The sequence below is a fragment of the Aeromonas sp. sif2416 genome, from assembly GCF_019218665.1.
In the GTDB taxonomy this organism is placed as follows: domain Bacteria; phylum Pseudomonadota; class Gammaproteobacteria; order Enterobacterales; family Aeromonadaceae; genus Aeromonas; species Aeromonas encheleia.
On record NZ_JAHUXC010000017.1, the window covers coordinates 1 to 57,132 of the forward strand.

Below are 57,132 nucleotides of genomic sequence, written 5' to 3' on the forward strand. Positions count from 1 at the left end.
CCACACAGATTGCTTGATTCAAATTGTTAAAGAGCGTCACGCTTATCGCGTTGAGGAGGCGCATATTACGCTCCTCACTTCGAAAGTCAAGCGCTTGTTTTCGCTTTTCTTTCGGCGCCCACTTCACGAGGAAGCTGGCTCATCAGTCCGGCGTGTTCTGCCGTGCTGGTAGGGGCGCATTATAGGGAGCTAGGCCGCGATGACAAGGGCTTTTTCACCACAATCGTTCGTTCGCTCAGTTCTACAGCAAACCGGTCTTTTTTCGCCCATAACCGTATCGATTTCGGTATTCCCTGGATTTAAATTGAACATTTGAAAAGCCACTTTATAATTGGCTTTTCAAATGTTCAATTAAGGTTGCTGCCATGCACCAAATCCTCGATAGCCATAAGGAAGAACAGATAGTCCCGCTGTTCCGCCTGGGGTTTCGCCCCTTCTTCCTGCTCGGGGCACTGTTTTCCTGCCTGGCCATGCTGGGCTGGCTGGGACAGCTCAATGGCTGGCTGCGCCTGCCGGGGATAGCCAATCCTATCTGGTGGCACGGCCATGAGATGCTGTTCGGCTTCTGCGCCGCCATAGTGGTGGGCTTTCTACTGACCGCCGTACAAAACTGGACGGCCCATCCCGGCGTGCGGAGCTGGCCATTGGCACTAGTGGTGGGTCTGTGGGCCCTGCCAAGGTGCTTGTTGCCCTGGCTGGGGGAAGGGAGCCACATACTGATGACGCTGGATCTGGTCTGGCTGCCACTCTGCGCCTGGTTCCTCGCCCGACCCATCATGGTCACCCGACAATGGCGCAACCTTTTCTTCGTCCCCTTGCTGCTGGTTCTGACCCTGCTCAATGGTGCCAGCTGGTTATGGCGTGATGACGGGGCCATGCTCGAGCACCTGCTGATCACGACGGTACTGCTGTTCAGCACCCTGATTGCGGTCATGGGCGGGCGGGTCATCCCCTTCTTCACCGCCAGGGGAACGGGCAAGGAGAAAGCGGCCCCCCTGCCATGGCTGGAGCGCGGGGCGCTCGCAGCGCTGTGGCTGATCATGCTGCTCTGGTTGCTGCTGCCCACCCCATGGACCACCAGCCTCTATATGCTGCCTCTATATATAGTGTCGGCACTCCTTCATCTGTGGCGACAACTGCGCTGGCGGCCGCTGACGACGCTCACCCATCCCCTGCTGTGGTCGCTGCATCTTGCCTACCTGTTTATTCCCCTGGGTCTGCTTGCCCTGGCGGCTCAGGCCGCGGGTTGGCCCATTACCCTGTCGCTGGCCAGCCATCTGTTCAGTGCCGGCAGCATGGGCGCCATGATCCTGGGGATGATAGCGCGGGTCTCCCTCGGCCATAGCGGCAGAGCCTTGCAGGCGGGACGCAGGATCACCCTGGCTTTCGTTCTGATCATCCTGGCCGCAGTGATGCGCACGCTGATCCCGCAATTCTGGCCCGCCTTCACCCTCGACGGCTGGAACCTGAGTGGCTGGAGCTGGATAGCGGCTTATGGCCTGTTTGTCTGGGTTTATACCCCCATCCTGACTCGCCCCAGGGCCGACGGACGACCAGGTTAATTCTCAAGGACGGGGCGCGGGATAGTGGATCAGGTTGTGGAAGACCACGGGCGCTACCCCGCCATTGCGATAACCATGGGGCCGATCGGCGGCAAAGCGGACCGCCTCCCCCTGTTTGAGTGAATGCCAGCCCCCGTCTATCAACACCTCCATGGTGCCGCTGATGACGATGACATGCTCGGTCACGCCCGGCTCGTGAGGCTCGGACTCCCGCACATATCCCGGCAACAGGGTGAGCTCGAACAGTTCGAAGCCAAAGCGGCCTTCATAAGGAAACAGCGGCGCCACCTGCATGCCCTCGCCTGCCGGCTGCTGGCGAATGGCATCGGCGACGCGATACAAGGTTTCATTCTGCACGGCCGGGGCCGGCTCGATAAAGCTGGAGAAGGAGGCCCGGAACCCGGTGGCAATCTTCCACAGGGTGGCCACCGTCGGGCTGGACTCTCCCCGCTCGATCTGCCCCAGCATGGCCTTGCTCACCCCCGTCTCTCGGGCGGCCGCATCCAGGCTCCAGCCCCGCTCGGTGCGCAGCCCCTTCAAGTGCTGAGCCAGGTGTTGACCCATCTCTTGCATATCTCCCCCCCCTGAATTTTCCATGACTGACTTGTGCGTCATAACGCACGCGCTTATAGTCAAAAGTACATTGTACGTAATAACGCACAAGCTGCCAGCATCCAACAAGGAAGTCATCATGCCCTTTGCCCTACCCCACCTGGTCGCAGGTCTGATCGCCGTCATGGTCGGCTATACCAGCTCGGTCGTGCTGATCATTCAGGCCGCGACCGCCGCCGGGGCCGACGCGGCCCAAGTCTCCTCCTGGCTATGGACGCTGGGGATTGGCATGGGAGTGAGCTGCATCGGCCTCTCCCTTTATTATCGCATCCCGGTGCTGACCGCCTGGTCGACCCCGGGCGCCGCCCTGCTCATCACCAGCCTGGGCAACTTCAGCCTGTCGGAGGCCATAGGTGCCTTCATGATCTCCTCGTTGCTGATCACCCTGTGCGGTATCAGCGGCTGGTTCGATCGGCTGATGCGCCACATTCCCGCCCCCCTGGCCGCCGCCATGCTGGCCGGGGTGCTGCTCCGCTTCGGGCTGGATCTGTTCAAGGTGGCCCCGCAGGATCCCCTGCTGCTGGGCACCTTGCTGTTGGCCTTCCTGATCGGTCGCCACCTCTGGCCCCGCTATACCATGGTGCTGGTACTGAGCGCGGGGATGCTGCTCTGCACCCTGAGAGGGGAGCTGCAACTGAGCGCCGTCAGCTGGCAACTCTCCAGCCCGGTCTGGACCTGGCCCGAGTTTTCCTCGGACGCCCTGCTGGGCATAGCCCTGCCGCTGTTCCTGGTCACCATGACGTCACAGAACATGCCGGGCATCACCATTCTGCGCGCCCATGGCTATCAGCCGGCGACCTCGTCCCTGATCGGCTGGACCGGCCTGACCGGCCTGTTGCTGGCCCCGTTCGGCGGCTATGCCTTCAACCTGGCCGCCATCACCGCCGCCATCTGCATGGGCAAGGAGGTAGATCCCGACGCCAGTCGCCGCTGGCCAGCCGCGGTCTGGGCCGGTGGCTTCTACCTGCTGACCGGCTGCTTCGGTGCGACCGTGGTCGCCCTGTTCGGCGCCTTCCCCGCCGAGCTGGTGACCTGTGTGGCGGGTCTGGCCCTGCTCGGCACCATAGGCAGCAGCCTGCACGGGGCACTGCAACAGGATGAGGAGCGGGAGGCGGCACTGTTGACCTTCATCATCACCGCCTCCGGGATCAGCCTGCTTGGGGTGGGCTCCGCCTGCTGGGGGCTGCTGGTCGGCATAGGATTGCATCTCGTCAACCGGCGCCGCGCCTGACCTGACCATCTGGGGAGACTCCAGTGAGACGCCGCACATAATTCAGCAAAGAGGGTTCACAGTTGAAACCTATTGCCGTCTAGTGCGCTTGAGGCGCCGATCCTTCCCCGATGCGCGCCTCTGTCAGACTCAATACTGGAGAACAAGAATGAGGAATCAGGCTGTCATTGTATTACTGGCCTTGCTGGGCACCACGGCTCAGGCCGCCGATCAGGATCGGGAGCTGGCACGCCAGCTCGCGTTGCAACAGAAGAACCTGCAGCCCCTGCTCGGCAACCCGCAGTATCAGAGCCCGCTGCCCAAGTTGTTGCAAAAGGCCAGCCCCAGGCTGAAGCGGCAGGCCACCGATGCCGATCAGGCCGCCATCCGCAGGCAGGGGCTGGAGGGCGAGGTCACGCAGCTGATGCAGCTGAGGCTGGCCAACCCCGAGCAGGCTGTCGCACTGAAGCAAGGTGTCGAGCCGCTCATCGCCTATGTTCCCAGCGGCGATGAGCAGAGCTGGAGCGCCATCGAGGCCTTCGACACGGCCGGCAATCCTGTCTACCTCGATGTGAATCAGCCACCGGCACGCCCGGTACTGGTGGTGGAGGCCGACCCCGTCAAGGCCAAGAATGCCGGTCTGAGGGTGATGCGCAAGGCGCTGGCCGAGGCTGAGCTGCAGGCCGCGCCGCGCACCGCCGACAGCACGGCACCTCTCAAGACCAGCATCCTGAAGAAGATCCGGCTGCAGGACGATCAGGAGCCCTGGCTGCTCGGCGCCGCCGAGGTGTATGCCGTGGTGGCCGGGGTCAATCCCAGCCGGGATGAGCCCGTGGTGGACATAGTCGACCTGCCCTATCTCGACTATGACAACACCGACTACAGCCCCAACCAGATACTGGTGTACTGGGATCGCTATCGCTGGGGCGCCGTCGATCTCGTCATGATGGAGCAGGATGACAACGTCAACTACAAGGAGCTCAGCGCCCTGCTGATCGAGGCGCTCAAGCTAGGCTTCACCGCCGGTGGCGTGCCGGAGGCCCTGCCCTTCCTCGATCTCGGCGGTCGCATCATCAAGGCGCTGCCCGACTCCTGGATGACCAACAACGACGACTACCTGGATACCTTCTACACCCTGGAGCAGGATCAGAGCTATCACCAGTACCCCGGTGCGGCCGGCAATGCCGTCATCACGCTGGAACCAAAAGAGATCCAGCCAACCCGGCCCTGACAAGCCAGCCAAAACAAAAAGCCAATGAGGTGACTCATTGGCTTTTTTTGTCCTGTTCCTTCTGCTCGGGATCAGGCCTGGCCCTTCGGTCTGACCCCCAGGGTGTGGCAGATGGCATAGGTCAGCTCGGAGCGATTCAGGGTATAGAAGTGGAAATCCTTCACTCCTTCCTGGCTCAGCACCCGCACCTGATCGATGGCAATGCTGGCGCCTACCATGTTGCGCGTCATCTGATCGTTCTCCAGCCCCTCGAAGCGCTGGTGCATCCAACCCGGGATCTTCACGTTGGTGAAGCCGGCAAACTTGGTGAGCGTCTGGAAATTGGAGACCGGCAGTATCCCCGGCACAATTTCCGTATCGATGCCGATGGCGGCGCAGCGATCCCGGAAACGCAGGTAGGTCTCCACATCGAAGAAGAACTGGGTGATGGCCCGATCAGCCCCCGCATCTATCTTGCGCTTCAGGCTCAGCAGATCGGACTGCGCACTCCTGGCCTCGGGGTGACCCTCCGGGTAGGCGGCCACCGAGATATCGAAATCGGCCTCGGACTTGAGCAGGGCGACCAGATCGGTGGCATACATGTCGGGCTTGTCGATACCCGGCGGCAAGTCACCGCGCAGGGCGACTATATGACGAATGCCGCTGTTCCAGTAGTCACGGGCGATGGTCTTCAGCTCGTCGCGGCTGGCATCGATGCAGGTCAGGTGCGGCGCGGCGATGAGGCCGGTGCGCTCCTTGATGTCCTTGATCACCTTGTGGGTGCGATCCCGGGTGCCCGAGTTGGCGCCATAGGTCACGGAGACAAACTTGGGTTCCAGCACCTGCAGCCGCTCGATGGACTGCCAGAGGGTGTTTTCCATCCCTTCGCTGTTGGGCGGGAAAAACTCGAAGCTGACCGATATGTCGCCACCCAGATCAGCCAGACTCTGGTTGAGTGCCTCTACCTGACGCGCGCTGTGAAATCCCATCTGTTATCTCCCTGTCCTACAACCGATTCCTGTACGTCAAAACGGATGTTTGGACGTCTAAACGTCTTGCTATCTTTATGAGAAAACGGATCAAAGTCAACACCGATTTACCACCAGAGCGGGATCAGCGGCTTTTTTATTTGGCGATTCAATTTAACTAACCCTGTCCCCCCATCCCAAAATGGCCCCAGTCGCGCTATGATGCGGGCGGATCGTCCTGGACGTTCTGAATCTGCGTGTGATTGTTTGGCCGGGCTTTCCCGGCCTTTTTTTTAACTTCCTCCCCTGCCTGCCGATAATCAATTGAGTCACTTGCAGGAACCCCATCATGGAAGATCATCCCGGCTTTGCCACCGATTTGCTGTTCGATCGCTATCAGGGCGAGGTGGTGGACCATGAGCAGTTCTGGGCCGTACGAACCCCGACCGCCCCGGATTACTATTTCGGCAACTACCTGTTGCTCCCCACCCCGCCCAGCGATCGTGACAAGGGCTGGCTCGAGGCCAGCTTCGACAAGCTGATCGGCAGTGACCCCAGAGTGCGCCACCGCACCTTCCAGTGGCCACTTGCCCCGGGCCAGAACAGCCGGGTCGCCGGCTTCGTGGCGGCGGGTTATCAATATATGGAATGCGTGGTGCTGGCACTGGATGCCACCAGCTGGCAGCAGACGGCCCCACCCCCCGCGACGACCCATGCCCGCCCCTTCACGGCGGCCGACTGGGATGATTGGCTGGTGCTGGAGTGCGATGAGCGGGATCCGAGCCACGAGGAGGAGCGCTACCTGCCCTATCTGCAGTCACGCCGCAGCCTGTATCAGGCCATGATCGCCGATGGGCTGGGGCAGTGGTGGGGGATCTGGCAGGGGGAGCAGCTGGTCGCCAGTTGCGGCCTGTTCTTCACCGGGACCATGGGACGCTTTCAGCTGGTGCGCACCCACCATGACTGGCGCAACCGGGGGCTCTGCCGCCAGCTGCTGAGCCAGGTCGCCCGCCAGGGCCTGACCTGCGCCGAGCGCCTCATCATAGTGGCCGACGAGCACTACCATGCCCAGCGCGTCTACCGCTCGCTGGGATTCGTGCCCGTGGCCCGCATCGGCAGCCTCTGTCGCTGGCACTCGACGGCCGTCGACCGCCCGCAGCAATGAAAACGGGAGGCTGATGCCTCCCGTTGTCGATGCTTCCTTTTATTGTGCGCTTTATTGTGTGGGCGTCGCCAGCTCGCTGGCGAGCGCCTCTTCGACCCCGGCTGCCGGTAGCGGGGTCGCCGCCGCAGGCGTGCTCATCGAGGGTGCGAGGGAAGCCGATGCGCCTGACACCGAGGCCGAGGGTGCGAGGGAGGCCGATGCACCCGACGCTGTGGCCGAGGGTGCCGCCGGCACCTCACACTGGCAATCCGCTGCCTTGGCCTTGCCCTGATGGGGGCCATACCAGCCCTTCAACCCCTGCTCCAGCTGCTGCGCCGCGGCCTGTGGCGCCAGCTTGCCCTGCAACACCGCCTGACTCACCTCGGCCAGTTCGTCCCCCAGCTTGGGGGTGCCACGGGAGAGGATCTGGGTCGCCACCCGGATGGAGGAGTCGCACTGATCGCGCCACTCCATCATCTCCTTCGCCGCCGGATTGGTCACCTCGAAGAAGTGGTTGGAGAGGGAGAAGAAACCGGGCAACGAGTTGGTATAGAGCTCGGCAAACTGAGGGGTGGTCAGCCATTGCAGGAAGGCCATGCCCGCCTCCTTGTTCTTGCTGGCCGGGTTCAGCCCCATCCCGATGTCGGTGTGATCGGTGAAGAAGCAGCCGTCCCCCTGCTTGGCCACGGGGGGGCGCATGACGCCGAAATCGACCTTGCCGGTGAAGGGGGCTATCTCCCAGGAGCCCGCCGCATAGAAGGCCGCCTTGCCGGAGGTGAAGAGCGCGTTGGTGCTGGCGTAGTCACGGCTCTCGCCGCCCTCCCCCAGATAGGCGCGCCAGCGGGCCAGCTCGTCGAATGCCCGCACGTATTGCGGGTTGTCGAGCCGCTCCTGGCCGCCCAGCAGCGCCAGCCGGCCATCCTCCCCCTTCCAGTAGTTGGGCCCTATGTTCTGGAAGCCCAGCTCGGACGCCACCCAGCTCTCGGATCCGCTCACGGCCAGCGGCACATAGCGCCCGTCCGCCTTCACCTTGTCCAGCACGGCGAAGAAGTCGTCGCGGGTCTGCGGCACTGAGAGACCCAGGTCGCTGAATATCTTCTTGTTATAGAAAAAGCCGTGAATGACGGAGGCCATGGGCACGCAGAAGGTCTGAGCGCCGGTATCCGTCTGCCAGGGCGACTGCGCGAAACTGGGGAAGTTCTCCATCCCGGCCATCTCGCTCAACTCCACCAGATGACCCGCCTTGAACAGGGCGAGGGAGTCGTCGAACGGGCGGCAGGTGATGAGATCCCCCGCCTTGCCATCTTTCAGGCTGGCCCAGAGGGTCGGCATGTAGTCGACGTTCTGCACCCCGTTGAACCTCACCTGGATGCCCGGATGGGCCGCCTCGAAGGCGGGAATGATCTTCTGTTCCCACAGGGCCTTGTCATCGATCCGCCAGCTCTCGATAACCAACTCACTGGCCATCAGCTGGCCGCATAACAGGAGACTCAGGGCCCCAATCCACTTGTTAGACATAAGCCCTCCTAGACCTTGAAATGTGCGATCAATTGCTGCTGCTTGGCGACCAGTTCCGCCAGCACTTCACTGCTGCCGGCCGACTCCCGCGCCTCCCGCTCGGTCTCGTAGGCCACATCGGCGATCCCGGCGATATGACGGGCCACCCCCTGGCTGACCGAGATCTGCTCCTGGGCCGCGTGGGCCACCTGATCCGCCATCGACTTGATGGCGCTCATCCGCTCGGCGATGGACTGCAGCGCCAGATCCATGGCGCGGGTCTGCTCCACGCAGCCGAGCGTCTGCTCCTGGCTGCGCCCCATCACCTCCACCACCTGCCGACTCGAACTCTGCAGGTTCTCGATCATGGCCTGGATCTCCTCGGTCGAGGTCTGGGTCCGGTTGGCCAGTGCCCGCACCTCGTCCGCCACCACCGCGAAGCCACGGCCGGCATCGCCGGCCCGGGCCGCCTCGATGGCGGCGTTGAGTGCCAGCAGGTTGGTCTGCTCGGCGATGCTGCGGATCACATCCAGGATGCTGCCGATGTTGTTGCTGAATTCCCCCAGCTTGTGGGTGATGCCGACCGCCTCCTCCATGGCGCCCGCCAGCTGCTCGGTGATCTGGCGGGTGGCCGCGACCTGCCGACGACCGGCACGGGCCTCCTCGTCGGCCAGATCCACCTCCCGCTTGGTGCCATCGGTGGAGCGGGCCACCTCGGTGGCACTCACCTCCAGCTCGGTGATGGCGGCGGCGACCTGGTCGGTCTGGCTCTTCTGATCCTGCACCCTGGCCATGGCCCGCTCGCTGATCTCGGCGGCGCGGCTCGCCTCGCCCACCAGGTGGCGGGAGCCGGCGTTGATCTGGGAGAGCAGCTCTCCGGTCTTGCCCGCCAGGGTATTGATGGAGCGGACCAGGCTGCCGAACTCGCAGCGGCTCTGGTAGTCGATACGCCTGGTCATGTCACCGGCCGCCATGCGGCCCAGCTCCCGATCGATCAGCTGCAGCGGACGCTGGATACTGCGCGCCGTGGTGTAGCCAATGAGCAGCGCGGCGGCGGCCGAGACGGTCGCCACTATCAGGATCCAGAGGCTGGCACTGCTGACCGCATCATCCGCGGTGAGACGGCTCTGGCTGGCGATGACGCCGGCCGACTGACCCATCTCGTCGAGCAGAGCCAGGCTGTTGGCCAGGCTGGCATCGAGCCGCAGGTTCAGCTCCTGCTGCGACGCGGCCAGTTGCTGGGCGTGACGCATGGTGGCCAGCAGCCCCTGCGGGCCGAGCGCCAGCTCCTGCATCCGATCCAGGTTGGCGACGAAGCGCTGCTTTACGTCGTCGGGCACCAGCACCCGCTCGAGCCGCTTGCGGGCCATCTCTATGTCCTTGCTGAGCACCTTCTCCAGCTCGTTGAGATCCGTGCCGGCATCGGCCCGGCGGATATTCTTCAGATCCCGCGCTATGCCGGAGGTGATGAGCTCGGCCTTGTTACGCATGGAGCGCTTGCCGGACGCCTGTTGCAGCAACAGGTCGGCGGCCCACTGATAGGTATCTTCCAACCGGATGAAGGCGATCTCCAGCTGGCGGCGCCGATCGAGGGCCTCGACCCATTGCACATGCTGGGTCAGCACCTGGTCCGCCAGGCCGTAGAAGGTCTTGGTGGCATCATCGACCTGCCGGAAGCGCTCGTTCGCCTCGGTCACGAACTTGCCCATCCCCTGGCTCAGTTGCACGAAGTGCGCCTGCTGCGCCTTGAACTGGCTGGCCAGCTGCGGCAGTTGGGCCGCATCCTCGCTGCTGCGGTAGACCAGCACCCAGCGGCTGCTGTCCTGCAGCGCACCCTTGAGCCCCGCCACGGTAATCACCAGGGGGGTGGCCCGATCCGAGACCTGCGACAGCCCCTCGTTGATACCCCGGATCTTCAGGGTACTGATGAGGCCAAGCAGGATAAGAAGCAGCAACATCAACACAAATCCGGCGATGATCCGCTGCACGATAGACAAACCCATAGAGACATCCTCACTCGTTGGGAAAAATGGCGTGAATGCAGAGACTATCGGCAGGGTCGTTCAATAGGAGAGTGCTATCTGGCGCGATGATGGGCTAGATCAACGTTATGGCCCAGTCGCAGGCAGAAAAGGGCCCGAACAGAGCCGGGCCAAAGAGAAGTGCTTAGCTGTCATGGCCTTGAGACGGCCAACCCGCGTCCTATCAGAAACGATAGCCGACGCCAAACATGAAGGCGACTGGATCGATGGAGGTGTTGATGGTCCCCACCGCGGTGTGCACATCGGTGTCGATATCGATGAGCCAGGCGGAGGCGTTGACGAACCAGCGATCGTTGATCGCCATGTCCAGACCCACCTGACCCGCCAGACCCCAGGAGGAGTCGACGCTCACATCCGTGCCCGCCAGGGCACCGCGTCCCTCTTCATCGAAGAAGGTGGTGTAGTTGATGCCGGCACCGACGTAAGGACGCACCTTGCTGTTGGCATCCCCGAAGTAATATTGCGCCATCAGGGTCGGTGGCAGGTGCTTGACCTTGGCAACCTCACCCAGCCCTGGGGTCGAGACCGAGTGGGAGAAGGGGGTGGCGGCCAGCAACTCGACGCCCCAGTTGTCCGTGATCATGTAGGAGAGGGTCAGCCCCAGTTGCATGTTGCTGTCGATATCCAGCTCGCCCGTACCCAGAACATCGTCACTGCTGGTCTGAGGGGAGACGAAGGCCAGACCACCACGAACCAGAATATCACCGGCCTGATGGGCCATGGCGGCAGGGGAAGCGAGGGCGGCTGCGATCAGCAGCGGCAGGATCTTTTTCATCACGTATTTCCTTTTTTGTTTTCTTTCTATGTTGTAAGCCCGAAAACTATAAAAGGATGTGAATGATCAGTTATTGATTTAGCTCAATAGTTGCCAAGAAATAGATGGATGTACATAACAGCTTTCATTGCTCATCAAATCATCAACAAATTAAAATAAGGCTATTAATTACAATAGATTAACGTGAGATATAACTGAGTCTTGCTCACTTAAATATAATTTAAATACACCTTTGCAGCCGCTCATTCCCGTCTTGACCGTTGTTTACCTATCCTGAAAGGCGTATTTTATTAAGGTGATGTAACACGTCTGTAAGCGATATTTTATGAAAGAGCAAACCACCAGAGACAAAGTATTAGGCATCCTGGCAGCCATCTGGGGCATAGGCTCCTTCCTGTTCATCTTGCTGGGATTTGTTATCGCGCTGGCGTGGCTGGTCCTGATGCACTAGTGTCCTCCGCCGGGCCGGACGTCCGATAATTCAGCACCCCACCGGCGACGATCTGCTCGGGCGACGACGCCCACCACTCGCGAGGCAACTCGCCGTCGAACCCCTGCCAACGATCACGCCCCTCCTGCTTGGCACGATAGAGCGCGATGTCCGCCAGCTTGAAGCTCAGCTCCCAGAACGACTCCTCCAGCTCCCGGTGCAAGGGGTAGTCGCAATAACCCAGCGAGACCGTCATGTGCAGCGGCGCCGTCTCCGGGCCGAACGGATAGGCGGCGATCTCGCGGTGCAGGCTGGCGAGGCGGGCCTGCCCATCCTGGCGGGAGAGCAGCAACAGAAACTCCTCCCCACCCAGCCGGATCAGCGGCTCCCCCTCCCTCAGCGAGTGGCGCAGCAGCGCGGCCAGCTGGCGCAGCACCAGATCCCCCATGTCGTGACCGAAGTGATCGTTGACCCGCTTGAAGTGATCCAGATCCAGCAGCACCGCCAGCCTGGGCTCGGCCAGCTCGTAGCGGGCCAGCAACCACTCCTCCAAATAACGGCGATTGAAAGCCCGGGTCAGGGGATCCGTGTAAGCGGCCATCTCCAGCCGGGAGGAGTGCGCCTGCATGGCGCTGTGCTGCAGGCTGATCTTGGCCGCCATCTCCCTGAATTTGCGGCTGAGCAGGGCCATCTCCCGGCTGCTGTCGAAGATGGGCAGGCGGCTCACATCCGGCTGCTCGCTGAAATGCTGCAGGGCGGTCACCAACTCGTTGACGGGTTCCAGCACTATGGTGCGCAGCCGCTGCCGGGCGATGAGGATGCAACACAGGCTGATCAGCAGCATGCCGAACAGCATCCAGAGGGTGCCCTCCAGCGCGCCCCGCAGCACGTCCCGCTCCTCCTCCACGATCAGCGTCAGCACGGGGTTGCCCGCGCTGTCGAGCAACACCCCCTCTCCCCGTACCCAGCGCAGGCCGAGATCCACCAGCCGATAGCGCACCCGGTTGCCGAGCGTGTCGAACCCCGCCATCTCTCTGGCCGACACCGGCGGCGCGAAGCGAAGGGGGATGGCGACGCGCTCGGCCAGCTTGGCCATGTAGCGTCGATCCAACCAGCGCAGCGCCAGCAAGAAGCCGTTGGGTTGGTGCAGCCCCGCACTGTCGGTCACCGGCTGCAACGAGAAGATGAGCGGCCCCCACTGGGAGCCCAGCACCCCGCTCAGGGCACCCATCTTCCCCTGGCGCGACTCAGCCAGCAGGCGCAACGTCAGCTCATCCAGAAAACGGGGTAGCAGCGTCGTATCCACCCCCTCGGTGTCCGGCAGCATGGTGCGGGTCCAGACCTCCTCCCCCTGCAGATCCAGATAGCTCAGCAGGTTGAGCTCGAAATCCCGCATCGGGGTGTCGACCAGCAGATTGGAGTTGATGTAGCCCCGGTTGGGCTTGGCGATGAAGGTTCGGGTCTCGTCCCAGATGCCCCAGTCCCGGGTGAAGGCGTTGATCGCATCGATGTCCCCCTGCACCGCCCTGCACACCCGTTGCAGATGCTCCCTCATCCTCTGCTCCTCGAGCCGCTCCACCGCCGGTATCTGCGACAGGGCGATCACGATCAGCAACATCAGCACCGCCCCCACCCAGACGGGTAACATGGAGTAGGCCAGCAGATGATCGATGGGACGGGGCTTGTGGGTCATAGACGCCGGGATCCTGATGACAGCAAACAAGGACGGGGACGAGATCAAGTATGGGGCATAGCCCCGGGATGGAGCCGCTCCGCCAGCCCATAAAAAACAAGGGGCCCTGGGCCCCTTGTTGCATGACTGAGACGCTTATTTTACCAACAAGGGCGCCAAAAAGCGCGCCGTATGGGAATCTTTGCAGCGGCTCATCTCCTCGGGCGTGCCGGTCACCAGGATGCGGCCACCGCCGGCGCCCCCCTCGGGACCGAGATCGACGATCCAGTCGGCGGTCTTGATGACGTCCAGGTTGTGCTCGATGATGACGATGGTGTTGCCCCTATCCCGCAGCTGGTGCAGCACCTTGAGCAGTTGCTGGATGTCGTGGAAGTGCAGCCCGGTGGTCGGCTCGTCCAGGATGTAGAGAGTCTGGCCGGTGTCGCGCTTGGAGAGCTCCCGCGCCAGCTTGACCCGCTGCGCCTCGCCGCCGGAGAGGGTGGTGGCCGACTGGCCGAGCCGGATGTAGGAGAGGCCCACATCCATCAGGGTTTGCAGCTTACGCGCCACCGCCGGCACAGGATCGAAGAACTCGCGGGCATCCTCCACCGTCATGTCGAGGATCTCGTGGATGTTCTTGCCCTTGTACTTCACCTCCAGGGTCTCGCGGTTGTAGCGCTTGCCCTTGCAGACGTCGCAGGGCACATAGACATCCGGCAGGAAGTGCATCTCCACCTTGATGACCCCATCTCCCTGGCAGGCCTCGCAGCGCCCCCCCTTGACGTTGAAGGAGAAGCGGCCCGGCAGGTAGCCGCGCGAACGCGCCTCCTGGGTGCCGGAGAGCAGCTCGCGGATCGGGGTGAACAGGCCGGTGTAGGTCGCCGGGTTGGATCTCGGGGTGCGGCCTATGGGGCTCTGATCGATGTCCACCACCTTGTCCAGATGCTCCAGCCCTTCCACTTCGCGGTAGGGCGCCGGGGTCGATTCGGTGGCCTTGTTCAGCTCCCGGTGGGCGATGCGGAACAGGGTGTCATTGATCAGGGTCGACTTGCCGGAGCCGGAGACCCCGGTGACGCAGGTCATCACCCCTATGGGCAGATCCAGGTTGACGTTGCGCAGGTTGTTGCCGCTCGCCCCTTTCAGCTTCAACCACTTGCCGGTGAGCGGGGTGCGCTCGGCGGGAATGGCGATCTGCTTGCGTCCGGAGAGGTAATCCCCCGTCAACGAGGCGGGGTTGGCGATGATCTCCTCCGGCGTGCCCTGCGCGACGATTGAGCCGCCATGGACGCCGGCCCCGGGGCCTATGTCCAGCACATGATCGGCGAGGCGAATGGCGTCCTCGTCGTGCTCCACCACTATCACGGTGTTGCCGAGGTCGCGCAGGTGAGTGAGGGTCTTGAGCAAGCGCTCGTTGTCCCGCTGGTGCAGGCCAATGCTGGGTTCATCCAGCACATACATGACCCCCACCAGGCCGGCGCCGATCTGGCTGGCCAGCCGGATGCGCTGCGCCTCGCCACCGGACAGGGTCTCGGCGCTGCGAGACAGGCTGAGGTAGTTGAGGCCGACGTTGACCAGGAAGCCGAGCCGCTCGACGATCTCTTTCAGGATCTTCTCGGCGATCTGGGCACGCTGGCCGGTCAGCTCGATCCCGGCGAAGAACGCCAGCGCGTCGCCGATGGATTGCTCGGCGATGGCGGGCAGGTTGCGGTTATCCACGAACACATGGCGCGCCTCCTCCCTCAGCCGGCTGCCGCCACAGCTGGTACAGGACTTGTTGGCAATGTACTTGGAGAGCTCTTCCCGCACCGAGTTGGATTCTGTCTCCCGGTAGCGCCGCTCCATGTTGTGCAAGATCCCCTCGAACGGGTGCTTGCGCACCACCACGTCGCCGCGATCGTTCATGTAGCGGAACTCGATCTCGGTGCGACCCGAGCCACGCAAGATCACCTCCTGGGTCTTGACCGGCAGATCTTCCCAGGGGCTCTCCAGATCGAACTTGTAGTGCTCGGCGAGGGATTTCAGCATCTGGAAGTAATAGAAGCTGCGCTTGTCCCAACCGCGGATGGCGCCGCTCGCCAGGCTCTGGCTCGGGTCGTGGATCAGCTTGGCGGGATCGAAATACTGCTGCACCCCGAGGCCGTCACAGGTCGGACAGGCACCGGCCGGGTTGTTGAAGGAGAAGATGCGCGGCTCCAGCTCCGACATGGAGTAGCCGCACTCCGGGCAGGCGAAGTTGGCGGAGAAGGTCATGGGAACCACCCCCTCCTCCCCGTCCATGGGGGCCACCAGCACTATGCCGCCGGAGAGGGTCAGCGCCGTCTCGAAGGATTCGGCGAGGCGCAGCGCCAGATCGGCGCGCACCTTGAAGCGGTCCACCACCACTTCGATGGTGTGCTTCTTGTGCAGCTCCAGCGGGGGAGGATCGGAGAGATCGCACACCTCGCCATCGATGCGGGCGCGGATATAGCCCTGCGCCGCCAGATTCTCCAGCAGCTTGCTGTGCTCACCCTTGCGATCCCGTACCACGGGTGCCAGCAGCATCAGCTTGCTGCCCTCGGGCTGAGCCAGCACCTGATCCACCATCTGGCTGATGGTCTGGGCGGCGAGCGGGATGGCGTGGGTCGGGCAGCGGGGTTCGCCTACCCGCGCAAACAGCAGGCGCAGGTAGTCGTAGATTTCGGTGATGGTGCCCACGGTCGAGCGCGGGTTGTGGGAGGTGGACTTCTGCTCGATGGAGATGGCCGGTGACAGCCCCTCTATATGATCAACATCCGGCTTCTCCATCAGGGAGAGGAACTGACGGGCATAGGCGGAGAGTGACTCCACGTAGCGGCGCTGTCCCTCGGCATAGAGCGTATCGAACGCCAGCGAGGACTTGCCGGAACCGGACAGACCGGTGACCACGATCAACTTGTCGCGGGGCAGGGTCAGATTGATGTTCTTGAGATTGTGGGTGCGGGCACCCCGAATCACGATTTTTTCCATCTTCTTGCACGCTCGATACACAAATCAGAGCGAACCAGTATGGCACAGTGACTACTGGATGAATAGACAGCCTTTTATCACCCCGGCCCCGCCCTTCAGAGAAATTCCTTGGCCCAGCTCACCGCCTGCAAGCGGTTCTTGACGTTCAACTTCTTGAACACGTTATAGAGGTGGGACTTGATGGTGTGTTCGCTCACAAACAGGCTGTCGGCGATCTCGGTATTGGAGGCTCCTGTCATCAGGTGACGGACTATCTCCTGTTCACGGGCCGTCAGCAGCGTCTGGTTGCGCAGCGGCTGGCCGCTGCCCTTGCGGTAGTAATCCACCAGATCACAGAGCAGGTGGCGCGGGATCCAATACTCCCCCTGCAGCACCTTGCCGATGCCGATCACCAGCCGATCCAGGCTGTCCTGGCGGAAGAAGAGTCCACTGGTGTGCGGCCACATCAGCAACAGCTCCCGGTCCGTACTGGTGGGGGCATTGAGCAACACGGTGCTGGCCCCACCGAATCGACTGCAAAGCGTCTGGCTCCAGTCTGCCTGCTGAGTCGACTTGAGGTAATCCAGATCGATCAGGAACAGGGGCTGGCTGTCGGTGTCTACCGGTTCCGGCAGGGCATCCAGCTCTCCAACCAGCAGGATGGCCAGGCCCAGCTGCTCGCCGAGGTGACGCTGAAAACTGATGGCTTGTGCGTTATGTTCGGTGATCAGCACTAAGGGGTATTCGGGCGTCATCAAGAAGACTTCCTTGCACATTCGGATCTGGGCTTTTCGACGGGAGAGAGTACCAATCCCCCCTCCTGACTGAAGTATTAAAAAAGTATTAGGCGCTACTGTGATTCCTTTGAAGCTTGCCAATTTCTCAATCAATACAAATGACTAGCATACCCTCCCCATTTGGGGGGTCTACTAGTACCTGCCGGCACAGGCATGGCCCTCCCGGGTGGATACCGCTCTCACGGGTAGCGCCGCTTGCTGGCAACCCCGCACCTCGGGTAAGTTAATGAAGGATCCGACGGCGGGATTGACACCCGCCGGGCAGGAAGATGTGCCCTCATGCCCGCCAACTCTGTTACTATTGCGGGCAAACGCTGGGACGAGCGGCTGGTGATTTATTCGGCCAGATCGGGCGCAGCCATGAGATGAGTGAAGATCCCCCATCCAGTGGGGCGCATCTCACCGAACACGAACGAAATGTTGAATTGGTCCGGGCATTTGGCCCGGCCGGTATATAAAGGGTGGAAGAGAGATTATGGCCAGTCGAGGCATCAATAAAGTCATTCTGATCGGTAACCTGGGGCAAGACCCGGAAGTGCGCTACATGCCGAGTGGCGGTGCCGTGACCAACATCACCCTGGCCACCTCCGAATCCTGGCGCGACAAGCAGACCGGTGAGCAGAAAGAGCGCACTGAATGGCACCGTGTGGTGTTCATGGGCAAGCTGGCCGAAGTCGCTGGCGAGTACCTGAAAAAAGGCTCCCAGGTCTATGTCGAAGGCAAACTGCAGACTCGCAAGTGGCAGGATCAGGGTGGTCAGGAACGTTACACCACCGAAATCCTGGTCGACAGCTTCAGCGGCGTGATGCAGATGCTGGGTGGCCGTCCGCAAGGCGGCGCCGGTCAGAGCATGGGTGGCCAACAATCCCAGGGCAACTGGGGTCAGCCGCAACAGGCCGCTCCCCAGCAGAACATGCCGCGCCCCGCGGCCGCACCGCAGCAAAATATGCAGCAGCAAGGCGGTTACAGCCGTCCGCAGCAGCAACCCCAGTCTGCCCCGCCGGTTTACAACGAACCGCCGATGGATTTCGACGACGACATTCCATTCTAGGCTCGCGTGACTGACTACCAGGCCCTGACTGTTCAGGGCCTTTTTTTGCCTGCTTCTGACGCAGCCATCGTCCCCATCACCCCGTTACCGGGACTGGCGAACAGGTTGGGTCTCTCCCATTGGGAGTTGTGGGTATCATCAGACCGAGTCATCCGCCTGAGAACAAGCATGGGCTTCCTTAACCGCCTGCTGCGCTTCACCCTGCTGCTGCATATGGGCACCCTGGCCGCCGAGCCACTGCGGGTGGGCGTCAATTTCGCCATTCCGCCTTACGTGATCAAGCACCAGGGCCGCGGCATCGAGCTGGATCTGCTGACACAGGCCTTTGCCGGCAGTGGCTACGAGCCCCGGTTCATCTACCTGCCGCTGGAGCGCACCTTCCGCATGCTGGAAGAGGGCAAGCTGGATGCCATCATCAACGTGAAGCCCGGCATGCTGAAGCACGCCTATCTGTCGCAGCCGGTGATCACCTTCCACAACAGGGTCTTTATCCTGGACGATAGGGTCATCCACTCGATCGCGGATCTGAAGGGGTTGCGTGTCAGCGCCTTCCAGCGGGCACGGCAGATCCTGGGGGAGGATTTCGCCAGCATGGTCGCTCAGAATCCTCGCTATGAAGAGGTGGCCAGGCAGCAGAGCCAGGTACAGATGCTGCTGTTGGGGCGCACTGATGCCGTGATCCTGGAGCAGAGGGTGTTCTACTACTATCTGGCGCAGCAACGCGAGAGTGAATCGGACAGCGGGCGCCATGCCCCCGTTCGGGTCAGGCAACATACCCTGTTCGCCCCCACCCACTATCACTTTGCCTTTCGTCGAGCCACCCAGCAGCAGTGGTTCGATCGCCAGCTCGCGCGCATGAGAGAGGATGGGCGCTATGAACGGATCTTGGCGAGCTATGAGGCCGAAAACATAAAAGCCAGCCCATGATGGGCTGGCTTGATACTGGCTCCAGAGGAACAACAGTGTAGCGGAGCGTTACTTCAACACGCTGCCATTTTTCAGGTCGGCTTTCTGCCGTTTGGCATCGCGCTTCTCTTTCAGTGACATCTGCGGTTTTTTCTTGGCATCTTTGCCGTGATGCTGTTCTTTGTTACTCATCATCAGACTCCAAAAATGTTACCCAGACAGGTTGGAACCGGGGCTCCAGCGTGTCAGCCGAATCATAGATCACAGTACGCTAACAGTGACGATCGGGGATCGCACTGGTACCAGCATACCCCCAACCTCAGGCCAGGATCCAGCCTCACACAATAACGGCAGATCGCCGACCAGGCACGCTCACCGCCAGCACCTCCGAAATGGCACGCCACGGCCCCCACAGCGCAGTACATACAGCCAATCCGGGCCAGGACATCTCCCGGCGCTATGACCTGCCAGTCTGTTGAAAGAGCGGTGACGGGACCCAGTCGCCCCATTCCTCCCTTACCCCATGATTGATCGGGTTCAGAGCAGCTCCAGCCGCCCTGCTCGGGTCCGGGCAATGGGTTCCATCAGCAACAAGCCGCCGGAAACTGTCCATAAAAGGGTGAGAACATGGTGGGAAATGGCCCTCAATCTGCCCTTTTGGTGGCAAGGCGACGATAGCATAAGAGATGTACCGTCAGAGTGTGCTAGGGTGTGCTATCCCCTGCCGCAGGAGCGCGCCATGAAAAAACTGGAAATGAAAGACCTCACCGAGGCCGAGAAGGCCGAGATCACCCTGCTGCTGCAGAAAGCCCAGGCCAATGCCGATCACACCCTGACCAATGGGGAGCGCAACAAGATCCGTGAGGAAGGGCGGCTGCTGATCGCCGCGGAGCGCGCCAAGGTCGCCAAGGTCGCCTCAGCGCTGGCGCGGGAGAAAGCCAAGGAACGAGCCAAGAACCAGGTGTTGCCCGATACCTTCAGCTGGATTGACTCCGTCAGCAACAAGTTCCGCAGCAAGCGCTAATCTCTTCTATATTCATGCATTCATGCCCGGACGCATCCCCTGCGTGCGGGCATGAACATTATATCGCCATGCCTCCCTAACCTGAATCAACCTCTATCACGTTGTTAAACAACGATATTTCTAATCAATGAAACCCAAACGCCAGCGTCACTGGGTAATTAATATCAAGATAAAGATTGCCACATCAGGGTGAGCGTGTTCTAATCAACCTCGATGGTTCGGTAGTTCAGACCTGATTATGTTAGGCAGTCATTTTAAAGCAGTGATTTGTTTAGAGTTGTCCCAGATAGCTCTTATCAAATAATTTCCTTCTTTAGTGCTCCCCATACGTATTGCTGACGAAAAATCATGGATTGCCACAACCGTGGCGTTTCAATATCACTATTAAGGAAATTATTATGTCTAACAAAATGACTGGTACCGTTAAGTTCTTCAACGCAGAAAAAGGTTTTGGCTTCATCTCCCCGGCTGACGGTGGCAAAGACGTGTTCGTACACTTCTCCGCTATCCAGTCCACCAGCTTCAAAACCCTGGACGAAGGTCAGCGCGTTGAGTTCACCATCGAGCAAGGCCAGAAAGGCCCGGCTGCTGCCAACGTAGTTGGTCTGTAATTCAAGCCAGGAAGCCTTCCCGTTAATCGGAAAGACCTTCTGCAAGAATTGAAAAAACCCGCTTCGGCGGGTTTTTTGTTGCCTGATTTTCGGCCAGTTCTGTCTATTCCTCCCCCACATTCACACCGGTCACAGGCTCACAGCCCCCGTCATTCCTCGCACCACAGCCCTGCGTGCTCCCCACTCACTCGATCTTTTCCCCATGCACAATGTCATCAGCCTCGCGTAATCTCGGATACGAAGAGGGCGCCAACCCGGGCGCCCTCTTGTCAGATCGGATGAAGGTATAGGCCCTCACAGCGGCAGGCTGATCCTCGCCTCCAGTCCGCCTTCGGCACGGTTATGCAGGCTGAGCTCCCCACCGTGCTGGTGTACCAGAGTACGGGCGATGGCAAGCCCCAGCCCCACGCTGCCGGATTCCGTGTTACGAGCCTCATCAAGCCGCACGAAGGGTTTGAACACATCCTCCAGCCGGCTCGGATCTATACCAGGTCCCCGATCGCAGACCCGAATAAACAACTCCCCCTCGCCTCGCTCCAGCGACACCTCGGCGCTGCCCGCGTACTTGATGGCGTTGCCGATGAGATTTTGCAGCACCCGACGCAGGGTGTTGGCTCGGCAGGCATAGACCTGCTTGCCCTCGGCCAGGCAGGTGACCGGCTGGCCGGTGTCGGCATAGTCGTCACACAGGCTCTCCAGCAGGCTGACCAGATCCAGCTCCCGGGTCGCCTCCTGCTGCCCCTCCTCACGGGCGAAGCTCAGGGTCGCCGCCAGCATCTGCTCCATCTGTTGCAGGGTCTGCTGGATGCGCTCCTTGTCCTCCCCCTCCGCCAGAAACTCGGTGCGCAGGCGCAGGCTGGTGATGGGGGTGCGCAGATCGTGGGAGATGGCAGCCAGCATCCGGGTCCTGTCCTGTACGAAGCGATCGAGCCGGGTGTGCATGCGGTTGAATGCCTGAATGGATTCGCGGATCTCGGTCGGCCCCTCCTCCCGCAGCGGCTCGATATCCTCGCCGCGCCCCAGCCTGTCCGCGTTGGCGGCCAGTTGCTTGAGCGGTTGGGTGGCGCGGCGGAACAGCCAGATCATCAGGCCGATCACCAGGCTCGCTACCAGGATCAGGTTGAGAGTGGTCTGCCAGGACCAGCTGACGGACTCCTTGTCCACCAGAGAGCTGAACTGCAACCAGCCACCATTGGGCAGCTGGATGGAACCATAGAGCCGCATGTCCTGGGGTGGCGGCATGCCGTTGCGATCCTTCATCATGCGATTGTGGTGCCGCCAGGCCTGGCTGCGCTGGAACTCCTGCTTCAGCTCGGCGCTGATCTCTACCGCCAATTGCGGCGGATAATCCAGCTTGGCCCGCACCAGCTTCTCGAAGCGGGGGCTGCGATTGTCAGGCTGCAGCGGTTCGTCGGCGAGGCGCAGCAGCAGGGTCTCGCTGCGGCTCGCCTTGAGGATCTCGTGATAGAGCGAGGGGGGCGAGAGGGTCAGCAGCCGCACCACAGAGACGATGCGCTGCATGGCATTGCGGCTGTTGACGTAACCGAGCGCCTCCTCTCTGTCGGAGCGGTAGATCTGGATGCTGAGCAGCTGGATCAGCACCAGCCCCGCCAGGGCAACCAGCACTATCTGGCCGGTGAGCCCCTTCGGCAGCAGCCTGGTGCAGAGTCGCTTGATCATAGCCACCGGCTCACTCCTGGGTCACGTCGGCGGCGAACAGGTAGCCACCGCCCCAGATGGTCTTGATCAGCTCAGGATTCTTGGGATCCCGCTCCAGCTTGCGGCGCAGGCGGCTCACCAGGGTATCGATGGCGCGATCGAAGGCCACCGTCTCACGGCCCCTGGCCAGATCCAGCAACTGATCCCGGCTCAGCACCCGCTGCGGCCGCTCGAGGAACACCCGCAACAGGTCAAATTCGGCGGTGGAGAGGCTCAGTCCCACCCCTTCCTCATCCACCAGTTCACGGCGGTTGATGTCGAGCAGCCAACGATCGAAGCGCAGATCCCGGGTCAGCGCCTCGGGCGCCGGCTGGGGATCGGCCTGAGTGCGGCGCATCACTGCCTTGATGCGGGCCAGCAGTTCGCGGGGATTGAACGGCTTGGCGAGATAGTCATCGGCCCCCATCTCCAGCCCTATGATGCGATCCGTCTCCTCGCCCATGGCGGTGAGCATGATGATGGGCAGCCTGGACTTCACCCGCAGCTCGCGGCACAGGGTCAGGCCATCCTCCCCCGGCATCATCAGATCCAGCACCAGCAGGTCGAACTCCCGCTCGTCCAGCAGTCGCTTCATCTCCTTGCCATCCCGGGCACAACTGACACGCATGCCATGTTGTTCCAGAAAGCGCTTCAGCAGATCGCGGATCTCGCTGTGGTCATCGACCACCAGAATATGGGGACTGCCTTGGTTCATCACTGTCTCTCCCGTTATCGAGCTGGGGCGATTATACGAAAATCAATCGGGCGGGTTGTGTCAAAGTGTGCCAGAGCGCCAAGATGCCACACTCTGCTACAAAATAGGCTCCAACTGGCAAAATTCAGACACCTCCCGGGTGTTTACTTGGGGTCAAGGCGAATGAGCCGACCCAGAACTCAATCCGACAGGAGTAACCACATGAAAACACTGACCAAGACCCTGCTGACCGCCACCCTGATCCTCGGCCTGCCGCTCGGCGCCTACGCCGCCAGCGAAGCCGTGAGCACGGCCCAACCCACCGCCGCAGCAGCGACCGGTTGCCCCATGGACGGCTCAGGCATGATGGGCGGCAAGCACCACGGTGGCCGTCACGACAAGATGGCCCGCATGCAGAACATGACCCCGGAGCAGATCCAGGCTCACCTGCAGCAGCGCTATGACAAGATCGAAGACCCGGCCAAGAAGGCCGAGTTCGTCAAGAATCTGGAGCTGAGGGCCGACGGCATGACCAAGCACGCCGAGGTGATGAAGCAGTTCGCCGAAGCCAACAAGTAAGCGGCTCCGGATACGAGAGAGGGTGGCCCAGGCCACCCTCTCTATTGGTGTCGCCCATCTGCACGGTTCGTTGTCATCGCCAATCAAAAAGGGGCCACAGGGCCCCTTTCTCATGCACGGATGTCAGACTCACGCCTTGGCGTTGTCGGCCAGGCTCAGGGTCTTGACGGTCTCGCCTTCGAACTTGATGACGACGCTCTTCTGAGCGGCTTCGGCATCCTTGAACAGGGTCTTGGAGGTCTCCGCCAGCATGGGAGAAGCCTTGTTCAGGGCGGTCAGATCATAGCTCCACACTTCCTGACCGGCTTCGGTCCTGGTGCTGGCCGGGGCGCCCAGCTTGTCCTTGATGGCCTGCTTGTTGGAGGCACCTTCCTTGATGTCCAACGCCTTCTTGATCGCTTCGTTGGAGGCGCTGTCCATGGCGCTACCCGCCATCTCCTTGGCGCTGCTGGTGAGGCTGCTGGTCACGGTATCGGTCAGGGAATCCATCAGGCCGGCGTGGGCAACCAGAGGCAGGGCGGTCAGGGCAATCAGGAGGCACTTCTTCATTAAGATACATCTCACAGGAATGAAAGAGCGCGCATCAGACCAGTGCATAGAGTCGGAGTCAAGGTGATCCCTTGGTCAAGCCATATCCGGGGGGGGAGGTAAACGTATCGATGCCAAAAAGGCCCCGTCAATGCCAGCCACAGAGCTGATTCTTGCCTGACAGCTTGGCCTGATAGAGCGCCCTGTCCACCCGCACCATCAGCTGGCTCTGGGATTCGCTCAGGTGATATTCCACCAGGCCGAAGCTCATGGTGATGCCCTCCTGTTCGCCCACGCTGAGCTGGCTCAACCGCTGACGCAACTTCTCGGCGACCACCTGGGCATCCGGCAACCGGGTATTGGGCAGGATCAGCATGAACTCGTCGCCCCCCCAGCGGGCGATCAGATCGATCTCGCGGATGTTGTCCCGCGCCAGCCGCACTATGTCGATCAGGGTCTGATCGCCGACCGCGTGGCCATAACGATCGTTGATCCGCTTGAAGTCGTCCACGTCCATGGCGATGACGGAGAAATGATCCTTGAAGCGCTTGGCACGCTCGGACTCCAGCCTGATGACCTGTTCCAGCCGATAGCGGCTGGCGGCCCCGGTCAGGGAGTCCGTCTCCGCCAGCCGGCGATTCTCTTCTACCTGCCGCTGCAGCTCCCGATTGAGCCGCTGCAGCTCGGCGGTGCGCTCCGCGACTTGCTGCTCCAGCGAGCGATTCTGCAACTCCAGCCGGGTGTAGAGCAGTTTCTGGGCATGGATGTCGCGATGGGCCCCTATCATGCGGGCCACTGAGCCATCGGGGTTGCGAGCGATGATCCGGCCATAATCCTCGACCCAGGCGAAGTCGCCATCCCGAGTGCGGCAACGGTACTCGACCTTGTAGTGCGGCGCCTCCCCGCTCAGATAGGCATCGAAGCAGGCCATCACCCGCGCCAGATCATCGGGGTGGATCACGTTCTCCCAGGTGAACACCGTATTGCCGAGGGAGTGTGGCTCATACCCCAGCATCCGATACCAACCCGAGTTGCGGTAGACAAAACCCGTGTTGGCGTTCCAGTCCCAGACCCCTTCGCTGATCACCTCGAGGATGCCGTGTACCACCCCCTCGCTGACATCCGATATCTTGATCGTATCCGTATCTGGCAGCATAAAAGACTATCCTTGTCCTCTATCCCCATGGTCATGGGGGCGCAAAGCTTGAGTGTAGAAGTCAGAACCCGGCAAGGCACTGTCCGCCTCATCCCGTTGCTGGTTCGCTCTGGGCCGGCCTGTCTGGTTATAGGCCCATTATGGCCCTGGATGAGTGGAATACCCACGCATCTGGTGCAGGATCTCAGAGTAGTCCGGATTTAAAGCCAGGATGATGCAAACTGCGATAATGGCTGGGGGCCAGCCCGTGCTGGCGCTTGAAGGCGGTGGAGAAGTGGTATTCGTTCTTGAAGCCGCACAACCTGGCCACCTCCTTGACTGGCTCACTTCGACTGGCGAGCAGCAGCGCGGCCCGTTGCAGCCGCAGCCGTTGCAGCAGCGCCATGGGCGCCAGCGCGAAGTGCTGCTGGCAGAGGCGATAGAGCTGACGCTCGGAGAGGTGCAGGGCCCCGGCCATCCGGCTGATGTCCCAGCACTCGCCGAGCGCCTCTTTCAGCAGCAGCTCGAGGCGCAGCGCCAGCCGCTCGCCACGTTTCTGTCCCTCCCCTTTTTGCAACAGGCGGCGCAGATAGAAGCCGAGCTGCTCCACCAGCAGCGCGCTGAGCAGCGGGTCCTGATGGCGCTCCTGCTCCGCATAGAGGTTCTCCAGGGTATGCAGCAGGCTGGCCTGCTGGGAGGTGCAACCCAGTCTGGAGTGGCTTGCGAAGGCATCCCAGGGGGAGCCCTTGTGCAGCAGCAGCCACAGCAGCTCCCACTGACCGCCAGTGGGCAGTTGCGGCTCCGGCAACTGCGTCTCTGCTAACCGGTAGCAGAGCGGCTGGCCCGCCGGGATCAGCGCCCACTCCCCGCCGACAAGCCGCTCATAGCGCTCACCGATCAGCACCTCCCCCTCGCCGCCCAGGGTGATCAAGAAGCAGTGCACGTCCGCGAAGCGGCGTTCGATCCGATAGTGGGTCTGCAGGTGGGAGTGGCCCGCCAGCCACACCCGCTCCTGGGTCAGCGCCGGCAACAGGCTGTCGCAACAGATCTGCTCGCGGCAGTCGGGGGAGACTTCTATCACTTCCAGATTGGCAGTTTCAGACATCATCAGGACGGGCTCAGCCATGTCGGACCATAGCCGCCGAGCATAGCATGGAGGGCATCAATGCAAAGGAGACCCACCATGCATATCCATCACGTCGCCATCTGGGCACAGGATCTGGACGCCCTCAAGAGCTTCTACTGCACCCTGTTTGGCGGGCAGGCGAATGAGCGCTACCACAACCCGGCCAAACAGTTCAGCTCCCACTTTATCCGCTTCGAGGGGGGCGCCAGCCTGGAGCTGATGCACAGCCCCAACCTGTTTCCAGCTGATCTAACTCTGCCTCACCCGCTGCAGGGGCTGGCCCATATCGCCTTCGCCCTCGGCAGCGCGGAGGCGGTGGACAAGATGACAGCCCGTCTCAAGCTGTTCAAAGGCGCCGAGGTGAAGCACCTGGACGGCCCACGCTGGACCGGCGACGGCTATTACGAGAGCACCTTCCTGGATCCGGAAGGCAACAGGCTGGAATTGACCATCTAATACCTGAATGATCCCCTCACCCTGCCCTCTCCCAACGGGAGAGGGGATAAAGCGGCATCCAGGATATGATCGCCAGCGACCTAGGTTCGATTAGCGAAGCGTAATCGGACAGCGGTAACGGCATTGCTCCCTTCTCCCGTTTATTAAAAAAGGAGGAGAAGGGTTGTGGATGAGAGGTAGGAAGACTCTAGACTTCACGGTAAACGTTGGGCTCCACTCAGCCATAACTCACCCAACCGGTTGGTTGGTTGGTTGGTTGGTTGGTTGGTTGGTTGGTTGGTTGGTTGGTTGGTTGGTTGGTAAGAAATCTGCCAGCTCCAACGCACAAAACAATCAGCTCTATAGACTTTATATACCATTCTCTGTAGCGTACAATAGGTTTATATCATTTTTCATTAACTCTAATTTCTACATTAAATAGAAAGGTATTCTATATGGCACGAAGAAAAAAAATAGAGATTTTCAATTCTGATAAAGATGATGTAATTGAAAGCTATGTGGGTCTTGGTATAACCTCCTATGAGGTTGCCCTCAATGATTTGCACCCTCTGATAAATCGTTTCGATGCCCAACGTAAAATCCAAGATAAGAAATTTTATAAACGCCTACAAAATGACTTGATTGAAGGTTGCATCATGCCGCCAATCACTATCGCGTTTATTGATAGAAATAAGACAGATCTCTCAGACAAGGAATCCTTTAATGATTTCGTTAACAACAACCTTTCTAAGGGATATATTTTAGACGGATTACAACGATTGAATACCCTTAAGACAGCTTCGGAGCAAGAGGGTTTTAATATTAAAAGAGTTGCATACATCAATGTCATTGTGGCAGAAAGCCAAGACAAATTATTATATCGCATGATTACATTAAATAATGGTCAGAAACCAATGACACCTCGCCATCAAATAGAAATTCTGACTGCAGAAATGTTTGATTTTAATAAATTAAAAAATATTTCAATTCAAACAGAAAAAGAGCGTTCGGAGAAAATAATCCGCGGCTCTTTTAACTTAGGCGATATTTCTCGTGCATACTTATCATTTCTTACTGGCAATGTTAACAATGAAAATAATAAAATTATCGACGAAAAAATGGATGAGATTCTAGTCAGTAGAGTACTAGATAATAGAGATGCTTCGTTTAGATTGAAGTTTGAGAACATTCTCGACTTAGTCGATGCGCTATGCGTAAATACTGAATGTAAAAATTGGTTCAAAGTCAACAATAACTTGATTGGATTCTGTGTTGGTATTAGAGATTCATATCAATATATCAAGAATGTAGATGCGGATGAATTTTCTGAAATGCTTTCGCTATTTGATAGTAGCTTTGAATCAATAAATGCTTCAAAGGTTAACCTAGGTAAATATAGACGCCAGCTTTCAGCAGAGTTTATAAAGAATTATCAAGATTTTATTGATTCTAGCGAAGAAGATTTAATTGAGCACTTTGTGGAGTTTACATCATAAATGGCTAGAGAATTTCCATTCTCTTACTCAGAGTATCTTAGTGAGAGTACTCTTCAAAAGCTTCCAGAAGAGCTAAAAGTATCCGCAGGAAATGCATCTGAAGCCCTTATAATATTAAGGTTGCTAAGCGGTTCGATCAAAATAAATCATATCAAATCACAATGTAATTTTATACAAAATGACAACTACTTCATTAGTAATTTAAAAGGATATGGCCAACATTGGAAGAAACAATTCCCAAAGCTAGTTGACGATGAATATTCAGCTGAACAGCTGGCGTCATATATTAAGAGCAATAGATACAAAAACAGAACATTTTATAAAAATATATTAAGTGAAATATCTTATTTCTTTTACTACCAAAGAAATGGGAATCATTCTATTGCCTTTATCTTCCTATATAGATTACTAGAGAACATTTCATACGCATTTCCATTGACGTATGTGTCAAAAACAGATGATTTCAAGAGAACATATACATTTTTAAAAGACATAATGAATGGTAATAAAGATTCCGAAGAGCTTGGTTTTTTCAAATCATTTGTCACAAAACTATTCTATAATACTCCAATGATTGAATCATCTATCGACTTAGTTATTAGCGTCGATACTGAGGAAGAACAGGAACATATATATTCACTATTAAAGGACCTTTGCACTGCAAATATGCTATCCGAACGTTCTGTGGAACCAAGAATGCTCTCGATAAAGTATACTGAGTTTGGAAGCTTTATTATAACACTTAGGAATAGGTTTTTTCATTATATGAATGGCGGAGCTAAAAACATAGAAAGTTCTGAAATAAGCGATATAGATGTATTATTTTCTATAATAAACAAACAATCCTTACATTGGATTTCATCTATTCTTCTAGAGATCATATCTCATAACATAACAGAATTGCATCAGAATAATGGTGCAGTTAATTTGCAATTATAGAAGCGGAATTCATTACATATCTTTATTGTTAAGCCATCACTATAGCATTGATTTGGATATTATAGTGATGGCTGTAATATGAATCATACTGTTGATTAAATATTTCCCAACCGCTCCGCCAACCCCGAATAACGCTCGGTCTTTTTCCGCACGGCTTGAGCCAGCAGGGCGCGATCGCCGTAGAGATCGAGCCGCGCCTTGGCACGGGTGATGCCGGTATAGACCAGCTCGCGGGTCAGCAAGGGGCTGGGGCTGTCCGGCAGCACCAGCACGGTATGGGCAAATTCCGAACCCTGGGATTTGTGGATTGTCATGGCGTAGACGGTCTCGTGGGGCGGCAGCCGGCTCGGCAACAGCGCCCGCAGGCTGCCATCCGGCTGCTCGAACCACACCTTCAGCCGGCCGGTTTCATCGGGCAGGCAGAGCCCCATGTCGCCGTTGTAGAGGCCGACCCCGTGATCGTTGCGCACCACCATCACCGGCCGACCGGCATACCAGTCGCCGTCGCGCTGAATAAGGCCAGCCCGGGACAGGGCCAGTTCGAGGCGCTGGTTCAGCCCCTCCACCCCGAAGGGGCCGTCCCGCAGGGCGCAGAGGATCTGGAAGCCGTTGAATGCCTTGAACACCGCCGTCGGATCCTGCCCCTCCCGGGCCGCCTTGAGATAGCTGCCGTAACCGGCCACCCCCTGGGCGATCAGCCCTTCGTAGGCCTCGCCGACCCAGGGGTGCAGGCTGATATCCTTGAAGCCCGCACCCCAGACCACCTCCACCGCCGCCGCGTCGCCCGCGTTGCAGGCGCGCGCCAGCTGGCCGATGCCGGAGTGCTTGTCGAAACGCCAACTCTTGCTGAGCAAGCAGAGGCTGTCACGTACCGGGGCGCCTGTAGGCGTGCCCTGCAGCCGATAGCCGGTCTGGCGCGAGAGCCAGGCCGCCTGCTCCGGGCTGATGCCCTGCTCGATAAAGCTGCAGATATCGCCGAGCACGGCCCCCGCCTCCACCGAGGCGAGCTGATCCTTATCGCCCAGCAGGATCAACCGGGCGTGGCTCGGCAACGCATCGAGCAGCCGCGCCATCATCGGCAGATCGACCATGGAGGCCTCGTCCACCACCAGCAAGTCCAGGTGCAAGGGGTTGCCCGCGTGGTGGCGGAACTGGCTGCGACCGGGGATCACCCCGAGCAGCCGGTGCAGGGTGCCCGCCTCGGTGGGGATGGCATCGACCCACTCGGGGGGCAGATCCAGGGCCTGCAGGGCCGCGCCTATGCTCTCGGTGAGGCGTGCCGCCGCCTTGCCGGTGGGGGCCACCAGCCGCACGGCCGGGGCCTTGCCCCCTTGCAGGCCGGTCTCCACCAGGATGGCCAAGAGCTTGGCGACCGTGGTGGTCTTGCCGGTACCGGGGCCGCCGGAGATGACAGCGAAGGGACGCGCCGCCGCGGTGGCCGCCGCCAGCTTCTGGCCGTTGCAGCAGAGCGCCTCGGGCACCAGGGCATCCAGCGCACTCAGCTCGATCGCCGCCTGGGCGCCGCTCAGCAGCGCCTCTATGGCAGGCCAATCCACTTCATTCGGAAAGACCAGATCCAGATACTTCTCGATAAAGTGGCGCGCCGAAAAATCGGGGGCGAGCCGCGCCTTGAGCAGGGCGGCGAAGATCAGGCCATAATCGCGGGCAAACAGCCGCGCCAGCGCCGGGGCTATCTCCGGCCATTCGGCTCGCTCGCTCAGGGCGCGCAGGTGGCGGGCCACCCCCTGCTCGTGATCGTGGTAGCGGGTGAGATAGAGCCGCCCCTGCCAGAGCCGCAGCGGCCAACGGGGGGCATAACCCTCGCTTCCTTCGTGACCCGCTTGCTCGGTGCCAACCAGGGGGCTCTCGGCAAACAGGCCAGGCCAGCGGCCAGGATCCGCAAGATCCGCCAGCAGATCCCGGATCTGTTGCGGATCCAGCCCGAACGGGCGCAGGGCTCCCTGTCCGTTACCAGAGTGCGCCAGCAGATCCAGCGGCAGGCAGACATGGCCGCGCCCCAGCTCGAAGCAGGTGAGCGCCGCCCCCAGCACCAGCTCGGGGCTGCCGCCAAGATCGGCCACCAGCTTGGCAAACTGCAGATCCAGCTGGCGGATGCGGCCCGCCAGCGCCAAGGTCTTCAGCCGTTCGATGATCATCCCGCTGCTCATGATTCAACCTCATTCCACTCTTGTGCACCGGCAGCGGGCTGCGCCGCGCCCTCGCTAAACAATTCGTCCAGCCCCAGCACCAGCTCGCGGCTGGGGCGGGTATGGAAGACACCCCCTTGCGGCATGCCGCGCAGGAACAGATAGAAGACACCGCCAAAGTGCTGGTCGAAGTCGTAGCCCGGCAGGCGCAGGGAGAGCAGCCGGTGCAGCGCCAGGGAGTAGAGCTGGTATTGCAGATCGTAGCGATGCTCCGCCATGGCCCGCTCCAGCGCCGGACGGCCGTAATCCGCCGGACTCATGCCGAGGTGGTTGGATTTGTAGTCGAGCAGATACCAGCGCCCCTGCCACTCGAACACCAGATCGATGAAGCCCTTCAGCATGCCCTGCACCGCCGCAAAGCTGAGGGGCTTGTTGCCTCTCGACAGCGGATCGTGCCGCTGGCACAGCGCGGTCAGGGCCGGCGCCGTCACCCGTCCCATGGGCAGGAAGAACTCCAGCTCCACCTGCTTGTGGCGATCGGTGAGCTGGCGCAGCCGGACCGGCTCGCCGCCTTCGTCTTGTTGCAAGGGAAGCGGCAACTCGGTATCTAGCACCGCCTCCACCTGCTGCTGCAGCACCGGGGCCCAGGCTGCGTCGAAGCCATCCTGCACCAGCAGGGTGGCGATGTGCTGCGCCAGCTCGTCGCCGCCGGCGCTCGGGAAGTCGATGGTCTCGAACAGGCTGTGCAGCAGGGTGCCGGGGCGGGCGCCCTTGGGGAAGGTGAAGATGGAGGGCTGGGGCGCCTCTGCCTCCTCCGGCAACGCGGCGGCCGCCTCGGGCGCCACCTCGTCATCGAAGCCGGGGTTGGCCAGCACCCCCTTGCTGTGGCCGTTGCCCTGAGCCGCCAGCCCGGAGTAGGAGCTGATCCACCAGTCCCGCTCGAGCTTACCGGTGAAGTGGCGCACCTGGGGCTCACCCAACTGCACCAGCTCGGGTGCCAGCGGGGCCGGGCGGCGGAGCGAGGGCTCACCGACGGCCACTCCGGGCAGCGCCTGGGCCAGCTCCTGCAAGGCGGTGGCCAGGGTGCTGGCGTCGCCCGCCTCCCCCTTCTGCAACAGATAGCCGATGGCGGTGTGGTGCAGATCCGTGGTCTCGGACTTGCCGCTGCCCGAGCGCACCGGGGCCAGCCCTAGCCAGGTGGCGTAGACGCCCCGGGTCAGCGCCACATAGAGCAGCCGCAAGTCTTCGGCGAGCCGCTCCCTGTCCGCCTCGGCCAGGGAGCCTTCGGCGCCGGTCAGATCGAGAATGGTGTGATTGCCCGCCTCATCCGCCTCGTGATAGAGCGGCGTCTCGGCGGCGCGATGGCTGCAGATGAAGGGCAGGAACACCAGCGGGTACTCCAGCCCCTTGGATTTGTGGATGGTGACTATCTGCACCAGCTTGCGCTCGGACTCGAGCCGCAGTACCTGCTCCGCCACCTGGCCGTTGGGGTGCGCGATCGCCTCCCCCAGCCAGCGCAGCAGGGCATACTCCCCGTCCAGCTCGCCACTCGCCTGTTGCAGCAGCTCCCCCAGATGGAGGAAGTTGGTGAGGCGCCGCTCCCCGTAGGGGCTCGCCAGCAGGGAGGAGGCGAGATTGCGCCCGTGCAGCAGGGCCCGCAGCATGGCCAGCACGCCGCGGCGGTGCCAGATCTTGCGGTACTCCACGAACTCCTGCACCGTGCTTTCCCAGGCGCGCTCGTCCGATGCCAGGGTGTCGAGCGCCCTGGCGTCGAGATCGAACAGGCCGGTGGCCAGCGCCGCCCGCAGGCTGCGCTCCTCGCTCGGGTTCTGGCAGGCGTGCAGGATGAGCAGGATCTCCCGCGCCTCCACCTGTGCCAGCACGCTCTCGCGATTGGACAGGTAGACGGATGCGATGGCGAGCCGCGCCAGCTCTTGCTGCACCAGCCGTCCCTCGGCGCCGGTGCGCACCAGCACGGCGATATCCCCCGCCTTGACCGCCTGGTCGCCGATCAGCGCCTGCTCCTCCCGGGCCAGGCTGAGCAGCCGGTGGATCTCGGCCGCCGTGGCGCGGGCCATCAGACTCTGGTAATCCCCCCGGTTGAAGGTGGGCTGGCCACCGAGCTGCCAGCAGTGCAGCACGGGGGCGACCTGGCCATCGAGTCGCAGCGCCTTGCCCTTGCCCTGCGCCTCCACCGGCAGGAAGGGGATGTCCGCCTCGTAGATGAAGGGATCCCTGGCCCGCTCGAACAGGCCGTTGACCGCCGCCACCAGGGCGCCGCTGGAGCGGTAGTTGCGACCCAGGGTGTAGTGGGCGCTCACATTTCGCCGCGCCTGGATGTAGGTGAAGATGTCGGCGCCGCGAAAACCGTAGATGGCCTGCTTGGGGTCACCGATCATCAACAGCGCAGTGTCGCGCTGACCGCCATAGAGTCGATGGAAGATGCGGTACTGCTGGGGATCGGTGTCCTGGAATTCATCGATCATGGCGACCCGGTAGCTGGCGCGAATGCGCTCGCACAGTCGGTCACCGAGGTTGGAGCCGAGCGCCCCGTCGAGATCCTTGAGCAGGTCGTCGAACGACAGCTGATGGGCCTGACGCTTGCTGATCCGCATCCGCTCGCGCACCACCCGCGCGGCCCGCTGCAGGATCAGATCCCGGATGCCGGGGCGGCTGGCCAGCAGTTCGTCGATCTGCGTGAACAGTGGCAGGCTCGGCAGCGCCTTGCCCTTGCTCAGCTTGGCTTCCAATGCCTCTTGACCGAAGCGCTCGAGATCCTTGGCCAAGGCGTAGCCAGTGGTCGGGTCTTGTGCCCAGTCGGTGATCTTGCCGAGCCAACCTTCGTAGTTCTTGCCGGTATAGAGCTTGATCTGACCCTCGGTCTGGCGGCGTATCTCGTCAAGCTGACTGAGCCAGCCCTGCTTGATCGCCTCAATGCGGCTCATGGCTTGTTCATGACGCTCGGCCAGGGTCTCATCCCCCAGTTGAGGACGTATTTCCAGCTCGCTGTTGTCCAGCCAGCCGCTCATGTCCCGCAGCAGGGCGGCGGGGCTCGGCCACTGCCGGCGTACCGCCCGGGCCAGCGCCTCGTCCACCGGATAGAACTCGGCGCGCCAGTAGTCGCTCACCGCCTGCAGCCTGAGCTGGCTGTCGTCGGTCAGGAATTCGGTTTCAAACAGGGCGCCAGATTCGAAGGCGTTCTGTTTCAGCATCCGCTGGCAGAAGCCGTGGATGGTGAACACCGCCGCCTCGTCCATCTGCCGCTCGGCGGCCAGCAACCGGCGCGCCGCCTGCTCGTGGTCCTCCACTTCCAGCAATAGCTGGGCCAGCAGCGGATCCGGACTCTCGCCGCGCAGGAAGGCGAGGCGAGCCTCGTGGATGCGGGCGCGGATCCGCCCCCGCAGCTCGGCGGTGGCGGCCTCGGTGAAGGTCACCACCAGGATCTCGGTCACCGACAGCGGCCGCTCGTGGGCGCTGGGCTGACCCGCCTCCTCCCCTTCCTCGATGAACGGGCCGTGGCCCAGCAGCAGCCGCAGGTAGAGGCCGGCGATGGTGTAGGTCTTGCCGGTCCCGGCAGAGGCCTCGATCAGCCGCTCGCCATGGAGGGGGAAGCGCAGGGTATTGAGTGCTTGGGCCATTACTTCAGCTCCTCCAGGCAGTTGAGCAGCGGGGTCAGATGCTCGCGGGCCAGCGCCTGCAACTGGCTCAGCACCTCCTCGTCGAGGGCGGGGAAACAGCGGGCGACATAGGGGTCTTCGCCCTCACCGATCAGTTGCCAGCCGCCCTGGAAACGGGCCAGCGCCGCCTTGTCGGCGGCCTCCGGCTTGTCCGGATCCTTCTCGATGGCCTTGAGCCAGTCCCAGGCGGTGTTGGGGAAGAAGGGCAGCGGCCGCTTCATCCCCTGCTGCCAGAGCGCCACCAGCGCCGCCAGCCTGGGCCGCGCCTCGTCGGCGGACAGCGCGGGCAGTCGCCAGCCCAGCTTGGCATCGAGCAGCAGGGTGTCGCCGGGGGCCTCGCTCAGGGCGAGGCAGAGGTGCTGGACCCAGCCCAGCAGCAGATCCTTGCCGTTGAAGCTGCCGGGCTTGACGATCAGCTGGCGGCCCCGCTGGGTGTCGATCCAGCCCTGCAACTGGCCCTGGGCCAGGGCGATGTCGATCTCCACCGCCTGCTTGCCGCCATCCTCTTCACCGGCGAGCCAGGGGCGCAGGCGCTCGGCCAGGCTGCCCATCTGCTCGTCCAGATCGTCGAGCAGCAGGTTGCCGAACCAGCCCTGTGGCAGTTGGCCGGAGAGGCGCAGCCGCTCGCGCCGCTTGTTCACACTATCGCTCCGCTCCGGGCTGTTGCCCTCCCGGAGGTGGGCCTCCAGCAGCAGGCTTTTCAGCTGATAATGCTGCAGGCCGTCCAGCTCGAACGGCTCGCTATCCTCGATATTCGCCTCGTTCAACTCGAACCACACCTTGAGGCGGCGGTTGAGGAAGTAGCGGGCCGGCTGGCGATAGAAACGCAGCAGCTCGGCCAGCTCCAGCCCCTGCTCCTTGCCCCATTCGGGGGGCAGCGGCAGCTCGCCGCTCTGGAAGTTGCTCGCCCCCGCCACCGGATTGAGGGCCGGCAGCCAGTCGGTGGCATAGGTAAAGAGTCGCGACTCATGTTCAGAATCGGGCTCGGGGTAGAAGTAACTATGGCTATAGGGGGTGAGCGGGTGCTCGACCACCAGGTGCGCGAGCAGCCGCTCGCCGGAGACCTCGTCGGGGAGCGTCTCGTCCCCCGCCAGCACGAAGCCCTGGCGCACATAGTCGACCAGCTCCGCCAGCAACACAGAGGGCACCTTGGGACTGTTGTCCTCGGCGCTGAAGCCCTGATAGCTGATGTAGAGCCCCTGCTGGGCGCTGAGCAGCGCCTCGAGGAACAGATAGCGGTCATCGTCCCGGCGGGATCTGTCCCCGCGGCGGGAGGCCGTGGCCATCAGATCGAAGCCCATGGGAGCCAGGGTGCGCGGGTAGACGCCGTCGTTCATGCCGAGCAGGCAGACCTGCTTGAAGGGGATGGAGCGCATCGGCATCAGGGTGCAGAAGTTCACCTGACCGGCCAGGAAACGCTGGCTGGAGCGCTGCTCGCCGAGCTGATTGCCGAGGTAGTCCTGCAGCAGCTCAGGGCTGATGGGGTGGTCGAAACGCGCTTCACCCAGCTGGGCCTGCCACTCGGCGAGCTGGCTGCGGATGAGTTGCAGCAACCGCTCCTCCTCTTCGTCCGCCAGATAGAAGCGATCCAGCAGCTCGTTGAGGCAGGCGACCCAGCCGGGCAGGCTCTGCGCCTGCTGCAGGCGGGGCAGGAACTCGGCGAGAGAATCCACAAACCAGGCCAGCTTGCCGAGCGCCAGCCCCTGCTGACCCTCGATGTCGGCGTAGGGCAGTATCCCCGCCACCGGCTCGCCATCCCCCATGGCGAAGCCGAGCAGCATGCGGCGCAGGCCGAACAGCCAGCTGTTGCCGCTGAGCGGCGGCAAGTCGAAGCGCTGCGGATAGGCATCGTCCAGCCCCCAGCGGATGCCGGTCTCCTGCACCCAGACCCGCAGCTGGTTGAACTCGCCGTCATCCAGCTCGAAGCGGCGCAGCACGGCGGGCACCTCCAGGATGGCGAGCAGCTCCCCCGCCCCGAAGCGGGCATTGGGCAGCCGCAGCAGGGCGAGGAAGCTCTGCAGCAGCGGGCTCTCCTGACTCGCCGCGCGATCCGAGACCGCGAAGGGGATCTGGCCGCGAGCGCCGAACACCGCCTGGATGTAGGGGCCGTAGCTGTTCACATCCGGCATCATCACCACCACGTCCTTGGGGGTGAGGCTCGGATCCTGCTCGAACAGCCCTAGCAGCCGATCGTGCAGCACCTCGAGTTCGCGCATCGGGCCGTGGCAGGCGTGGATCTGCAGGGATCCATCCGCCGGATCGAGCGGGCTCTTGTGCTGGCTGCCGTCCAGATCGAACCGACCGGCGCCCCGCTCTGCCAGCTCCAGCACATCCTTCTGGATGGCGCGCAGCAGCCTGACATTGCCCTTGGCATCGAGGTCGTCGATATCGACGAAGGCCTCTATTTGGGGCACCTCCAGCTCCATCAACTGGTGCAGGTAGTCGCGCCCCAGCTTGCCCATGGAGGCGAGCAGCGGGTTGGCCGGCCCCTGCAGGGTCCCGATGTCGGTACCGGGCTTGAGCTTGTTGGCCAGCCGGGCGAGCGTCTTGCGATCCAGCAGATCCCCCCAGTAGTAGCGGCAGGGGTTGGTGATGAACAGGTGCACCTCCACCCGGCTGCCGAGGGCCTGCAGCGCCTCCACGTAGCGCGGCGGCAGCGCCGAGATGCCGAACACGAACACCCGCTCCGGCAACCTGCCCGGCAGCTCGGCGATCTGTTGCAGCCCCTGGATAAACTCCTCATAGAGGTTGGCTCTGTGATAGCCGCTCGGGCTCAGCGCCAGGGTGCGGGCCACCAGCTCGCGCCACAACTCGGGCTGCCAATCCTGGCCGCTCACCCCCGCCAGCTCCAGCCCCAGACCCTCACCCTCTTCCCAGCGGGCGATCCAGTCCGGCCGGTAGACCAGATACTGGTCGAACAGATCCGCGATCTTCTGGCACAGCTGCCACAGCCGCACCTGTTCGGGCTCCTGCCGGGGATCTGCCTGCGGATCCTGTTCCTCGGCGCCCCCCAGATAGGCGGCAAGGGGGGCGAAGGCGGGCCGCTCCAGCAAGGCCGGCAATATGGTCATCAGCTGCCAGCTCATGGAGCCCTTGTTGTAGGGGCTCTGGCGCGGCACATCCGCCAGCACCTGGGTGAACATCTCCCAGATGAAGCTGGCGGGCAGCGGGAAGTCGATGTTGGCGGCGATGCCGAAGGCCTTGGCCAGCTCCAGCTTGAGCCACTGGGCCATGCCGGGGCTCTGCACCAGGATCTGTTCCCGCTGGAAGGGGTGAGAGAGGGGGGCCTGCCGGATGCGGTTCACCAGCAACTCTTTGAGCAGATCCAGCTGATTGGAGTGGTAGAGGGTAAACATGGACGACTCCCGCCAATTCGAAAGAGGGGTGCGCGCGAGAAAATGTGAGTCATTCCCGTCACTTCACACGAAATGGGATTGTCGGGGATCGGGGGGGAAGATGCAAAAGGCGCTTGCGGCCGCCGATCACGGCGTCGGCACAATTCCGGATAGGAGGCACTGGCGGGCATAAAAAAGCCGGTGCTGCTGCACCGGCCAAAGGCGTTGGAAAACTCGAACTATCAGGCTATTACCAGTTCTTGCCGAGACGGGCATCCAGGCTGAAGGCCCCCGCACCGGCCGCCGCCAGGGCCAGGAAGCCACCGGCGATGGAGAGGTTCTTCATGAACATCAGCATCTGCATCTGTTCGGCAGGCTGATAGTGGAAGAGGAAGGCCGCCATCAGGGTGAAACCGGCAAGCAGCACGGCGATGCTACGGGTAAACAGGCCCAGCACTATGGCGAGACCGCCACCCAGTTCCAGCAGGATCACCAGCGGCAGCACGGCCCCGGGCACGCCCATGGCTTCCATGTAACCCTGGGTACCGGCATAACCGCCGATCTTGCCCCAGCCCGCAATCACAAACATCAGCGCCAGCAGTACACGACTCACCAGCAGTGCCACGTCTTTCATCTTGTCCATCATCAGATTCCTTTGATTACCCATTACTGTGTTAATAGTGTAAGACCGAATTGTTAACTCATTCATTTCGCCAAGATTTATTTATCAGGGCAGATCAAATAACAGGGCCTCACTGGCCTGGGAGGCGGTGAGCGCCCAGGCCTGCTCGTCACGGCTGAGCAGGCCATCGCCGGGTCGGGCAGCCAGACCGTTGCCAGTCAGCTCCCCCGAGATCATATGCAGGTAACCATGCCGGCCTTGCAATGCCCATTCGAGGGTCTCCCCTGCGGCAAGTTGCAGTCGCCATACCTTGGCCTGCTGGCGGATCCTGAAGGATCCTTCCTCACCCTCGGGTGACGCCACCAGCGTCAGCCCGGGCTGGGCTTCTATCTTCTTCTGCTGATAGCCTGGGGTAGTGCCGTATTCATTCGGTTCGATCCAGATCTGCAACAGGGAGAGTGGCTCGGTCTGCGAGGGGTTGTACTCGCTGTGCCGGATGCCGGACCCTGCGCTCATCAGCTGGAAATCCCCGGCCGGGATCTGCTCGGCATGGCCGAGGCTGTCCCTGTGCTCTATGGTGCCTCTCAGCACGCAGGTCAGGATCTCCATGTTGGCATGAGGATGGGTGGCGAATCCGCCACCCGGCGACACCAGATCCTGATTGATGACCCGCAAGACCGAGTGTCCCATCCAGTCCGGGTCATAGTAGTGCCCGAACGAGAAGCTGTGACGCGCGTCCAGCCAGCCAAAGTTGGCATGACCTCGCTCTTCTGCGGCTCTCAATTTCATCATGGTGTGCTCCTCAAATATCGATACGGTTGATTAACGCTGGCGACCGCCACCCACCCCGTACGGGATGCGGTAGCTGCTGCTCTGATCACCCAGGCTGACCGTCAGGTTGCCCTGGGTGCGGCTCGGGATCTTCACCTGCTGGGTGCCCGTCAGGCTGGCGTGGACGGATGCCAGCACATCGCCAGACTCGTCACGCACCTCCAGCATGGGGTTGGCAGGGCCGTCGACGGCGGCACTGGCCTGCCAGTTGACAAACAGGACCCCAGGCGCGGCGTTGAAGTCGGCGGGGACACTGGCCTGGGCGGCACCAGCGGTCATCAGGCCTGCAACGGCCAGCATCTTGATTAGGTTTTTCATGCTCATTTCTCTCTTGAATTGTTATGTCATTGATAGGCCGTTCGGCCTGGGCCAATGCCTCCATGCAAGAGACTATTCAAATATTATGTTGTTCTTTTACTGACGACTGACCGCCTGTTTGAGAGGGGTCACAGCCTTGAACTGCACTTATTTGGTCGCTGAACCATCCTGTCCGAGCGGTGATTGAATAATAGAGTCGCTTGTCTTAACTTGTTAGCGAGATAATCTGGCAAACATATTCAAAAAAATTGAAGGGTAGATATGGCCAAAGATGGGAACAAGGAGCGGGCGCTGACCCTGGAGGCCATCCGGGTGCTGGATGCCATCGAGCGCCGTGGCAGCTTCGCGGCCGCCGCCGATGAACTGGGCAAGGTGCCGTCGGCGCTGAGCTACACGGTACAGAAGCTGGAAGACGAGCTGGGCGCCATGCTGTTCGATCGCAGCGGCCATCGCACCAAGTTCACCCCGGCCGGGCGCATGCTGCTGGAGCGGGGCCGAGTGCTGCTAGAGGCCGCCGAGCATCTGGTGGGGGAGACCCGGGCCCTGGCCCGTGGCTGGGAGACCGACATCACCATAGCCGTGGATGCTCTGGTGCCGCTGCAGGCACTCTACCCGCTGGTGGAGCGCCTGGCCGAGCTCACCGACACCCGGCTGCGGCTGCGGGCCGAGGTGCTGGCGGGCAGCTGGGAGTGCCTAGAAGATGGCCGCGCCGATCTGCTCATCTCCTCCCTCAACCCCGACATCATGCTGACCGGCATCAAGCACCAGCCGCTGCAGGAGGAGGTGATGCTCTATGTCGCCCACCCGGATCACCCGCTGCACCAGGAGCCGGAGCCCCTGGCGGACGATACCCTGCGCCGCTACCGCGCCATCGCCATCGCCGACTCGGCCCTGCGCAAACCCGTGCTCACCTACCGGCTGCTCGACAAGCAGCCGCGCCTCACCGTCAGCACCATGAGCGAGAAACGCGACGCCCTGCTGGCCGGGATCGGCGTGGGCACCATGCCGTTGAGCTGGATCGAGGAGGACATCAAGGCGGGGCGCCTCAAGGTGATAGGCCCGGAGTATCGCCATCAGATCCAGGTCGTGCTGGCCTGGCGGCGGGATACCATGGGCAAGGCCAAGAGCTGGCTGGTGCGGGAGATCCCCAAGCTGTTCCCCTGCAAGGGGGAGTGAGCCCTATGGTTTGAGCCCGGATCCGGGGGAAAGTGTCGAAAAATGCGCCCCATCCTTGACGACAGGCTCAGATTCGGACAAAAGAAAAAGCGGACCTCTTGCGAGTTCCGCTCAATGCCAGGAAAGAATAAAACCTTGCGGTTAAAAAAACCCTTAAATTGGAAGCAAACAATCGTTTTCTCAACCAGGAAGGTCATGAATCCGATTCGAGTTGAATTATGTGCGATGTATTATGCATCACCAGCAAAATGTTGAAAGGTTGAAGGATATGCACCGTAGAGTGTCATTATCTGCCACCTTGCCTCATAACTGGTCAGGCCATTTCAGCCGTTTTCGCCGGGTTTATTTCCTCTGGTTTTTACAGGTGTCAAAATCTGAGCCCAAAACAGAAAAATAACTCACTTTCTGACACGACTAAAAATGCAGATAAAGGAATAGTTGCATGACCTACAGCCAGACCCTGGCCAACCATGTTCTCGACACCCTGAAGAAGACCCTGACCGACAAGGGGATCCGTTACCAGACTCTGGCCGAGGCCATGGGTGTCTCCATCGCCACCATCAAGCGGATGATGAACAAGCCCTCCCTGCCGTTCGACACCCTGCTGGAGATCTGTCACCTGGTGGGACTGTCGTTCGAGGAGTTGCTGGACCGCACCCAGGATGCCCAGAGCCGCCGCGCCGTCTTCACCCAGGAGCAGGATGAGGCATTCCACAAGGAGCCCGGGCTCTACGCCTTCCTCGCCAACATCTTCTGGCGCGACAAGACCCTGATCGATCTGAAGCGGGAGTATGGCCTGACCGATGCCTCCTGCTACCTCTACCTGCGCAAGCTGGAGAAGCTCGGCATACTGCAGCTCGGCATCGACAACAGCTACCACTTCCTCATCAGCGAGCGCATCAGCTTCGAGCAACACAGCCGCTTCGCCCGCCAGCAGGCCAGGCAGGCCATGGCGGTGCTGGGGGACTATCTGGTGGAGAACATGCACAAGTCCAACAACTACATGGCGCTCTGTCAGCTCCACCTGGACGAGGCCGAGGCGCTGGCGCTGATCGACCGCATGAAGGAGTACTGGCATCAGGAGCTCAAGCTCAACCGCCCCGCCATCGGCCAGCGGGAGGGCAGCAAGACCTACACCATGTCGCTGCAGCTGGCCGACTGCGGCTACCAGAGCTTCGACGACCTGATCCCCAACATCGACAACTGATCCCGCAGGATCCTGCCGGGATCCGCTGCGCCTTCCTCACCTGTTATCCGCGTCTGCCGCCTCCCCTCGCCGGGCGGCGGCATGGCACGGCCATCCAGGCTGATGCGGATCGCCATTGAACCCTCCCGCGCCGCCTGGATAGCCCCCGAGCGTCCCTAATCCAGCATCGGTTCCTGCAGGCGCCTCCCGTTGGCGACTTGCAGGGCCCGGGTATCCAGGCTGATGCGGATGGCATCGGGGCGCCAGTGCTCGATGTCGCAGTCCACCAGCCCACCCCGCTCGTCGTAGTTGACCCGCACCAGCCGCAGCACGGCGCTCCCCTCCGCCAGGTTGAGGGCGCGGGCGATGGGGCCCCGTGCCGCCGAGGGGGTGATCTCCAGGCTGGCCCCGCCCTGGCCTATGCCATAACGCTGCAGGTAGAGCTCGGTGAGGGAACTCGCCAACGGCGCGCCGGCGATATCGGGGAAGCGGCTGGCCAGCAGATGGTGGCTGACGTGCAGCACGGGGCGAGCGTCGATCAACCGCAGCCGGCGGATCTCGTAGAGCGGGGTGAAGGGGGCCAGCCCCATCCAGTGGCACAGCTCGCTGCTGGCCAGGGCGCCGCCGTGGGCCAGCACCCGGGTCTCGGCCACCCGCTGCTGCTCGCCGATCCACTGGTGGAAGTGGGTGTGGATGGCGGGATCGTAGGTGAGCCTGGGCGGCGCCACGAACCAGCCGCGCCGCTCGGCCCGGTAGATCAGGCCGTCCGCCTCCAGGCTCGAAAGCGCCTCCTTGATGGTGATGCGGGTGGTGGCGAAGCGCTCGCTCAGGGCGCGCTCGGCGGGCAGCTGCTGTCCCGCCACCAGCTGGCCGCTGCCGATGTAGCGGCGCAGGATCTGGCAAATCTGTTCACTCTTGGATGGCTCTCTGCGGTTGCTCACTGTCGGGTCCCTGTGGCTCATGGCTGGCATAGACCAGCCGCTATCGACTCTGGGTTGTAACCCGGCAGGATGACAGCCCCGTGACAGGGTCGCCGTCATCAAAGGGCCATCCTTGTACCCGCCATCGTCGAGTTGACGCTCATTGGCAACCCGGCCGGAAACCGTCATCAAACTGCCATCAAAGCGCCCCGCCACCGTCATATTTCCCCTCTAGCATCCCTCTCGAACCTTAACTGACCTAGTCCAGAGGGATGGGATGATGAAAATCGTGATCGCAAGTGCACTGGCCATGGCGGCCATCAGTCAGCCACTGTTTGCCGCCGACAACATCGCGGATCTGGAGAAAGCCGCCCGCGGCGAAGGCCAGCTCAACAGCATCGGCATGCCGGACAGCTGGGCCAACTGGAAGGACACCTGGCAGCAGATCGGCAGCGTGTACGGCATCAAGCACCAGGACACCGACATGAGCTCGGCCCAGGAGATCGCCAAGTTCGCCGCCGAGCGGGACAATGCCACCGCCGACATCGGCGACGTGGGCGGCGCCTTCGGCCCGGTCGCGGTCAAGCAGGGGGTCACCCAGCCCTACAAACCCTCCACCTGGGCGGACATCCCGAACTGGGCCAAGGATGCGGACGGTCACTGGATGCTGGCCTATACCGGCACCATCGCCTTCCTGATCAACAAGGATCTGGTCAAGGCCGCCCCCACCAGCTGGCAGTCCCTGCTCGGCGGTGACTACAAGGTGACCCTGGGGGATGTGGGTGTCGCCTCCCAGGCCAACAACGGCGTGCTGGCGGCGGCCTATGCCACCGGCGGCAGCGAGAAGAATCTCAAGCCCGCGTTGGAGCTGTTCGGCCAGTTGGCCAAGCAGGGCCGCCTGTCGCTGAACGACCCGACCATCGCCAACATCGAGAAGGGTGAGGTGGAGGTGGGCGTGCTGTGGGACTTCAACGCCCTCAACTACCGCGACCAGATAGACCCGAACAAGTTTGCCGTGGTGATCCCGAGCGACGGCTCCGTCATCGCCGGTTACACCACCATCATCAACAAGTGGGCCAAGAACCCCAACGCCGCCAAGCTGGCGCGGGAATACATCCTCTCCGATGCCGGTCAGGTCAACCTGGCGCGCGGCTACGCCCGCCCCATCCGCAGCAACGTGGTGCTGCCGGATGACGTCAAGGCCAAGCTGCTGCCGGCCGAGCAATACGCCAACGCCAAACCGGTCAGCGATCATGCCGCCTGGGAGCAGAGCTCCAAGGCCCTGCCGCGCCAGTGGCAGGAAACCGTCATGATCAACATGCAGTAAGGAGTGCCAGTGCAACACAAGGTGATACTGGTACTTGTGGATGGCCTGTCTGCCGAGGTAGCCCATGCCATGGGCTACCTCACAGGCATGGTGGAGGCGGAACGCGGCCTGTTCACGACCCTGAGCTGCGCCCTGCCCTCCCTCTCCCGGCCGCTCTACGAGTGCATCCTGACCGGGGTGCCGCCGGTGGCGAGCGGCATCACCCACAACGGCGTCAGCCGACTCAGCCAGCACGACTCCATCTTCCATCTCGCCCGCGCCGGCGGCAAAGGCACCGCGGCCGCGGCCTATCACTGGGTGAGCGAGCTCTACAATCGCAGCCCCTGGCAGGTGGCCAGGGATCGCTTCACCCAGGACGAGCAACTGCCGATCCAGCACGGCTGCTTCTACTGGGACGACGGCTACCCCGACAGCCATCTGCTGATGGACGGCGAGTGGCTCAGGACCCAGCATGACCCCGACTTCCTGCTGATCCACCCCATGGGGGTGGATGATGCGGGCCACAGGTTCGGGCTCGATTCCCGCCAGTACCGCAATCAGGCGCGGCGCATGGACAGCCTGCTGGCCGATCTGCTGCCCCAGTGGCTGGCGGAAGGCTATCAGGTGCTGGTCACCGCGGATCACGGCATGAACGAGGATCTGAGCCACGGCGGCACCCTGCCCGAGGAGCGCAACGTGCCGCTCTGGCTGTTTGGCGACGCCTTCGTCAGCCGCTGGCCGGAGGGGCCTGATCAGCAGTTGCAACAGACCCAGCTCTGCGCCCTGATGGCCGAGCTGCTCGGGGTTGCCCACGACAAGCCGCGCGGCCCCCAACTGCTCAAGGCAGCCTGCCTGCGGGAGGTGCACTGATGATGCCTGCCAGCACGAGGATCCTGGCGGATCAAGACGCGATCCCGCGCCCCGTCCGTCGCCACTGGCTGCCGGCCCTGGTGCTGCTGCCCTTCGCCCTGTTGCTGATCCTGTTCCAGCTCGCCCCCATGGTCTGGGTGCTGGTGGGCAGCTTTCAGACCCCGGATGGCTGGGGCCTGGCCTATTACCGGGAGATCCTCAGCTCCCCCTTCTACCTGCAGTCGTTTGGCAACTCCCTGCGCATCGCCGGCATCGCCAGCCTGGCGGGGCTGGTCATCGGCACGCTCGGGGCGGCGGCGCTGCGCCACAGCGGCGAGCGGGTCAAGCGCGTGCTGCTCGCCTTCGTCACCATGACCGGGAATTTCAGCGGCGTGCCGCTGGCGTTCGCCTTCATCATCATCCTCGGCATCAACGGCGCCCTCACCCTGCTGCTCAAGTCCTGGGGCTGGATCGACGGCTTCAACCTCTATTCGGGCGCTGGGCTCATCCTCATCTACAGCTACTTCCAGATCCCCCTCGCCCTCTTGCTGCTCTACCCGGCCTTCGATGCGCTGCAGGATGACTGGCCCCAGGCCGCCGCCCTGCTCGGTGCCAGCAAGCGGCAGTATGTGTGGCACGTGGCGCTGCCGGTGCTGACCCCGGCCCTGCTCGGCACCCTGATCATCCTGTTTGCCAACGCCGTGGGGGCCTATGCCTCCGCCTACGCCCTCACCACCGGCAACTTCAATCTGGTGACCATCCGGGTGGCCAGCCTGGTCTCCGGCGACATCTTCCTCGAGCCCAATCTGGCGGCGGCGCTGGCGGTGATCCTGATGCTGCTGCTGGGTGTGGTGACGGCCGCCAACCAGTGGCTGCTGAAGAGGAGTTATGTGAACAGGGGGAACAAGCATGCGTGACCTTAAACCGAGTCTGGTGTCGAGCACGCTGGATGCCATCAACCAGTCACAAGGCGCCAGTGGCGACGGCCGCGATCAGAATGGGAGGACGCGGCATGCATGATCTTAAACCAAGCTGGCCGCGCTGGGTGCTGAGCGCCCTGGTAGCCACCCTGCTGCTGCCCCTGCTGGCGACCCTGGTCTATTCCCTCTCCACCCGCTGGGGGGCGACCCTGCTGCCGGATGGCCTCACCCTCGACTGGTATCTGAAGTTGTGGGGAGATCCGCGCTTCCTCGCCGCCTTCGGCCGCAGCCTGCTGGTCTGCTTCGCGACCCTGCTGCTGGGCACCCTGGTGCTGGTGCCGACCGTGCTGGTGGTGGCCTACTACTTCCCCCGTCTGGATCCCTGGATGAACCTGCTGATCCTGCTGCCCTTCGCGGTGCCGCCCGTGGTCTCCTCGGTGGGGCTGCTGCAGATCTACTCAAGCGGCCCGCTACCCCTCATCGGCACGCCCTGGATCCTGATCGGCACCTGGTTCACCATAGTGCTGCCCTTCATGTACCGGGCACTGGCCAACAGCCTGCAGGGGGTGCCGCTCAAGGATCTGATGGATGCCGCCCACCTGCTCGGCGCCAGCAGCGGACGCGCCTTCGCCCTGGTGGTGCTGCCCTGCCTGCGCAAGGGGCTGCTGGCGGCGCTGTTCCTGTCACTCTCCTTCCTGCTTGGCGAGTTCGTGTTCGCCAACATGCTGGTGGGCACCCGCTACGAGACGCTGCAGGTCTATCTCTACAACATGAGATCCACCTCGGGCCACTTCACCAGCGCGCTGGTGATGAGCTACTTCCTGCTGACCCTGCTGCTCACCTGGGCGGCGAACAGATTCCATCGGTGATCCAACATGTTCCATCTAGAAGTAAGCCAACTGCACAAGTCCTACGGCGAGACCAGGGTCTTTGAAGGGATCGAATTCGGCATCCGCAAGGGGGAGCTGGTGACCCTGCTCGGCCCCTCCGGCTGCGGCAAGTCCACCCTGCTGCGCGCCCTGGCCGGGCTGACCCCAGTCGATGGCGGTCAGGTGCGGGTCGCCGGTGAGGATATCACCTGGCAAGCCCCCCAGAAGCGCGGCATCGGCATGGTGTTCCAGAGCTATGCCCTGTTCCCCAACATGACGGTGTGGGACAACGTGGCCTTCGGCCTCAGAATGAAACCCCAGCCGGGGCGGGAGCTGACCGCCAGCGTGAGGGAGGCGATCGGTCTGGTGGAGCTGGACGGCTTCGAGCGCCGTTACCCGAGCGAGCTCTCCGGCGGCCAGCGCCAGCGGGTCGCCCTGGCCCGAGCCCTGGTGGTGCGCCCGCGGATCCTGCTGCTGGACGAACCGCTGTCGGCCCTGGATGCCCGCATCCGTCGCAGCCTGCGCCTGCAGATCCGCGAGATCCAGCAGCGGCTCGAGCTGACCACCCTGTTCGTCACCCACGATCAGGAGGAGGCGCTGACCCTGTCGGATCGGGTGTTCCTGATGAACGAGGGAGAGATAGTACAAAGCGGCACGCCGGAGCAGATCTACACCAGGCCCGCCAGCGCCTTCGTGGCGAGCTTCATCGGCCACTACAACCTGCTGACCCCGCAGCAGGCCAGCGCCCTCTGCGGCCCGCGCACTCATACCCAGCTGGCCCTGCGGCCCGAGTCCATCAACCTGCTGCCGGCGGGCGCCGACAGCCAGGATCCCAGCCTGCCCGGCATAGTGCGTCAGCAGCAGTTGCTCGGCAACGTCATCCGCTACCAGGTGGAGTGCGCGGCCGGCCTGCTGACGGTGGATCTGCTCAACCGCTCGGCCCGGGATCTGCTGGCGGTGGGCACCACAGTCACCCTGACGGTCGCCCGGGATCAGCTGTGTGAGGTAGCATAACCCCTTGGCGTGCACTCTCTTTTCACCGGTTGCGCCACCAGCGTGACCACCGTTTTAATAGCAAGGAGCCGATATGGCACTGGCACTCTTTGATTTGGACGAGACCCTGATTGCCGGGGATTCTGCCAGCCTCTGGCTGGAGCACATGGTGGCGCAGGAGCTGGCCCCGGCGGCCATGGTCGCCGAGGAGCAGGCCATGATGTCCCTCTACCATCAGGGCAAGATGGACATGCACCAGTACATGGCCTTTACCCTGCAACCCCTGGTGGGCAAGTCCCGCCACTGGCTGGATCAGCAGTGTCAGCACTTCGCCGAGCGGGTGCTGCGGGAACGGATCTACCCGGAGGGGCTGGCCCGCATCGAGTGGCATCGGAAGCGCGGTGACGAGCTGGTGCTGATCTCCGCCTCCGGCGAGCATCTGGTGGCGCCCATGGCCAGGATGCTGGGGATGGATCACTGCGTCGCCATCCTGCTGGAGGAGCAGCAGGGCATGCTGACCGGCCAGACCCGGGGCACCCTGAGCTTTAGAGAGGGCAAGGTGGCCCGCATCGAGCAGCTGTTCGCCGGCCAGGCCGGACTCTGGCAGGAGAGCCACGGCTACAGCGACTCCCACAACGATCTGCCGCTGCTGCGGGCGGTGGCCCATCCCCATGCGGTCAACCCCGCCCCCAGCCTGCGCCAGGTCGCCGAGGCGCTGAGCTGGCCGACCCTGAGCTGGCGGCTGGCGGCCTGAAAACAGAAGAGACCCTCAGGTCTCTTCGTTGCTCAGCAGGCTCCCCTGGGGCGAGACGTCCTCGGCCGGCCCGGGCGGCTGGCCGAGGTAGATGCGGTTCTTGCCATCCCGCTTGGCGCGATAGACCTCGGCATCGACGATGTCGAGCAACCCCTTGGCATCCAGACCGGGGACGCTCGCCACCAGCCCGCCGCTGAAGGTCAGCCTGAGGCCGGGTTCGCGCCAGTCCAGCGAGGTCACCCCGAGCCGGAACTGCTCGAGCAGCATCAGGCAGAAGTGCACATCCGACTTGACCAGCAGCACCATCAGCTCCTCGCCGCCGTAGCGGCAGACCCAGCCATGATCCCCCAGCAGCTGGTTGCCGAGCGCAGCCACCCGCTTGAGCACCACGTCCCCGGTGTGGTGGCCGTAGGTATCGTTGACCCGCTTGAAGTTGTCGAGATCCAGCATGGCCAGGCAGAAGGGCTGCTGCTCGAGCAGCAGGTGCTGCAGCCGCTCATCGAAGAAGCGCCGGTTGTAGAGGCCGGTCAGCTTGTCCATGTTGGCCTGCTGGCGCACCTCATGATAATCCTTGCTTACCTCGGCCAGCTCGGCATAGACCCGGCTGAGCTCGCGCATCCCCCCCTGAGGCACATCGTCGGGGCGCAGGCGGCTGGCCCGGATCATGGTCGAGATCTCGTCGAGCATGCGCCTGAAGTTGCGGGCCCAGAGCAGGGCCAGCAGCACATAGAGCACGCTGGCCAGCACCACCACCCCCAGCACGTTGAGGGAGGCGCTCGTCACCACGGCCTGCACGCTGGCCGCGGGCTGGACGCTGATCAGCACCCAGTTCCAGCGGGGCAGACGACGGTAGGCCACGTACTGCCGGGACTCGGCATCCAGGAAGATGCCCTCATTCTGGCTGAACTGGGCGCGCCACTGGGGAGAGGGCATGGACTTGAGCAGCCGATCGGGATCCGGCCCTGCCAGCACCTTACCGGACGAGTTGATGATCATCTGATAACCCGAGCCCGGCTGGCGATTCAGCTGGGCCGAGAAGGGGGCCAGCACGGCATCGATGGCCAGCACGCCCTGCACCCTGCCCTGCTTGTCCACCAGCGCCCGCGCCAGGGAGACCATCAGTATGTTCTGATAGTCGCCATAGCCCTGATAGGGTTCGGTCCACACCATCTGGCCCACATGCTGGCTGGCCAGCTGGTACCAGGGGCGGGACCTGGGATCGTACTCGGCGGGTACCTCAGGCGCGGGGTAGATCAGCATGTTGCCCTGAGCTGTGCCCACATAGGCATAGCTGAGATCGGCGATGACGCCCTTGTAGAGCGCCCACTCCCGCAGATAATGTTCCGGGTTCAGCAAGACAGGGCCGCTGAAGTCCTCGACCTTCACCCGGTCGTAAATCAGGATAAACTGGCGTTCAAGCTCGTTGAGATAGGGCTCGATGAAGGTGTGCTGCAACTGCTGATTGGTGGTGAGCAGGCGCTGCTGCAGCTCGCTTTGCAGGCTGCGTTCCATGTGCAGGTAGTAGATACTGCCCAGCATCAGCACCGGCAGAAACAGCAATACCAGCCCCAGTCGCATGCGAGCAACCAGGGACCAGTTTTGCGTGGTAACAACCCGCTTGTCGCGCTTGGCCAATCCAGGCCCCCGGCTACCGTAAGATGTGATGTAGTGTCAGAATATCAGCCCCGCCGGATGGCGTCCAAAAGGAAGCTTGTGATGAGGTCGACGAGAGGGAACTGGCTCCGATGTTGAACCCGGATCTGTTGATGGCGCTGCACTATTGCGCCGTGATCACCCTGACCGGGGCCGTGACCTCGGTCTATTTTCTGTTCCGGCGCGGAATGTCCATCGATCAGGTTCGCAAGCTGCTGCTGGCAGACAGCCTGGCGGCGGTGGCGCTGTTGCTCATCTTCATCACCGGCGTCTTGCTGCTGCTCGCCCACCCGGTGGCGCCGGTCACTCTGCTCACCAACCCCGGCTATCGCACCAAGCTGCTGCTGTTCTTCGCCATGGCCATCAGCTTCGGCTATCCCAGCCGGCTGTTCCATCACTGGCGCCGCTCCCTGCGCCAGGGGCGCCCGCCCCTGGTCTCCATCCAGCAGCAGTTCTGGGTGATCTGGATCCTGCGCGGCAACCTGCTGCTGCTCGCCCTGCTACCCTTGCTGGCCAAGATTGCCAATGGCTGAAGCGTTGCAGGCTGATCTGGCTCCTGCGCACCATTCTGCTACCGCTCGCCTTGTTGCCCTTACTGGCCAGGATCGCCAATAGCGGAGAACACTCTGGATCCTGCACACCGTTCTGCTGCTCGCCCTGTTGCCCTTGCTGGCCAGGATTGCCAATGGCTGAGCACTATCGGGATCCTGCATCGCCATGGTGCCGCGATTGACCTCCTCCCCCTCGATCCAAAGATGCAAATCGCTGGCGACAAAGTCCCCCGCACGAGGGTATCGTGGCAAGGGGGCTCAGGAGTGCCTCTTCTACCGCCTGCTCAGGGATGAATCCGTATGCGTTCGAACATGATGTTATTGATGGCCGCCGCCATCTGGGGACTGGGCTTCGTCGCCCAGCGCCTGGGGATGGATCACATGGGGCCTTTCACCTTCAACGGCCTGCGCTTCCTGCTCGGCGCCTCCTCCCTGCTGCCGCTGCTGTGGTGGCTCAAATCACGCCAGCCCAGGCCACAACCCGGGCAACCGTCCGGCGATCACCGGTTGCTGCTGACCGGCGGCCTGCTCGCCGGCACAGTGCTGTTCAGTGCCGCCTCCCTGCAGCAGGTGGGACTGCTCTACACCACGGCCGCCAAGGCGGGCTTCATCACCGGCCTCTACATCATACTGGTGCCCGTCATCGGCCTGGCCCTGCGCCACAAGACCGGGACCAACACCTGGGTCGGCGCCCTCATCGCCATGGCCGGGCTCTACTACCTCAGCGTGACCGAAGACTTCAGCATGGGTTACGGGGATCTGTTGCAGGTCGCCGGCGCCCTGTTCTGGGCCATCCATCTGCTGGTGCTGGATCACTACTCGAACCGGGTCGCGCCTATCCGCCTCGCCGGGGTGCAGTTCCTGGTGTGCGGCCTGCTCAGCCTGGCCACCGCCTTCGTCATCGAGACGCCGACCCTGACGGGGGCCGTGGCGGGCTGGCAGGCCTTGCTCTACGCCGGTCTGGTGTCGGTCGGCATCGGCTACACCCTGCAGGTGGTCGGCCAGCGCGGCGCCCATCCGGCCCACGCCGCCATCATCCTCAGCCTGGAGACGGTGTTCGCCGCCATAGGGGGCGTGCTGCTGCTCGGCGAGACCCTGGACGAACGAGCCGTCGTCGGTTGCAGCCTGATGCTGGCGGGTATGCTCATCTCCCAGATCCGGCTGCGCTGGTGGTGGAAATCCCGCCGGGACAAGGTGCCCAGCCAATCTTGACGAGCGCGTCATCATCGGTCGGTTGCAGCCTGATGCTGGCGGGTATGCTCATCTCCCAGATCCGGCTGCGCTGGTGGTGGAAATCCCGTCGGGACAAGGTGCCCAGCCAGTCTTGAATGCAACGAGGCGCCCGTGGGCGCCTCGTTGCTGTCGGGAGCGGTCTAGCCCCTGACGCTGGAACAGAAGCTGACATCGTCGCGCAGGGGATCGTCACTCATGCTGTGGTAGAGCTCGAAGCAGGGGCCGTCGCTGAACTCCAGCCCGGCGGCCACCACCTCGCCGATGTGTTCCTGCCACAGCGCGCCGTACTGGCTGCGATCCGTGATGAGGTAGCGGGACTGGGCGTAGCGGCCGGCGGGGATGAGCTGGCTCTCCACCTCCCCCTGGGTCGATGTGCCCGCCGGCACCGTCACCCCGATATCGGTGCGACACAGGGCCGGCGCCGTCACCTCGGGGTTGTCGTGGTAGATGAAGATCCACTCCGCCTCCGCCAGCCCGCGCGCCGCCGCCCACTGATAGAGCCGCTGGCAGACGGGGCCATAGCCCTCACCATAGGGGCCGGTGACGCGAATATAGGCCAGGGTGCGGCCACTCATCTGTTCGGTTTTCATCCTGAAACTCCTCTCGTTTGACACCCCCTCATCATGACCGGCGGCCGGCTCGGATGCGTGTCCATGCTTGCTCTCCAGGTGTCCGATTTTGCTGTTTGGCAGCCGCTCCGGGTGGCTGCGTACCTCACCCGGGGTCATGGCAAACTGCTTGCGAAACGCCTTGGCGAAGGCCTGGGAGCTGGCGAAGCCCGCCGCCAGGGCCACGCTGGTCACCGGCGCCTGGCCGTAACGCAGCGCCACCGCGGCCCGCTCCAGCCGCAGCCGGCGCTGCATCTCGCCGGGGGACTCGCCGGTGACGGCGGTGAAGATCCGGTGAAAGTGGTAGCAGGAGAGGCAGGCCAGGGCCGCCACCTCGGTCAGGCTCAGCTCGGGATCCTGCTCCAGAGCCCGGATGGCGGGCCGCAGGCGGGCACGATAGTCGATCATGCTACGCGTACTCTCCCCATATGGAGCGCATCCACGAAGCGCCCCTGCCGGAACGCATAGGCGGGCGCGCAGCCCTCCTGCTCGAAGCCGAACTTGCGATAGAGCGCGATGGCGGGGGCATTGTCGCTGTAGACGGTCAGCTCGAGCCGCTGCAGGTTGAGCCAGTTATCCGCCAGATCCACCGCCGCCCCCAGCAGGGCCGAGCCCACCCCACGGCCGGCCCAGTCATCCCGTACCCCCATGCCAAAAGAAGCCACATGGCGACGCCTCGGATTCGGCTCGATCGAGAGCCCGAGATTACCGACCAGCAGGCCGTCCACTATGGCCACCAGACCATGACCACCGTATTCACCGAGCCGTTGCTGCCACATGGCCAGGGTCGGATAGGGCATCTGCAGCGTGCCTGCCTGAGCCTTTGGCATGGCATAGAGATCCCGCAGCCCCTGGGCATCGCCGGCCTCCGCCTGACGAATCCTGATATCAATCATCCCCTCTCCTCCCTGATGCGTAAACATCCGTCCAAAATAGCGCCCTTTGTGTCCGTAGCCAACTCCATTAGGGCTACCTATCAAACACTTAGAGATGACCAATTGGCCCCGCTCGCGCCCCTTGCCGTATCGTGCCCCCATCATCACAAGGAGATGCCCCATGACTGACAAGAGCCTGCATAGCGCCAATGGCGCCCCCGTCGTCGACAACAACAACAGCCTCACCGCCGGCCCCCGTGGTCCGGTGCTGATGCAAGACATCTGGTTGATGGAGAAGCTGGCGCATTTCGATCGGGAGCGGATCCCGGAGCGGGTGGTTCACGCCAAGGGCTCCGGCGCCTACGGGACCTTTACCCTGACCCACGACATCAGCCGGTTCAGCAAGGCCGATCTGTTCAACAGCGTCGGCAAGCAGACCCCGGTGTTCCTGCGCTTCTCCACTGTGGCGGGGGAGAAGGGCGCCGCCGATGCCGAGCGCGACGTGCGCGGCTTCGCCTTGAAGTTTTACACCGAGCAGGGCAACTGGGATCTGGTGGGCAACAACACCCCTGTCTTCTTTATCCGCGATCCTCTCAAGTTCCCGGACTTCATCCACACCCAGAAGCGGGATCCGCGCACCAACCTGCGCAGCGCCACCGCCGCCTGGGATTTCTGGTCCCGTCACCCGGAGTCCCTGCACCAGGTCACCATCTTGTTCAGCGATCGCGGCATCCCCAAGAGCCTGCGGGAGATGAACGGCTACGGCAGCCACACCTTCAGCTTCATCAACGACGCCAACGAGCGCTCCTGGGTCAAGTTCCACTTCAAGAGCGAGCAGGGTCACAGCTTCTACACGGATGAAGAGGCCGCCACCGTGGTCGGCCAGGATAGGGAGAGCAGCCAGGCGGATCTCTACAACGCCATCGAGCGGGGCGACTTCCCGCGCTGGAAGGTCTATGTGCAGGTGATGCCGGAGGCGGAGGCCCACAGCTACCACATCCACCCCTTCGATCTCACCAGGGTGTGGCCCCACGGCGACTACCCGCTGATCCCGGTCGGGGTGCTGGAGCTGAACCAGAACCCGGACAACTACTTCGCCCACGTGGAGCAGGCCGCCTTCACCCCGGCCAACGTGGTGCCCGGCATCGGCTTCTCGCCGGATCGCATGCTGCAGGGTCGGCTGTTCTCCTATGGCGATACCCAGCGCTACCGCCTCGGGGTCAACCATGGCCTGCTGCCGGTCAACGCCCCCCGCTGCCCGTTCAGCGGCGCCCATCGCGATGGTGCCATGCGCAGCGACGGCAACGGCGGCGCCAGCCCGAACTACCAGCCGAACCGCTTCGGCACCCAGCAGCCGAGCGAGCAGCACGAGCCGGCGCTGAGCCTGGAAGGGGCCGCCCTGCACTACGACTTCCGCGACTACGACAGCGATTACTACAGCCAGCCGGGCCAGCTGTTCCGCCTCATGGACGAGGGGCAGCGCTCACGGCTCGCCGCCAACCTGGCGCGCTCCCTCATCCAGGTGGAGGATGACGCCATAGTCGCGGTCCAGCTCAGGCACCTGGAGCAGGCCGATCCGGAATACGCCAAGCGGGTCGAGCTGGCGCTGGCCGCCCTGCAGCGCTAGGCCGCCGGCATGCAATACAAAAAGGGGGCCATCAGGCCCCCCTTTTTTGCAGCATAGATATTTGATGAATAAAAAACGGAGCCCTGGGGCTCCGTTTACCGATGCTGTTTCAATCCCGAACGGAACGCGCTTCGCGCTCTGCCCGTTCCCAACCCAACAGGCGTTTGTACCACCCACTGCTGCGACGACGTTGGATTGGATAAAGGGAGGAAGAGCGACGCCCGGTCTGAGGAATAAAAAACGGAGCCCTGGGGCTCCGCTTACCGATGCTGTTTCAATCCCGAACGCAGCGCCCTCGCGCTCTGCCCGTTCCCGACCCAACAGGCGTTTGTACCACCCACTGCTGCGACGGCGTTGGATTGGATAAAGGGAGGAAGAGCGACGCCCGGTCTGATGAATAAAAAACGGAGCCCTGGGGCTCCGTTTACCGATGCTGCTTCAATCCCGAACGGAACGCGCTTCGCGCTCTGCCCGTTCCCGTACCAACAGGCGTTTGTACCACCAACTACTGCGACGACGTTGCATATTGGAAGAGCGACGAGCCATTTCTTAGGTCCCAGCCAAGAGAAGAAAGAGCCGCATTATGCGACAGAGATCACTTCCATGTCTGTAGCTGGATCAAGAAAAGCCTCACTGGCCCACGCTGATCGTCTCTCTATTGGCGGCCCCTTTGGCGGCCCCTTTGGCGGCGGGCAGACGCACCACAGGCTCGCGCCAGGCCAGGGGGCCGTTGCTCTCCTGCGCGTTTTGCGGGCCGCACTCCAGCCAGCCGTCACCCTGCTGGATGCGGGCACCGAGGGAGTATTTTTGATCCTGATACCAGCAGACCCGCTCCGGCAAGGCGCCAAGCGGCAACACCAGCTCCGCCCCCACCCCATGGCTGAGGGAGTTGGCGGCCGGGGCGGCGAGCACCGGGGTGAGGCCCGTCAGGGCAAACAGATAAAACGCGGTTCTGAGCATGAGATGAAACCTGTGACGACGAGGGTGTGATCCACTAAAGCGACCATCATTGTCGCCGACTTGACCAATAAACATCGGCTCATCTGGCATTCCGGGGGCAATATGGTAGCCTGCCAGCGACCGCCGCATCCCGCCAGGAAGCGGCGCTCCAGTTCAGGTGATATTGTCGGGATATGGCAATATATACCCTTATTAATCAAATAATTACTTGGATATGTTGTCAATGCGTATCATGCCGTTGCTGCAGGCTACCTGCCTGAGTCTGATGTTGTCCGCCTGCGTTGCCCCCCTGCTGCTGATGAGCCCCACCAGCCAGTTGATGTGGGCGCTGCTCAAGCCGCTGGTCGGTTTCGATCCGAACGAAGTCAACCTGTTCGAGCAGCCGCTGATCAAGGACAGAATGACCGCCATGCTGGGGCCGAATTACGACAACACCATGCAACTGCTCAAGACGGCCAACGAGTTGCAGCAGGAGGGTCCGCTGTTCTACGTCGTCTCCCGCTACGCCCCGGTGCCGGATATCGCCAAGCAGGCCGGCATGGTGTGGAACGCCGATACCAACCAGCTCTCCGTCATGCTGCAGAAGAACGATGGCGCGACCCAGGTGTTCGGTGAAA

The 57,132-nt window shown here is 62.1% G+C and carries 50 protein-coding genes and 1 pseudogene (1 of these 51 only partly in view); 25 read left to right on the forward strand and 26 right to left on the reverse strand.

The window, feature by feature from the left end; translation table 11 throughout:
• Positions 1-365 precede the first annotated feature (365 nt).
• Positions 366-1,562: an NnrS family protein gene (locus KW821_RS20380; RefSeq protein WP_218292699.1), complete on the forward strand. Its 1,197-nt coding sequence runs from the start codon at positions 366-368 to the stop codon at positions 1,560-1,562.
• 3 nt (positions 1,563-1,565) lie between these two features.
• Here KW821_RS20380 and KW821_RS20385 read toward each other — a convergent pair whose 3' ends face one another.
• On the reverse strand, positions 1,566-2,135 hold the full coding sequence (locus KW821_RS20385) for a helix-turn-helix domain-containing protein (protein ID WP_218292700.1): 570 nt from the start codon (positions 2,133-2,135) through the stop codon (positions 1,566-1,568).
• Between the two features lie 118 nt (positions 2,136-2,253).
• Between KW821_RS20385 and KW821_RS20390 the strand changes: the two genes are divergently transcribed.
• Together KW821_RS20390 and KW821_RS20395 are read left to right on the forward strand one after the other, a co-directional pair.
• Positions 2,254-3,405: a benzoate/H(+) symporter BenE family transporter gene (locus tag KW821_RS20390; RefSeq protein WP_218292701.1), complete on the forward strand. Its 1,152-nt coding sequence runs from the start codon at positions 2,254-2,256 to the stop codon at positions 3,403-3,405.
• 148 nt (positions 3,406-3,553) lie between these two features.
• Positions 3,554-4,615, forward strand: coding sequence for a DUF3103 family protein (locus tag KW821_RS20395; RefSeq protein WP_218292702.1), 1,062 nt, complete (start codon positions 3,554-3,556; stop codon positions 4,613-4,615).
• Between the two features lie 71 nt (positions 4,616-4,686).
• Here the strand turns inward: KW821_RS20395 and metF are convergent, their stop codons facing one another.
• Positions 4,687-5,583 (reverse strand): methylenetetrahydrofolate reductase, encoded by an 897-nt coding sequence (gene metF / locus KW821_RS20400; RefSeq protein ID WP_042653383.1) that lies wholly within the window; start codon positions 5,581-5,583, stop codon positions 4,687-4,689.
• A gap of 328 nt (positions 5,584-5,911) precedes the next feature.
• Between metF and KW821_RS20405 the strand changes: the two genes are divergently transcribed.
• Complete coding sequence (locus KW821_RS20405; RefSeq protein WP_218292703.1) at positions 5,912-6,727, forward strand: GNAT family N-acetyltransferase; 816 nt, start codon at positions 5,912-5,914, stop codon at positions 6,725-6,727.
• A gap of 51 nt (positions 6,728-6,778) precedes the next feature.
• Here KW821_RS20405 and KW821_RS20410 read toward each other — a convergent pair whose 3' ends face one another.
• The 6 genes from KW821_RS20410 to KW821_RS20435 form a co-directional block, all read right to left on the reverse strand.
• Entirely contained in the window at positions 6,779-8,224 is a 1,446-nt protein-coding gene (locus KW821_RS20410; protein WP_218292704.1) for an ABC transporter substrate-binding protein, read from the reverse strand.
• 8 nt (positions 8,225-8,232) lie between these two features.
• On the reverse strand, positions 8,233-10,206 hold the full coding sequence (locus KW821_RS20415) for a methyl-accepting chemotaxis protein (protein WP_218292705.1): 1,974 nt from the start codon (positions 10,204-10,206) through the stop codon (positions 8,233-8,235).
• A gap of 202 nt (positions 10,207-10,408) precedes the next feature.
• Positions 10,409-11,020, reverse strand: coding sequence for an OmpW family outer membrane protein (locus KW821_RS20420; protein WP_042653387.1), 612 nt, complete (start codon positions 11,018-11,020; stop codon positions 10,409-10,411).
• A 416-nt stretch (positions 11,021-11,436) separates the two neighbouring features.
• Entirely contained in the window at positions 11,437-13,143 is a 1,707-nt protein-coding gene (locus tag KW821_RS20425) for a diguanylate cyclase (RefSeq protein WP_218292706.1), read from the reverse strand.
• 135 nt (positions 13,144-13,278) lie between these two features.
• Positions 13,279-16,107 (reverse strand): excinuclease ABC subunit UvrA, encoded by a 2,829-nt coding sequence (uvrA, locus tag KW821_RS20430; RefSeq protein WP_218292707.1) that lies wholly within the window; start codon positions 16,105-16,107, stop codon positions 13,279-13,281.
• Positions 16,108-16,202: 95 nt separating this feature from the next.
• Positions 16,203-16,841: a LuxR C-terminal-related transcriptional regulator gene (locus KW821_RS20435; protein WP_218292741.1), complete on the reverse strand. Its 639-nt coding sequence runs from the start codon at positions 16,839-16,841 to the stop codon at positions 16,203-16,205.
• Positions 16,842-17,358: 517 nt separating this feature from the next.
• On the opposite strand from KW821_RS20435, the gene KW821_RS20440 reads away from it, so the two are divergent.
• The gene (locus tag KW821_RS20440) at positions 17,359-17,934 is read left to right on the forward strand and encodes a single-stranded DNA-binding protein (RefSeq protein ID WP_218292708.1); all 576 of its coding nucleotides are present in this window, start codon (positions 17,359-17,361) and stop codon (positions 17,932-17,934) included.
• Between the two features lie 168 nt (positions 17,935-18,102).
• Complete coding sequence (locus KW821_RS20445; protein ID WP_218292709.1) at positions 18,103-18,861, forward strand: ABC transporter substrate-binding protein; 759 nt, start codon at positions 18,103-18,105, stop codon at positions 18,859-18,861.
• Between the two features lie 48 nt (positions 18,862-18,909).
• Here the strand turns inward: KW821_RS20445 and KW821_RS21775 are convergent, their stop codons facing one another.
• Positions 18,910-19,032 carry a hypothetical protein gene (locus KW821_RS21775; protein ID WP_126623417.1) on the reverse strand — a complete coding sequence of 41 codons (123 nt, stop codon included), beginning with the start codon at positions 19,030-19,032 and terminating at the stop codon, positions 18,910-18,912.
• Between the two features lie 547 nt (positions 19,033-19,579).
• Between KW821_RS21775 and yjbD the strand changes: the two genes are divergently transcribed.
• Positions 19,580-19,864: a DUF3811 domain-containing protein gene (gene yjbD, locus KW821_RS20450; RefSeq protein ID WP_042653393.1), complete on the forward strand. Its 285-nt coding sequence runs from the start codon at positions 19,580-19,582 to the stop codon at positions 19,862-19,864.
• Between the two features lie 398 nt (positions 19,865-20,262).
• Positions 20,263-20,475: an RNA chaperone/antiterminator CspA gene (gene cspA / locus KW821_RS20455; RefSeq protein ID WP_025328559.1), complete on the forward strand. Its 213-nt coding sequence runs from the start codon at positions 20,263-20,265 to the stop codon at positions 20,473-20,475.
• 294 nt (positions 20,476-20,769) lie between these two features.
• Here cspA and KW821_RS20460 read toward each other — a convergent pair whose 3' ends face one another.
• Both KW821_RS20460 and KW821_RS20465 read right to left on the reverse strand, forming a co-directional pair.
• On the reverse strand, positions 20,770-22,155 hold the full coding sequence (locus KW821_RS20460; protein ID WP_218292742.1) for an ATP-binding protein: 1,386 nt from the start codon (positions 22,153-22,155) through the stop codon (positions 20,770-20,772).
• 10 nt (positions 22,156-22,165) lie between these two features.
• Positions 22,166-22,888, reverse strand: coding sequence for a response regulator (locus KW821_RS20465; RefSeq protein WP_218292710.1), 723 nt, complete (start codon positions 22,886-22,888; stop codon positions 22,166-22,168).
• A 201-nt stretch (positions 22,889-23,089) separates the two neighbouring features.
• Here KW821_RS20465 and KW821_RS20470 point away from each other — a divergent pair, with 201 nt between their 5' ends.
• Positions 23,090-23,446, forward strand: coding sequence for a hypothetical protein (locus KW821_RS20470; protein WP_218292711.1), 357 nt, complete (start codon positions 23,090-23,092; stop codon positions 23,444-23,446).
• A gap of 129 nt (positions 23,447-23,575) precedes the next feature.
• On the opposite strand, the gene KW821_RS20475 is transcribed toward KW821_RS20470, so the two are convergent.
• From KW821_RS20475 to KW821_RS20485, 3 genes are all read right to left on the reverse strand, one after another.
• Positions 23,576-23,995, reverse strand: coding sequence for a hypothetical protein (locus KW821_RS20475; protein WP_218292712.1), 420 nt, complete (start codon positions 23,993-23,995; stop codon positions 23,576-23,578).
• Positions 23,996-24,122: 127 nt separating this feature from the next.
• Positions 24,123-25,130 carry a sensor domain-containing diguanylate cyclase gene (locus KW821_RS20480; RefSeq protein ID WP_042653397.1) on the reverse strand — a complete coding sequence of 336 codons (1,008 nt, stop codon included), beginning with the start codon at positions 25,128-25,130 and terminating at the stop codon, positions 24,123-24,125.
• Positions 25,131-25,314: 184 nt separating this feature from the next.
• The gene (locus KW821_RS20485; protein ID WP_256353581.1) at positions 25,315-26,235 is read right to left on the reverse strand and encodes a helix-turn-helix transcriptional regulator; all 921 of its coding nucleotides are present in this window, start codon (positions 26,233-26,235) and stop codon (positions 25,315-25,317) included.
• A gap of 57 nt (positions 26,236-26,292) precedes the next feature.
• Between KW821_RS20485 and KW821_RS20490 the strand changes: the two genes are divergently transcribed.
• Complete coding sequence (locus KW821_RS20490) at positions 26,293-26,691, forward strand: VOC family protein (RefSeq protein ID WP_218292713.1); 399 nt, start codon at positions 26,293-26,295, stop codon at positions 26,689-26,691.
• Between the two features lie 194 nt (positions 26,692-26,885).
• Here KW821_RS20490 and KW821_RS21945 read toward each other — a convergent pair whose 3' ends face one another.
• The gene (locus tag KW821_RS21945; protein ID WP_371317619.1) at positions 26,886-27,050 is read right to left on the reverse strand and encodes a PT domain-containing protein; all 165 of its coding nucleotides are present in this window, start codon (positions 27,048-27,050) and stop codon (positions 26,886-26,888) included.
• 75 nt (positions 27,051-27,125) lie between these two features.
• Here KW821_RS21945 and KW821_RS20500 point away from each other — a divergent pair, with 75 nt between their 5' ends.
• Both KW821_RS20500 and KW821_RS20505 read left to right on the forward strand, forming a co-directional pair.
• On the forward strand, positions 27,126-28,166 hold the full coding sequence (locus KW821_RS20500; RefSeq protein ID WP_256353582.1) for a hypothetical protein: 1,041 nt from the start codon (positions 27,126-27,128) through the stop codon (positions 28,164-28,166).
• Complete coding sequence (locus KW821_RS20505) at positions 28,167-29,105, forward strand: hypothetical protein (RefSeq protein WP_218292715.1); 939 nt, start codon at positions 28,167-28,169, stop codon at positions 29,103-29,105. It begins immediately after the preceding gene.
• Between the two features lie 95 nt (positions 29,106-29,200).
• Here KW821_RS20505 and recD read toward each other — a convergent pair whose 3' ends face one another.
• The 6 genes from recD to KW821_RS20535 all read right to left on the reverse strand — a co-directional run bounded on the left by recD (position 29,201) and on the right by KW821_RS20535 (position 40,041).
• Positions 29,201-31,273 carry an exodeoxyribonuclease V subunit alpha gene (recD, locus tag KW821_RS20510; protein ID WP_218292716.1) on the reverse strand — a complete coding sequence of 691 codons (2,073 nt, stop codon included), beginning with the start codon at positions 31,271-31,273 and terminating at the stop codon, positions 29,201-29,203.
• Positions 31,270-34,890, reverse strand: coding sequence for an exodeoxyribonuclease V subunit beta (gene recB, locus KW821_RS20515; protein ID WP_218292717.1), 3,621 nt, complete (start codon positions 34,888-34,890; stop codon positions 31,270-31,272). The genes recD and recB overlap by 4 nt, the downstream gene beginning before the upstream one ends.
• Positions 34,890-38,285, reverse strand: coding sequence for an exodeoxyribonuclease V subunit gamma (gene recC / locus KW821_RS20520; protein WP_218292718.1), 3,396 nt, complete (start codon positions 38,283-38,285; stop codon positions 34,890-34,892). The genes recB and recC overlap by 1 nt, the downstream gene beginning before the upstream one ends.
• 229 nt (positions 38,286-38,514) lie before the next feature.
• Positions 38,515-38,907: a DoxX family protein gene (locus KW821_RS20525; protein ID WP_218292719.1), complete on the reverse strand. Its 393-nt coding sequence runs from the start codon at positions 38,905-38,907 to the stop codon at positions 38,515-38,517.
• 84 nt (positions 38,908-38,991) lie between these two features.
• Entirely contained in the window at positions 38,992-39,678 is a 687-nt protein-coding gene (locus KW821_RS20530) for a pirin family protein (protein ID WP_218292720.1), read from the reverse strand.
• Between the two features lie 30 nt (positions 39,679-39,708).
• Positions 39,709-40,041: a hypothetical protein gene (locus KW821_RS20535; RefSeq protein ID WP_042653405.1), complete on the reverse strand. Its 333-nt coding sequence runs from the start codon at positions 40,039-40,041 to the stop codon at positions 39,709-39,711.
• A gap of 255 nt (positions 40,042-40,296) precedes the next feature.
• Between KW821_RS20535 and KW821_RS20540 the strand changes: the two genes are divergently transcribed.
• Entirely contained in the window at positions 40,297-41,211 is a 915-nt protein-coding gene (locus KW821_RS20540; RefSeq protein ID WP_042653406.1) for a LysR family transcriptional regulator, read from the forward strand.
• 442 nt (positions 41,212-41,653) lie between these two features.
• Positions 41,654-42,418 carry a helix-turn-helix transcriptional regulator gene (locus tag KW821_RS20545; RefSeq protein ID WP_042653407.1) on the forward strand — a complete coding sequence of 255 codons (765 nt, stop codon included), beginning with the start codon at positions 41,654-41,656 and terminating at the stop codon, positions 42,416-42,418.
• A 155-nt stretch (positions 42,419-42,573) separates the two neighbouring features.
• Here the strand turns inward: KW821_RS20545 and KW821_RS20550 are convergent, their stop codons facing one another.
• The gene (locus KW821_RS20550) at positions 42,574-43,359 is read right to left on the reverse strand and encodes a UTRA domain-containing protein (protein ID WP_218292721.1); all 786 of its coding nucleotides are present in this window, start codon (positions 43,357-43,359) and stop codon (positions 42,574-42,576) included.
• 238 nt (positions 43,360-43,597) lie between these two features.
• Between KW821_RS20550 and KW821_RS20555 the strand changes: the two genes are divergently transcribed.
• The 6 genes from KW821_RS20555 to KW821_RS20580 all read left to right on the forward strand — a co-directional run bounded on the left by KW821_RS20555 (position 43,598) and on the right by KW821_RS20580 (position 49,008).
• Entirely contained in the window at positions 43,598-44,644 is a 1,047-nt protein-coding gene (locus tag KW821_RS20555; RefSeq protein ID WP_084228333.1) for an ABC transporter substrate-binding protein, read from the forward strand.
• A 9-nt stretch (positions 44,645-44,653) separates the two neighbouring features.
• Positions 44,654-45,493: an alkaline phosphatase family protein gene (locus KW821_RS20560; protein WP_218292722.1), complete on the forward strand. Its 840-nt coding sequence runs from the start codon at positions 44,654-44,656 to the stop codon at positions 45,491-45,493.
• Positions 45,493-46,389: an ABC transporter permease subunit gene (locus KW821_RS20565; RefSeq protein WP_218292723.1), complete on the forward strand. Its 897-nt coding sequence runs from the start codon at positions 45,493-45,495 to the stop codon at positions 46,387-46,389. The genes KW821_RS20560 and KW821_RS20565 overlap by 1 nt, the downstream gene beginning before the upstream one ends.
• 95 nt (positions 46,390-46,484) lie before the next feature.
• Positions 46,485-47,261 (forward strand): ABC transporter permease, encoded by a 777-nt coding sequence (locus KW821_RS20570; RefSeq protein WP_218292724.1) that lies wholly within the window; start codon positions 46,485-46,487, stop codon positions 47,259-47,261.
• Positions 47,262-47,267: 6 nt separating this feature from the next.
• Positions 47,268-48,275, forward strand: coding sequence for an ABC transporter ATP-binding protein (locus KW821_RS20575; RefSeq protein ID WP_218292725.1), 1,008 nt, complete (start codon positions 47,268-47,270; stop codon positions 48,273-48,275).
• A 73-nt stretch (positions 48,276-48,348) separates the two neighbouring features.
• Positions 48,349-49,008, forward strand: a complete 660-nt coding sequence (locus KW821_RS20580; protein WP_218292726.1) for an HAD family phosphatase — start codon at positions 48,349-48,351, stop codon at positions 49,006-49,008.
• Between the two features lie 15 nt (positions 49,009-49,023).
• Here KW821_RS20580 and KW821_RS20585 read toward each other — a convergent pair whose 3' ends face one another.
• Entirely contained in the window at positions 49,024-50,586 is a 1,563-nt protein-coding gene (locus KW821_RS20585; RefSeq protein WP_218292745.1) for a sensor domain-containing diguanylate cyclase, read from the reverse strand.
• A 167-nt stretch (positions 50,587-50,753) separates the two neighbouring features.
• Between KW821_RS20585 and KW821_RS20590 the strand changes: the two genes are divergently transcribed.
• From KW821_RS20590 to KW821_RS20600, 3 genes and pseudogenes are all read left to right on the forward strand, one after another.
• Positions 50,754-51,194 carry a DUF2214 family protein gene (locus KW821_RS20590; RefSeq protein ID WP_218292727.1) on the forward strand — a complete coding sequence of 147 codons (441 nt, stop codon included), beginning with the start codon at positions 50,754-50,756 and terminating at the stop codon, positions 51,192-51,194.
• 318 nt (positions 51,195-51,512) lie between these two features.
• Complete coding sequence (locus tag KW821_RS20595) at positions 51,513-52,424, forward strand: DMT family transporter (protein ID WP_218292728.1); 912 nt, start codon at positions 51,513-51,515, stop codon at positions 52,422-52,424.
• A 17-nt stretch (positions 52,425-52,441) separates the two neighbouring features.
• Positions 52,442-52,540: pseudogene (locus KW821_RS20600) on the forward strand (EamA family transporter); the annotation flags it as partial.
• 45 nt (positions 52,541-52,585) lie between these two features.
• Here the strand turns inward: KW821_RS20600 and KW821_RS20605 are convergent.
• Positions 52,586-53,461, reverse strand: coding sequence for a GyrI-like domain-containing protein (locus KW821_RS20605; protein WP_218292729.1), 876 nt, complete (start codon positions 53,459-53,461; stop codon positions 52,586-52,588).
• The gene (locus KW821_RS20610) at positions 53,458-53,946 is read right to left on the reverse strand and encodes a GNAT family N-acetyltransferase (RefSeq protein ID WP_218292746.1); all 489 of its coding nucleotides are present in this window, start codon (positions 53,944-53,946) and stop codon (positions 53,458-53,460) included. Before KW821_RS20610 ends, KW821_RS20605 begins: the two co-directional genes overlap by 4 nt.
• Positions 53,947-54,109: 163 nt before the next feature.
• Between KW821_RS20610 and KW821_RS20615 the strand changes: the two genes are divergently transcribed.
• A complete protein-coding gene (locus KW821_RS20615) occupies positions 54,110-55,555 on the forward strand; it encodes a catalase (RefSeq protein WP_218292730.1) in 1,446 nt (481 codons plus the stop codon).
• Positions 55,556-56,185: 630 nt separating this feature from the next.
• Here the strand turns inward: KW821_RS20615 and KW821_RS20620 are convergent.
• Entirely contained in the window at positions 56,186-56,515 is a 330-nt protein-coding gene (locus KW821_RS20620; RefSeq protein WP_218292731.1) for a YnjH family protein, read from the reverse strand.
• A 223-nt stretch (positions 56,516-56,738) separates the two neighbouring features.
• Between KW821_RS20620 and KW821_RS20625 the strand changes: the two genes are divergently transcribed.
• Positions 56,739-57,132: the 5' portion of a hypothetical protein gene (locus KW821_RS20625; RefSeq protein ID WP_218292732.1), read on the forward strand. It continues 863 nt past the right edge of the window; 394 of the gene's 1,257 nt are visible here — the first part of the coding sequence; the start codon lies at positions 56,739-56,741; its stop codon lies off the right edge, out of view.

Excerpts from the sequence above, each read along its gene's own strand:
- KW821_RS20380 (WP_218292699.1), top strand. The coding sequence starts at position 366 with ATGCACCAAATCCTCGATAGCCATAAGGAAGAACAGATAGTCCCGCTG.
- KW821_RS20385 (WP_218292700.1), bottom strand. The coding sequence starts at position 2,135 with ATGCAAGAGATGGGTCAACACCTGGCTCAGCACTTGAAGGGGCTGCGC.
- KW821_RS20390 (WP_218292701.1), top strand. The coding sequence starts at position 2,254 with ATGCCCTTTGCCCTACCCCACCTGGTCGCAGGTCTGATCGCCGTCATG.
- KW821_RS20395 (WP_218292702.1), top strand. The coding sequence starts at position 3,554 with ATGAGGAATCAGGCTGTCATTGTATTACTGGCCTTGCTGGGCACCACG.
- metF (WP_042653383.1), bottom strand. The coding sequence starts at position 5,583 with ATGGGATTTCACAGCGCGCGTCAGGTAGAGGCACTCAACCAGAGTCTG.
- KW821_RS20405 (WP_218292703.1), top strand. The coding sequence starts at position 5,912 with ATGGAAGATCATCCCGGCTTTGCCACCGATTTGCTGTTCGATCGCTAT.
- KW821_RS20410 (WP_218292704.1), bottom strand. The coding sequence starts at position 8,224 with ATGTCTAACAAGTGGATTGGGGCCCTGAGTCTCCTGTTATGCGGCCAG.
- KW821_RS20415 (WP_218292705.1), bottom strand. The coding sequence starts at position 10,206 with ATGGGTTTGTCTATCGTGCAGCGGATCATCGCCGGATTTGTGTTGATG.
- KW821_RS20420 (WP_042653387.1), bottom strand. The coding sequence starts at position 11,020 with ATGAAAAAGATCCTGCCGCTGCTGATCGCAGCCGCCCTCGCTTCCCCT.
- KW821_RS20425 (WP_218292706.1), bottom strand. The coding sequence starts at position 13,143 with ATGACCCACAAGCCCCGTCCCATCGATCATCTGCTGGCCTACTCCATG.
- uvrA (WP_218292707.1), bottom strand. The coding sequence starts at position 16,107 with ATGGAAAAAATCGTGATTCGGGGTGCCCGCACCCACAATCTCAAGAAC.
- KW821_RS20435 (WP_218292741.1), bottom strand. The coding sequence starts at position 16,841 with ATGACGCCCGAATACCCCTTAGTGCTGATCACCGAACATAACGCACAA.
- KW821_RS20440 (WP_218292708.1), top strand. The coding sequence starts at position 17,359 with ATGGCCAGTCGAGGCATCAATAAAGTCATTCTGATCGGTAACCTGGGG.
- KW821_RS20445 (WP_218292709.1), top strand. The coding sequence starts at position 18,103 with ATGGGCTTCCTTAACCGCCTGCTGCGCTTCACCCTGCTGCTGCATATG.
- KW821_RS21775 (WP_126623417.1), bottom strand. The coding sequence starts at position 19,032 with ATGAGTAACAAAGAACAGCATCACGGCAAAGATGCCAAGAAAAAACCG.
- yjbD (WP_042653393.1), top strand. The coding sequence starts at position 19,580 with ATGAAAAAACTGGAAATGAAAGACCTCACCGAGGCCGAGAAGGCCGAG.
- cspA (WP_025328559.1), top strand. The coding sequence starts at position 20,263 with ATGTCTAACAAAATGACTGGTACCGTTAAGTTCTTCAACGCAGAAAAA.
- KW821_RS20460 (WP_218292742.1), bottom strand. The coding sequence starts at position 22,155 with ATGATCAAGCGACTCTGCACCAGGCTGCTGCCGAAGGGGCTCACCGGC.
- KW821_RS20465 (WP_218292710.1), bottom strand. The coding sequence starts at position 22,888 with ATGAACCAAGGCAGTCCCCATATTCTGGTGGTCGATGACCACAGCGAG.
- KW821_RS20470 (WP_218292711.1), top strand. The coding sequence starts at position 23,090 with ATGAAAACACTGACCAAGACCCTGCTGACCGCCACCCTGATCCTCGGC.
- KW821_RS20475 (WP_218292712.1), bottom strand. The coding sequence starts at position 23,995 with ATGAAGAAGTGCCTCCTGATTGCCCTGACCGCCCTGCCTCTGGTTGCC.
- KW821_RS20480 (WP_042653397.1), bottom strand. The coding sequence starts at position 25,130 with ATGCTGCCAGATACGGATACGATCAAGATATCGGATGTCAGCGAGGGG.
- KW821_RS20485 (WP_256353581.1), bottom strand. The coding sequence starts at position 26,235 with ATGGCTGAGCCCGTCCTGATGATGTCTGAAACTGCCAATCTGGAAGTG.
- KW821_RS20490 (WP_218292713.1), top strand. The coding sequence starts at position 26,293 with ATGCATATCCATCACGTCGCCATCTGGGCACAGGATCTGGACGCCCTC.
- KW821_RS21945 (WP_371317619.1), bottom strand. The coding sequence starts at position 27,050 with ATGGTATATAAAGTCTATAGAGCTGATTGTTTTGTGCGTTGGAGCTGG.
- KW821_RS20500 (WP_256353582.1), top strand. The coding sequence starts at position 27,126 with ATGGCACGAAGAAAAAAAATAGAGATTTTCAATTCTGATAAAGATGAT.
- KW821_RS20505 (WP_218292715.1), top strand. The coding sequence starts at position 28,167 with ATGGCTAGAGAATTTCCATTCTCTTACTCAGAGTATCTTAGTGAGAGT.
- recD (WP_218292716.1), bottom strand. The coding sequence starts at position 31,273 with ATGAGCAGCGGGATGATCATCGAACGGCTGAAGACCTTGGCGCTGGCG.
- recB (WP_218292717.1), bottom strand. The coding sequence starts at position 34,890 with ATGGCCCAAGCACTCAATACCCTGCGCTTCCCCCTCCATGGCGAGCGG.
- recC (WP_218292718.1), bottom strand. The coding sequence starts at position 38,285 with ATGTTTACCCTCTACCACTCCAATCAGCTGGATCTGCTCAAAGAGTTG.
- KW821_RS20525 (WP_218292719.1), bottom strand. The coding sequence starts at position 38,907 with ATGGACAAGATGAAAGACGTGGCACTGCTGGTGAGTCGTGTACTGCTG.
- KW821_RS20530 (WP_218292720.1), bottom strand. The coding sequence starts at position 39,678 with ATGATGAAATTGAGAGCCGCAGAAGAGCGAGGTCATGCCAACTTTGGC.
- KW821_RS20535 (WP_042653405.1), bottom strand. The coding sequence starts at position 40,041 with ATGAGCATGAAAAACCTAATCAAGATGCTGGCCGTTGCAGGCCTGATG.
- KW821_RS20540 (WP_042653406.1), top strand. The coding sequence starts at position 40,297 with ATGGCCAAAGATGGGAACAAGGAGCGGGCGCTGACCCTGGAGGCCATC.
- KW821_RS20545 (WP_042653407.1), top strand. The coding sequence starts at position 41,654 with ATGACCTACAGCCAGACCCTGGCCAACCATGTTCTCGACACCCTGAAG.
- KW821_RS20550 (WP_218292721.1), bottom strand. The coding sequence starts at position 43,359 with ATGAGCCACAGGGACCCGACAGTGAGCAACCGCAGAGAGCCATCCAAG.
- KW821_RS20555 (WP_084228333.1), top strand. The coding sequence starts at position 43,598 with ATGAAAATCGTGATCGCAAGTGCACTGGCCATGGCGGCCATCAGTCAG.
- KW821_RS20565 (WP_218292723.1), top strand. The coding sequence starts at position 45,493 with ATGATGCCTGCCAGCACGAGGATCCTGGCGGATCAAGACGCGATCCCG.
- KW821_RS20570 (WP_218292724.1), top strand. The coding sequence starts at position 46,485 with ATGCATGATCTTAAACCAAGCTGGCCGCGCTGGGTGCTGAGCGCCCTG.
- KW821_RS20575 (WP_218292725.1), top strand. The coding sequence starts at position 47,268 with ATGTTCCATCTAGAAGTAAGCCAACTGCACAAGTCCTACGGCGAGACC.
- KW821_RS20580 (WP_218292726.1), top strand. The coding sequence starts at position 48,349 with ATGGCACTGGCACTCTTTGATTTGGACGAGACCCTGATTGCCGGGGAT.
- KW821_RS20585 (WP_218292745.1), bottom strand. The coding sequence starts at position 50,586 with ATGCGACTGGGGCTGGTATTGCTGTTTCTGCCGGTGCTGATGCTGGGC.
- KW821_RS20590 (WP_218292727.1), top strand. The coding sequence starts at position 50,754 with ATGTTGAACCCGGATCTGTTGATGGCGCTGCACTATTGCGCCGTGATC.
- KW821_RS20595 (WP_218292728.1), top strand. The coding sequence starts at position 51,513 with ATGCGTTCGAACATGATGTTATTGATGGCCGCCGCCATCTGGGGACTG.
- KW821_RS20605 (WP_218292729.1), bottom strand. The coding sequence starts at position 53,461 with ATGATCGACTATCGTGCCCGCCTGCGGCCCGCCATCCGGGCTCTGGAG.
- KW821_RS20615 (WP_218292730.1), top strand. The coding sequence starts at position 54,110 with ATGACTGACAAGAGCCTGCATAGCGCCAATGGCGCCCCCGTCGTCGAC.
- KW821_RS20620 (WP_218292731.1), bottom strand. The coding sequence starts at position 56,515 with ATGCTCAGAACCGCGTTTTATCTGTTTGCCCTGACGGGCCTCACCCCG.